General features: G+C 69.7%; 54 protein-coding genes and 1 pseudogene (1 of these 55 cut by a window edge). 39 read left to right on the forward strand and 16 right to left on the reverse strand.

The window, feature by feature from the left end:
• Both KAH28_RS11910 and KAH28_RS11915 read left to right on the forward strand, forming a co-directional pair.
• A partial coding sequence (locus KAH28_RS11910) for a PHB depolymerase family esterase (protein ID WP_290576882.1) occupies positions 1-908 on the forward strand: 908 nt, incomplete at its 5' end.
• A gap of 47 nt (positions 909-955) precedes the next feature.
• The gene (locus KAH28_RS11915) at positions 956-2,131 is read left to right on the forward strand and encodes an NAD(P)/FAD-dependent oxidoreductase (RefSeq protein ID WP_366918180.1); all 1,176 of its coding nucleotides are present in this window, start codon (positions 956-958) and stop codon (positions 2,129-2,131) included.
• A gap of 83 nt (positions 2,132-2,214) precedes the next feature.
• On the opposite strand, the gene KAH28_RS11920 is transcribed toward KAH28_RS11915, so the two are convergent.
• The 5 genes and pseudogenes from KAH28_RS11920 to KAH28_RS11935 all read right to left on the reverse strand — a co-directional run bounded on the left by KAH28_RS11920 (position 2,215) and on the right by KAH28_RS11935 (position 5,341).
• Positions 2,215-2,700 (reverse strand): DUF3368 domain-containing protein, encoded by a 486-nt coding sequence (locus KAH28_RS11920; RefSeq protein WP_290576886.1) that lies wholly within the window; start codon positions 2,698-2,700, stop codon positions 2,215-2,217.
• Positions 2,684-3,730, reverse strand: a complete 1,047-nt coding sequence (locus KAH28_RS11925) for an ImmA/IrrE family metallo-endopeptidase (protein ID WP_290576888.1) — start codon at positions 3,728-3,730, stop codon at positions 2,684-2,686. Before KAH28_RS11925 ends, KAH28_RS11920 begins: the two co-directional genes overlap by 17 nt.
• Positions 3,731-3,943: 213 nt before the next feature.
• Positions 3,944-4,078 (reverse strand): hypothetical protein, encoded by a 135-nt coding sequence (locus KAH28_RS11930; protein WP_290576890.1) that lies wholly within the window; start codon positions 4,076-4,078, stop codon positions 3,944-3,946.
• A pseudogene (locus KAH28_RS17465) lies at positions 4,068-4,220 on the reverse strand (SAM-dependent DNA methyltransferase); the annotation flags it as partial. The pseudogene KAH28_RS17465 and the gene KAH28_RS11930, both read right to left, overlap by 11 nt.
• Positions 4,221-4,354: 134 nt before the next feature.
• Complete coding sequence (locus KAH28_RS11935; RefSeq protein WP_290576892.1) at positions 4,355-5,341, reverse strand: LLM class flavin-dependent oxidoreductase; 987 nt, start codon at positions 5,339-5,341, stop codon at positions 4,355-4,357.
• Positions 5,342-5,476: 135 nt separating this feature from the next.
• Here KAH28_RS11935 and KAH28_RS11940 point away from each other — a divergent pair, with 135 nt between their 5' ends.
• The 7 genes from KAH28_RS11940 to KAH28_RS11970 all read left to right on the forward strand — a co-directional run bounded on the left by KAH28_RS11940 (position 5,477) and on the right by KAH28_RS11970 (position 16,220).
• Positions 5,477-6,094 carry an outer membrane beta-barrel protein gene (locus tag KAH28_RS11940; protein WP_290576893.1) on the forward strand — a complete coding sequence of 206 codons (618 nt, stop codon included), beginning with the start codon at positions 5,477-5,479 and terminating at the stop codon, positions 6,092-6,094.
• A gap of 72 nt (positions 6,095-6,166) precedes the next feature.
• Positions 6,167-10,051: an ATP-dependent RNA helicase HrpA gene (gene hrpA, locus KAH28_RS11945; RefSeq protein WP_290576894.1), complete on the forward strand. Its 3,885-nt coding sequence runs from the start codon at positions 6,167-6,169 to the stop codon at positions 10,049-10,051.
• A gap of 94 nt (positions 10,052-10,145) precedes the next feature.
• Positions 10,146-12,851 (forward strand): ATP-binding protein, encoded by a 2,706-nt coding sequence (locus tag KAH28_RS11950; protein WP_290576895.1) that lies wholly within the window; start codon positions 10,146-10,148, stop codon positions 12,849-12,851.
• 10 nt (positions 12,852-12,861) lie between these two features.
• Complete coding sequence (locus KAH28_RS11955) at positions 12,862-13,467, forward strand: response regulator transcription factor (RefSeq protein ID WP_290576897.1); 606 nt, start codon at positions 12,862-12,864, stop codon at positions 13,465-13,467.
• A 100-nt stretch (positions 13,468-13,567) separates the two neighbouring features.
• Positions 13,568-14,074 (forward strand): hypothetical protein, encoded by a 507-nt coding sequence (locus KAH28_RS11960; protein ID WP_290576899.1) that lies wholly within the window; start codon positions 13,568-13,570, stop codon positions 14,072-14,074.
• Between the two features lie 15 nt (positions 14,075-14,089).
• On the forward strand, positions 14,090-15,523 hold the full coding sequence (locus tag KAH28_RS11965) for a hypothetical protein (RefSeq protein WP_290576901.1): 1,434 nt from the start codon (positions 14,090-14,092) through the stop codon (positions 15,521-15,523).
• 1 nt (position 15,524) lies between these two features.
• A complete protein-coding gene (locus tag KAH28_RS11970) occupies positions 15,525-16,220 on the forward strand; it encodes a hypothetical protein (RefSeq protein ID WP_290576903.1) in 696 nt (231 codons plus the stop codon).
• Positions 16,221-16,244: 24 nt separating this feature from the next.
• Here KAH28_RS11970 and KAH28_RS11975 read toward each other — a convergent pair whose 3' ends face one another.
• A complete protein-coding gene (locus KAH28_RS11975; RefSeq protein WP_290576905.1) occupies positions 16,245-16,679 on the reverse strand; it encodes a hypothetical protein in 435 nt (144 codons plus the stop codon).
• Positions 16,680-16,783: 104 nt separating this feature from the next.
• Positions 16,784-17,392: a TetR/AcrR family transcriptional regulator gene (locus KAH28_RS11980; RefSeq protein WP_290576907.1), complete on the reverse strand. Its 609-nt coding sequence runs from the start codon at positions 17,390-17,392 to the stop codon at positions 16,784-16,786.
• Positions 17,393-17,488: 96 nt separating this feature from the next.
• Here KAH28_RS11980 and KAH28_RS11985 point away from each other — a divergent pair, with 96 nt between their 5' ends.
• From KAH28_RS11985 to KAH28_RS11995, 3 genes are read left to right on the forward strand one after another with little or no spacing between them, the layout of a single operon-like run.
• Positions 17,489-18,610, forward strand: coding sequence for an efflux RND transporter periplasmic adaptor subunit (locus tag KAH28_RS11985; protein WP_290576909.1), 1,122 nt, complete (start codon positions 17,489-17,491; stop codon positions 18,608-18,610).
• Positions 18,610-21,726 carry a multidrug efflux RND transporter permease subunit gene (locus tag KAH28_RS11990; RefSeq protein WP_290576911.1) on the forward strand — a complete coding sequence of 1,039 codons (3,117 nt, stop codon included), beginning with the start codon at positions 18,610-18,612 and terminating at the stop codon, positions 21,724-21,726. Before KAH28_RS11985 ends, KAH28_RS11990 begins: the two co-directional genes overlap by 1 nt.
• A complete protein-coding gene (locus KAH28_RS11995) occupies positions 21,719-23,164 on the forward strand; it encodes an efflux transporter outer membrane subunit (protein ID WP_290576913.1) in 1,446 nt (481 codons plus the stop codon). Before KAH28_RS11990 ends, KAH28_RS11995 begins: the two co-directional genes overlap by 8 nt.
• Positions 23,165-23,179: 15 nt before the next feature.
• Here the strand turns inward: KAH28_RS11995 and KAH28_RS12000 are convergent, their stop codons facing one another.
• The gene (locus tag KAH28_RS12000; RefSeq protein ID WP_290576915.1) at positions 23,180-25,393 is read right to left on the reverse strand and encodes a TonB-dependent receptor; all 2,214 of its coding nucleotides are present in this window, start codon (positions 25,391-25,393) and stop codon (positions 23,180-23,182) included.
• 228 nt (positions 25,394-25,621) lie between these two features.
• Between KAH28_RS12000 and pyrF the strand changes: the two genes are divergently transcribed.
• The 17 genes from pyrF to KAH28_RS12080 all read left to right on the forward strand — a co-directional run bounded on the left by pyrF (position 25,622) and on the right by KAH28_RS12080 (position 38,886).
• The gene (gene pyrF, locus KAH28_RS12005; protein WP_290576917.1) at positions 25,622-26,329 is read left to right on the forward strand and encodes an orotidine-5'-phosphate decarboxylase; all 708 of its coding nucleotides are present in this window, start codon (positions 25,622-25,624) and stop codon (positions 26,327-26,329) included.
• 67 nt (positions 26,330-26,396) lie between these two features.
• Positions 26,397-26,621 carry a hypothetical protein gene (locus KAH28_RS12010; protein WP_290576919.1) on the forward strand — a complete coding sequence of 75 codons (225 nt, stop codon included), beginning with the start codon at positions 26,397-26,399 and terminating at the stop codon, positions 26,619-26,621.
• Positions 26,618-27,040, forward strand: coding sequence for a type II toxin-antitoxin system VapC family toxin (locus tag KAH28_RS12015; RefSeq protein WP_290576921.1), 423 nt, complete (start codon positions 26,618-26,620; stop codon positions 27,038-27,040). Before KAH28_RS12010 ends, KAH28_RS12015 begins: the two co-directional genes overlap by 4 nt.
• Positions 27,037-28,104 (forward strand): uroporphyrinogen decarboxylase, encoded by a 1,068-nt coding sequence (hemE, locus tag KAH28_RS12020; protein ID WP_290576922.1) that lies wholly within the window; start codon positions 27,037-27,039, stop codon positions 28,102-28,104. The genes KAH28_RS12015 and hemE overlap by 4 nt, the downstream gene beginning before the upstream one ends.
• 3 nt (positions 28,105-28,107) lie before the next feature.
• A complete protein-coding gene (locus KAH28_RS12025) occupies positions 28,108-28,314 on the forward strand; it encodes a DUF2905 domain-containing protein (RefSeq protein WP_290576923.1) in 207 nt (68 codons plus the stop codon).
• A gap of 7 nt (positions 28,315-28,321) precedes the next feature.
• Complete coding sequence (locus tag KAH28_RS12030) at positions 28,322-29,305, forward strand: alpha/beta hydrolase (RefSeq protein ID WP_290576924.1); 984 nt, start codon at positions 28,322-28,324, stop codon at positions 29,303-29,305.
• 26 nt (positions 29,306-29,331) lie between these two features.
• On the forward strand, positions 29,332-29,532 hold the full coding sequence (locus tag KAH28_RS12035; RefSeq protein ID WP_290576925.1) for a hypothetical protein: 201 nt from the start codon (positions 29,332-29,334) through the stop codon (positions 29,530-29,532).
• Positions 29,533-29,612: 80 nt separating this feature from the next.
• Positions 29,613-30,560: an acyltransferase gene (locus KAH28_RS12040; protein WP_290576926.1), complete on the forward strand. Its 948-nt coding sequence runs from the start codon at positions 29,613-29,615 to the stop codon at positions 30,558-30,560.
• 45 nt (positions 30,561-30,605) lie between these two features.
• On the forward strand, positions 30,606-31,772 hold the full coding sequence (locus KAH28_RS12045) for a hydroxymethylglutaryl-CoA reductase (protein ID WP_290576927.1): 1,167 nt from the start codon (positions 30,606-30,608) through the stop codon (positions 31,770-31,772).
• Positions 31,773-32,669: 897 nt separating this feature from the next.
• Positions 32,670-33,503, forward strand: a complete 834-nt coding sequence (locus KAH28_RS12050; RefSeq protein WP_290576928.1) for a hypothetical protein — start codon at positions 32,670-32,672, stop codon at positions 33,501-33,503.
• Between the two features lie 339 nt (positions 33,504-33,842).
• Positions 33,843-34,169 (forward strand): HEPN domain-containing protein, encoded by a 327-nt coding sequence (locus KAH28_RS17470; protein ID WP_366918181.1) that lies wholly within the window; start codon positions 33,843-33,845, stop codon positions 34,167-34,169.
• A 120-nt stretch (positions 34,170-34,289) separates the two neighbouring features.
• The gene (locus KAH28_RS12055) at positions 34,290-34,682 is read left to right on the forward strand and encodes a hypothetical protein (protein WP_290576930.1); all 393 of its coding nucleotides are present in this window, start codon (positions 34,290-34,292) and stop codon (positions 34,680-34,682) included.
• Positions 34,683-34,931: 249 nt separating this feature from the next.
• Entirely contained in the window at positions 34,932-36,749 is a 1,818-nt protein-coding gene (locus KAH28_RS12060; RefSeq protein ID WP_290576932.1) for an acyl-CoA dehydrogenase C-terminal domain-containing protein, read from the forward strand.
• Positions 36,750-36,921: 172 nt separating this feature from the next.
• On the forward strand, positions 36,922-37,242 hold the full coding sequence (gene sugE, locus KAH28_RS12065) for a quaternary ammonium compound efflux SMR transporter SugE (protein WP_290576933.1): 321 nt from the start codon (positions 36,922-36,924) through the stop codon (positions 37,240-37,242).
• A 10-nt stretch (positions 37,243-37,252) separates the two neighbouring features.
• On the forward strand, positions 37,253-37,846 hold the full coding sequence (locus KAH28_RS12070) for a hypothetical protein (RefSeq protein ID WP_290576934.1): 594 nt from the start codon (positions 37,253-37,255) through the stop codon (positions 37,844-37,846).
• Between the two features lie 51 nt (positions 37,847-37,897).
• Positions 37,898-38,236: a hypothetical protein gene (locus KAH28_RS12075; protein WP_290576936.1), complete on the forward strand. Its 339-nt coding sequence runs from the start codon at positions 37,898-37,900 to the stop codon at positions 38,234-38,236.
• A complete protein-coding gene (locus KAH28_RS12080) occupies positions 38,236-38,886 on the forward strand; it encodes a class I SAM-dependent methyltransferase (protein WP_290576938.1) in 651 nt (216 codons plus the stop codon). Before KAH28_RS12075 ends, KAH28_RS12080 begins: the two co-directional genes overlap by 1 nt.
• A 13-nt stretch (positions 38,887-38,899) precedes the next feature.
• Here KAH28_RS12080 and KAH28_RS12085 read toward each other — a convergent pair whose 3' ends face one another.
• Positions 38,900-39,280: a DUF3015 family protein gene (locus tag KAH28_RS12085; protein WP_290576940.1), complete on the reverse strand. Its 381-nt coding sequence runs from the start codon at positions 39,278-39,280 to the stop codon at positions 38,900-38,902.
• Between the two features lie 166 nt (positions 39,281-39,446).
• Between KAH28_RS12085 and KAH28_RS12090 the strand changes: the two genes are divergently transcribed.
• Both KAH28_RS12090 and KAH28_RS12095 read left to right on the forward strand, forming a co-directional pair.
• Complete coding sequence (locus KAH28_RS12090) at positions 39,447-39,965, forward strand: YIP1 family protein (RefSeq protein ID WP_290576942.1); 519 nt, start codon at positions 39,447-39,449, stop codon at positions 39,963-39,965.
• A 91-nt stretch (positions 39,966-40,056) separates the two neighbouring features.
• Positions 40,057-40,851, forward strand: a complete 795-nt coding sequence (locus KAH28_RS12095) for an alpha/beta fold hydrolase (protein ID WP_290576944.1) — start codon at positions 40,057-40,059, stop codon at positions 40,849-40,851.
• Positions 40,852-40,861: 10 nt separating this feature from the next.
• On the opposite strand, the gene KAH28_RS12100 is transcribed toward KAH28_RS12095, so the two are convergent.
• Genes KAH28_RS12100 through KAH28_RS12110 form a run of 3 tightly spaced genes read right to left on the reverse strand, consistent with a single transcriptional unit; the run spans position 40,862 to position 43,012 of the window.
• Positions 40,862-41,548 carry a glutathione S-transferase N-terminal domain-containing protein gene (locus tag KAH28_RS12100; RefSeq protein ID WP_290576946.1) on the reverse strand — a complete coding sequence of 229 codons (687 nt, stop codon included), beginning with the start codon at positions 41,546-41,548 and terminating at the stop codon, positions 40,862-40,864.
• Positions 41,545-42,408 carry a redoxin domain-containing protein gene (locus KAH28_RS12105; protein ID WP_290576948.1) on the reverse strand — a complete coding sequence of 288 codons (864 nt, stop codon included), beginning with the start codon at positions 42,406-42,408 and terminating at the stop codon, positions 41,545-41,547. The genes KAH28_RS12100 and KAH28_RS12105 overlap by 4 nt, the downstream gene beginning before the upstream one ends.
• Before the next feature lie 19 nt (positions 42,409-42,427).
• Positions 42,428-43,012, reverse strand: coding sequence for a TetR/AcrR family transcriptional regulator (locus tag KAH28_RS12110; protein ID WP_290576950.1), 585 nt, complete (start codon positions 43,010-43,012; stop codon positions 42,428-42,430).
• Between the two features lie 222 nt (positions 43,013-43,234).
• On the opposite strand from KAH28_RS12110, the gene pilV reads away from it, so the two are divergent.
• From pilV to KAH28_RS12135, 5 genes are all read left to right on the forward strand, one after another.
• Positions 43,235-43,756, forward strand: coding sequence for a type IV pilus modification protein PilV (gene pilV, locus KAH28_RS12115; RefSeq protein ID WP_290576952.1), 522 nt, complete (start codon positions 43,235-43,237; stop codon positions 43,754-43,756).
• Positions 43,753-44,769 carry a PilW family protein gene (locus KAH28_RS12120; RefSeq protein ID WP_290576954.1) on the forward strand — a complete coding sequence of 339 codons (1,017 nt, stop codon included), beginning with the start codon at positions 43,753-43,755 and terminating at the stop codon, positions 44,767-44,769. Before pilV ends, KAH28_RS12120 begins: the two co-directional genes overlap by 4 nt.
• Complete coding sequence (locus KAH28_RS12125) at positions 44,769-46,397, forward strand: PilX N-terminal domain-containing pilus assembly protein (RefSeq protein ID WP_290576956.1); 1,629 nt, start codon at positions 44,769-44,771, stop codon at positions 46,395-46,397. Before KAH28_RS12120 ends, KAH28_RS12125 begins: the two co-directional genes overlap by 1 nt.
• Before the next feature lie 66 nt (positions 46,398-46,463).
• Positions 46,464-47,429, forward strand: a complete 966-nt coding sequence (locus KAH28_RS12130) for a DUF6607 family protein (RefSeq protein ID WP_290576958.1) — start codon at positions 46,464-46,466, stop codon at positions 47,427-47,429.
• 62 nt (positions 47,430-47,491) lie between these two features.
• Positions 47,492-47,920 (forward strand): GFA family protein, encoded by a 429-nt coding sequence (locus KAH28_RS12135; RefSeq protein WP_290576960.1) that lies wholly within the window; start codon positions 47,492-47,494, stop codon positions 47,918-47,920.
• Between the two features lie 4 nt (positions 47,921-47,924).
• Here the strand turns inward: KAH28_RS12135 and KAH28_RS12140 are convergent, their stop codons facing one another.
• Both KAH28_RS12140 and KAH28_RS12145 read right to left on the reverse strand, forming a co-directional pair.
• Complete coding sequence (locus tag KAH28_RS12140) at positions 47,925-50,165, reverse strand: glycosyltransferase (RefSeq protein ID WP_290576961.1); 2,241 nt, start codon at positions 50,163-50,165, stop codon at positions 47,925-47,927.
• Positions 50,162-51,235: a lysylphosphatidylglycerol synthase transmembrane domain-containing protein gene (locus KAH28_RS12145; RefSeq protein WP_290576963.1), complete on the reverse strand. Its 1,074-nt coding sequence runs from the start codon at positions 51,233-51,235 to the stop codon at positions 50,162-50,164. Before KAH28_RS12145 ends, KAH28_RS12140 begins: the two co-directional genes overlap by 4 nt.
• 157 nt (positions 51,236-51,392) lie before the next feature.
• Between KAH28_RS12145 and KAH28_RS12150 the strand changes: the two genes are divergently transcribed.
• Complete coding sequence (locus tag KAH28_RS12150) at positions 51,393-51,827, forward strand: hypothetical protein (protein ID WP_290576965.1); 435 nt, start codon at positions 51,393-51,395, stop codon at positions 51,825-51,827.
• A gap of 123 nt (positions 51,828-51,950) precedes the next feature.
• Positions 51,951-53,774 (forward strand): hypothetical protein, encoded by a 1,824-nt coding sequence (locus tag KAH28_RS12155; protein WP_290576967.1) that lies wholly within the window; start codon positions 51,951-51,953, stop codon positions 53,772-53,774.
• A gap of 40 nt (positions 53,775-53,814) precedes the next feature.
• Here the strand turns inward: KAH28_RS12155 and KAH28_RS12160 are convergent, their stop codons facing one another.
• Positions 53,815-54,714 carry an AEC family transporter gene (locus KAH28_RS12160; protein ID WP_290576969.1) on the reverse strand — a complete coding sequence of 300 codons (900 nt, stop codon included), beginning with the start codon at positions 54,712-54,714 and terminating at the stop codon, positions 53,815-53,817.
• Positions 54,715-54,783: 69 nt separating this feature from the next.
• On the opposite strand from KAH28_RS12160, the gene phbB reads away from it, so the two are divergent.
• The gene (gene phbB / locus KAH28_RS12165; protein WP_290576971.1) at positions 54,784-55,521 is read left to right on the forward strand and encodes an acetoacetyl-CoA reductase; all 738 of its coding nucleotides are present in this window, start codon (positions 54,784-54,786) and stop codon (positions 55,519-55,521) included.
• 9 nt (positions 55,522-55,530) lie between these two features.
• On the opposite strand, the gene KAH28_RS12170 is transcribed toward phbB, so the two are convergent.
• Positions 55,531-56,326: the 3' portion of a S9 family peptidase gene (locus KAH28_RS12170; protein ID WP_290576972.1), read on the reverse strand. Its footprint extends 1,277 nt past the window's final position; the window shows 796 of its 2,073 coding nt (coding positions 1,278-2,073); the start codon falls outside the window, past its right edge; its stop codon occupies positions 55,531-55,533.

A 56,326-nucleotide genomic window follows, 5' to 3' on the forward strand; every position in this document is an offset into this window, starting at 1 on the left:
CGGTATCCGGTTCGCTGATCGCGCGGGGGGTGGATCATGACGGCGACCGCCGTGCCTACACCCTGTACGTGCCCGACGGCTTCCGCGACGCGGCGCCGCGTCCGCTGGTCGTGGCCCTTCACGGTGGCGGCGGACGCAGCGTCAACCAGATCCGCATGGCGCAGCTCAACGGCCTCGCGCGCGAGAAGGGCTTCATGGTCGCCTATCCGGAAGGGACCTCGCGCACGCTGCCGCTGCAGACCTGGAACGCGGGCACCTGCTGCGGTGTCGCCGTCGAGCGCCGCGTCGACGATGTCGGTTTCCTGCGCGCGGTCGTGGCCGACGCCGCAGCGCTGTTCGCGGTCGACCTGCGCCGGGTCTACATCACCGGCATGTCCAACGGCGGCATGATGACGCACCGCGTCGCCTGCGAGGCGGCCGATCTCTTCGCCGCCGCGGCGCCGGTGGCGGGAGGCCTCAACGTGGGCGGCGACTTTCCGCAATGCACGCCGTCGCGCGCGATGCCCATCATCATGTTCCACGGCACGACCGACCGGAACTACCCCCTCGCGGGCGGCGACGGTGTCGGCGAGCGCGGCGTGCCGGAGACCTTCTACCCGGTGGTGCATGCCACCGAGCCCGACACGCTGGCGGCATGGCGCGCGCGCAACGGTGCCACCGGGTCGGCGCGCCGCACCTTCAGCGGCGCGAATGCCCGCTGCGATACCCACGACGGTGCCGCCCCGGTGGTTATGTGCGTCATCGCGCCGATGCAGCCCGACGCCGACGAAGCGGTGGTGTACGACGGCGGCGGCCACGCCTGGCCCGGCGGCGTGCGCGCGCTGCGCGCCGAGTCCGACCTGCCGGCGCGCGACATCGACGCGTCCGCGATGATGTGGTCATTCTTCACCCGGCACGCGCTGCCCTGAATGCCGTGGCGTCGCGTCCGCCCGCCGGCCCGTAGACCGCGGTGAGCCTGCATTACGACGTCGTCGTGCTCGGCGGTGGCGCCGCCGGCTTGATGTGCGCCATCACCGCCGGCCGGCGCGGCCGCAGGGTGCTGGTCCTGGAGGGCAGCAACCGCGTCGGCAAGAAGATCCTCATGTCGGGCGGCGGGCGCTGCAACTTCACCAACCTCGACGTCACGCCGGACCACTTCCTGTCCGCCAATCCGCACTTCTGCAAGTCCGCGCTGGCGCGCTACACCCAGTGGGACTTCATCGCCATGGTCGAGCGTCACCGCATCGCCTACCACGAGAAGGAGCGCGGCCAGCTGTTCTGCGACGACTCGGCCAAGCAGATCGTGCGCATGCTGCTCGACGAGGCGGACGCGGCGGGCGTGACCATCGCGGTGTCGGCGGCCATCGACGGCGTGTCGCGCAGCGACCCCGGGTTCCGGATCGGCTGTCGCCTGGGCACCATCACCGCGGAGGCGCTGGTCGTGGCCACCGGCGGGCTGTCGATCCCGAAGATGGGCGCCAGCGGCTTCGGCTACGCGCTGGCGCGCGACTTCGGCCACGCCGTGCGCGAGACCCGCGCCGGGCTGGTGCCCCTGACCCTGAGTGGCCGCGAGGCCGAGCGCTACGCCGACCTCAGCGGTGTTGGCCTGGCCGCCGCCACCGCCCACGGCGGGCACCGCTTCGACGCCGGCATGCTGTTCACGCACCGCGGCATCAGCGGGCCGTCCATCCTGCAGATCTCGTCGTACTGGGAGGCCGGCACGCCGCTGCTCGTCGACCTGCTGCCGGGCCGCGATGCGGCTGAATGGCTGCGCGCCCAGCGCGACGCGCGCCCGGATGCGGCGCTGTCCACCGTGCTGGCGCAGGTGCTGCCGAAGCGGCTGGCACTGTGCCTCTGCGAGATCGCCTTCGAGGCGCGGCCGATGCGCCGCCACGACGACGCGGCGCTGACGTCTATCGGCGCTCGGCTCAACGCCTGGCGCTTCATGCCCGCCGGCACCGAGGGCTATCGCACCGCCGAAGTGACCCTGGGCGGCGTCGATGTCGACGCGGTCTCGTCGCGCACCATGGCATCGCACCACGTGCCCGGCCTCCACTTCGCGGGCGAAGTACTCGACGTCACCGGCCACCTCGGCGGCTACAACTTCCAGTGGGCCTGGGCGTCCGGGTACGCGGCCGGGCTGGCGGTGTAGATGCGGTCCGCGGTCTCGGGCTGCCACTCACTTTCGTTTGTAGCGCTTTCCCCTCCGCTCACCCGCAGCACGTGTAGCGGCGTTCAAACCTTCCGAATTGCGCGAAGGCGCCTACGTGCATCCGAGAACGGTAGCCGACTGCCAGCCGCTTCCATCGCGTCGTAGGCGCTGAACGCCGACGTTATCGAGATCAATCCGTTATCGGTCAGTTGTTCCACAATCCATATCGTTCCGAAGGTCCGGCAGCCTTCCGCCTGCGCTGCCTTCTTCAAGCGCGCGTCTCCGGTGACGATCGGGCATTCTTCCTGCAGGGCGAGCGCCAGGCACAGTCGGTCCATGGCGCTGGTTTGCCGATATGTTTCTGCCCACTGCACCGAGCACAAGACCCATTCGCCGCTCACGTCGAGCAGTTGGAGCCCCATGTCCGGAAGCTCGGGATGCTGGGTAGCGAGTTCTCGGTGGAACAACGCGTTCGGTGTCACCACCTGCCAGGGCCCATAGAACAGCGGCCGTAGCAGGTCGCCTTCCTTCAGGTCGATCAATACGTTGGCGTCATGGACCAGCAGCATCGGCACTGAACCGCCGCAACTCGTCCTGTTGACTGCCTAGCAGTTCAATCGCCTTGGATTCGCCGATGATGTCCTCCGCCAGCGCGCGGTAGACGGTTTGCTGGAAGCGGTACGGCTTTTCGTGCGGGTAGTCGCCGCCGGGCTCTCGCACATTCCAGCCCTTCTTCTTGAAAGTGCCGAACATCTGTCCGAACTTGCGCTGGTCGAGAACACCGCAATCCCGGGCTCGATATAGCCACGCGTTCATGCTCAACCCATACTCTCGCTTGAGCAGGACAAGCTCGCGGGGGTCAATCCATTTGCGTCGCTTGCCCAGTGCTGCGCTGACGCTGGGCTCCGGCACGAGAAAGGCGCCCGCGAAGCGATCACAGGCCTTCTCTTCTTCCAGCTCGGGCGCCAGCCGGTCGTGCAACAGCAAGTGCCCGAGCTCGTGGCAGGCGGTGAAGCGTTGGCGGTCGCCGGGCCACTCGCTGCTGATGATGATTACGGGCACATCACCGGCCCAGGCTGACAAGCCGCTGAAGCTTTTGTCACCGAAGACATCGGAAGCCAGCACGATGACGCCGTGCTCCTCGAAAGTATCGATCAGGTCCGGAATGGGGTTGAATCCGAGCTTCCAGGCCTCGCGCGCCAGCATCGCCACCTGCTCTACTTCCTCAAGAGTCTCGATGCGCGCGGGCAGCTCGGGGATGCGGAACTGTGGCAAGGCATCCGGCAGCAAGTCGTACAGCGCCATATGGCGCTCTACCTGATCGGTCACGTCCGCGATGATGCGTGCCGCGAGCTGCTCGCTGAAGCCTGAATGCCGGCGATATGCAACGCCGGTGAGTTCGATGGTCGACGGCCGCAACAGATAGTCGACCGAAACCTCGAGGGCAGCGGCCAGCTTGAGCAGAGTCCCGGAGTTGGGAACAAGCTGATCGTTCTCGTATTTGTCGATGGCGGTATGGCTGAGCCCTACGGCATCCGACAATGCGCGCAAGGAAAGGCCGGCACCTTTCCGGGACCGCCGCAAGCGCTCTCCAATCATGGGAACACCTCGGAGCAAAAGCCGCCGATTGGTTTACAACGGCCATATATGGCGCGCAAATGTAAACTTGGCGCCACTTCGCGTCAAATTGTCTGTTCCGCCCTGTGCGCGCGGCGCGATCCCGAGACCGTTTCTGGATGGGGCTGGCGGCTTCCGTCGGATGGGGCTACGAGATGCGATCGCTCGCGGCAACGGCTCCCTGGAGTGCATGCCTCACACGCGGAAGAGACGCGCCTGGATGTCGACGAAGACGTTCCGGATCTCGCCCACCGAGCCCGGCCGGCGCTTGGCATCCCTGGGCGCGGCCCACGCCTGCCGGTGCCAGTTGCAGTACCTCCAGTGCGGCATCGTCGGCGTGTTCAGCCTCCAGATCGTCCCGATACTTCAGGAACAGCGGCCACGAGGTCTGCTGGGTGTAGTCGAGTTCGGTAGCCATTCCGTCGTCGTTGCGCAGGGCCTTGTCGATCTTGTTGAAAGTGTTCCCGAACAACGGGGATGTTCCATTTCCCGGGATGGGGTGTTACGCGGACATTAGGAGGAGGGGGCTTCGGCGAGCATAGCGAATGACTCGCGAATGCCCCTCGAGCCGCGTCGTTACCCGGGCTCTGTGGTCCCTCCGTCCGGCTAAGCCTGCAGGCAGCGCGCGATCAGCTCGAAGGACCGCAGGCGCGCGTCGTGGTCGTAGATGTCCGAGACGATCATCAGCTCCTCGGCGCCGGTCTCCTTCACGAAGGCGTCGATGCCGGCGCGCACGGTGTCGGGGCTGCCGATGATGCTGCGCGCCAGCATGTGCTGGGCGTGCTCCTTCTCGCCCCGGGTCCAGTAGCGGTCGATGTCGTCGATGGGCGGGCGGCTGCGGCTGCGCGCGCCGCGCAGCAGGTCGGCGAAGCTCATCTGCTGGGTGGTCGCCAGCTTCCGGGCTTCGGCATCGCTGTCCGCCGCGATGATGTTCACGCCCGCCACCGCGTAGGGCTCGGCGAGCTGCGTCGAGGGCTTGAAGCGGGCGCGGTAGATTTCCAGCGCGCGCAGCAGCGCGTCGGGCGCGAAGTGCGATGCGAAAGCGTAGGGCAGGCCGAGCTCGGCGGCGAGCTGGGCGCCGAAGGTGCTGGAGCCGAGGATCCATACGGGCACCTTCGTGCCCGCTGCCGGCACCGCCTGCACCGATGCGTCGGCACCTTCGTCCGAGAAGTATCCCTGCAGCTCGACGACGTCGCGCGGAAAGTCGTGCGCGGCGCTGGGCGAGCGGCGCAGCGCGCGCAGCGTCTCCGGCCCGGTGCCCGGAGCGCGGCCCAGGCCGAGCTCGATGCGGCCCGGAAACAGGTGCGCCAGCGTGCCGAACTGCTCGGCCACCACCAGCGGTGCGTGATTGGGCAGCATGATGCCGCCGGCACCGACCCGGATGCGCTCGGTGCCGGCCGCCACGTGCTGGATCACCAGTGACGTTGCCGCGCTGGCGATGCCGGGCATGTTGTGGTGCTCGGCGAACCAGATCCGACGGTACCCGCGCGCCTCGGCATGGCGCCCCAGATCGCGCGCGTGGTCGAGCGCGTCGCGGGCGTCGAAGCCCTCGCGGATGCGGGCCAGATCGAGGATCGAGAGCGCGACGGACATGCGGTGCCTGCGGAGCGGGGGCGGGCTGCCGATGGTGCCGCAGCGCGCGGCATCCTGCGTTTCGCGGCATTCAGGACGCGTTCGGTGGCTGCACGGGATCCTCTTGCCGACACTCAGGGAAGCAAGGGAGAAGTCATGCAGCGCATGCATCTCTATGCGGCGGCCGCCGCTGCGTCGCTCGCGATTCCGGCGCAGGCGCAGGACTTCGGCATCATGCAGTCCGCCGAGACCATCGAGCCGGGCAACTACAAGCTCGCCGGCTATCCGTTCTTCGTGTTCGGCGAGGACGGCGCCGACGACGAGACCGGCGCGGTGGTGCGCGGTGGCTACGGCTTCACGCCGACCATCGACGGCGAGCTCAAGGCGGCGTTCTTCGACGATGTCACCTATCTGGGCGCCGACGCCGAGTTCCTGCTGCACGACAGCGCGCCGCTGGATGTGTCGCTGACGCTCGGCGCCAACATCGGCATGGCCGACGAGCCCCTGTCCGACTCCACCACCTTCGACGCCGCGCTGAGCGGGTCGCACGCCCTCACCCGCCGTCTCGAGCTGGTGGGCAGCATCGAGGCCGCCTTCGTCGAGCTCGACGACGTGCCGCCCGGTGCCGACGATTCGCTGCGCCCCGTGCACCTCGTGCCCGGTGTCGAGTACCGCCTCACCGAGACGGTCGACCTGGTGGCCGAGTACGGCTTCGAGGTCAACGACGAGGGCGCCGACTACGGCTCCATCGGGCTGGCGGTCTACTTCCTCTAGCACCGATCGGCAGCCGCACCGCGGCGGGACGCCGCTGCCATCGTGGCGCGCGCATTGGATAATGCGCGCGCCATGACCCGAACCCACCGCAGCCAGATCCAGCAGCTCCTGCGCGAGGCCGAGCCGACGCTGCTCGAGCGCGACGCGCGCCGGCTGCGCGGCCGCGTCCGGAAGCTGCGCGGCGGGCACGATACGCAGCCGCTGATGAAGGCGCTGGCGGAGGCCCGCCAGCGCGCCGAGCGACGCAGCGCGCGGGTGCCGGCGGCGCTGCACTATCCGCCCGAGCTGCCGGTGGTCGGCGCGCGCGACGATCTGCTCCGCGCCATCCGCGAGCAGCAGGTGCTGGTGGTCTGCGGCGACACCGGCTCGGGCAAGTCCACCCAGCTGCCCAAGCTCTGCCTGGAGGCCGGTCGCGGCCGGCGCGGACTCATCGGTCACACCCAGCCGCGACGTCTGGCGGCGCGGGCGCTGGCCGGCCGCATCGCCGGCGAGCTGCAGACCGCACCCGGCGATCTGATCGGCTTCGAGACGCGCTTCGAGAAGCAGCTCGGCGACGACGGCCTGGTCAAGCTGATGACCGACGGCATCCTGCTCGCCGAGCTCGGCCGCGACCGCGACCTCGCCGCCTACGACACCCTGATCATCGACGAGGCTCACGAGCGCAGCCTCAACATCGACTTCCTGCTGGGCTATCTCAGGCAGCTGCTGCCGCGCCGGCCCGATCTCAAGCTGATCATCACCTCGGCGACGCTCGACCCGGAAAGCCTCAGCAAGCACTTCGACGATGCCCCGATCATGCGGGTCGAGGGCCGCAGCTATCCGATCCGCATCGACTACGCGCTGCCGGCGCGGGACGACGACCTGCCCGGCGCGGTGGCCGACGCCATGGACCGGTTGTGGTCGCGCAGGCCGGACGGCGACGCCCTGGTGTTCCTGCCCGGCGAGCGCGAGATCCGCGAGTGCGCGCGCGTGCTGCGCGGCCGCCGCAGGGATGCCGAGGTGCTGCCGCTGTACGCGCGTCTCGGTGCGCGGGCGCAGGACGCGGTGTTCACGCGCGCGCAGAAGCCCCGCATCGTGCTCGCGACCAATGTCGCGGAGACCTCGCTGACGGTCCCCGGCATCCGCTACGTGGTCGATACCGGCACCGCACGCGTGGCGCGCTTCCAGCCGCGCTCGGGCGTGCAGTCGCTGAAGATCGAGCCCGTCAGCCGGGCCGCCGCCGACCAGCGCGCCGGCCGCTGTGGGCGCGTCGGCCCCGGTCACTGCCTGCGCCTCTACGCCGAGGACGACCTCAAAGCGCGCCCGGCCTTCACCGACCCCGAGATCCGGCGCTCGAATCTCGCCGGCGTCATCCTGCAGATGGCCTCCCTGAAGCTGGGCAGGGTCGAGGACTTTCCGTGGCTCGACGCCCCCAAAACCCGTCACGTGCGCGAGGGCGAGCGCCTGCTGCGCGAGCTCGGCGCGCTCGACGACGCCGGCGGCCTGACGCGCACCGGCCGCGAGCTCGCACGCCTGCCGCTGGATCCCCGCATGGCACGCATCGCGCTGGCCGCGAAGGGCACCGCCGCCGAGGACGCGGCACTTATCCTGGCGGCCGCGCTGGCGGTGGCCGACCCGCACGAGCAGCCCGCCGACCAGCGCGATGCCGCCAGGAGCGCGCACGGTCAGTGGCGCCACGCGCGCTCGGACTTCCTGACGCTGCTCAACCTCTGGGACCGCACCCGCGCCATCCGGCGGGACGAGGGCAGCAGCGCGTTGCGCCGCTGGTGCGAGAAGCACTTCGTCAGCTTCAACCGCCTGCGCGAATGGGGGCTGGTGGTTGCCCAGCTGCGCCAGGCGCTGGACGTGCGCGCGGCCGACGATCGGCCGCTGGATGACGCCGGCCGCGCGCGCGCGCTCAAGGCGCTCTACGCGCCGCTGCATCAGGCGCTGCTCGCCGGGCTGATCGACCACATCGGCATGCGCCTGCCCGAGAAGGGCGGCTACCAGGGGCCCCGCGGGCGCCAGTTCCGCGTCTTCCCGGGCTCCGGGCTGGCGAAGAAGGCGCCGCCCTGGCTGATGTGCGCCGAGCTCGCGCAGACCCGCCAGCTCTTCGCGCGTACCTGCGCGGCCATCGAGCCGGCCTGGCTGGAGCAGATCGCGCCGCACCTGCTGCGCCGCAGCCTCGAGCATCCCGCCTTCGATGCCGAGCGCGGCGAGGTCTCCGCCACCGAGGTGGTGCGCTTCCACGGCCTCGAGCTGACCCGGCGCGCGCGGCACTACGGCAGCGCCGAGCCGCAGGAGGCGCGCGCCATCTTCATCCGCGAGGCGCTGGTGCGCGGCGCGCTGCGCAATCCGCCGCGCTTCCTGCGCGACAACCTGGCGCTGGTCGCGGCGGTGCGCGACAAGGAAGAGCGCCTGCGCCGGCCCGATCTGCTGGCCGACGAGGACCAGCTCTGCGCCTTCTATGACGCGCGCCTGCCGGCCGAGGTCTGCACGCAGTCCGGGCTCGAGAAATGGCTGCGGCGCAGCGGCCAGAGCGAGCGCGTGGCGGCCGACCGGCCGATGGCGCAGCTCAAGCAGCAGATGGCCACGCAGGGCCCGCTGCACATGCGCGAGCCGGACGTGCTGCGACCGGGCGCGGACGCCGATGTCGAGGCGCTGTTCCCGGACCGCCTCACCGTCGACGGCCACCGGGTGGCGCTGGAGTACCGCCACGACCCCGGCGCCGACGCCGACGGCGTCACCTTCGTGATCGATCTGCCGGCGCTGTTCGCGCTGCCCGGGAGCCGCTTCGACTGGCTGGTGCGCGGGCTCCGCCCGGCGCTGTTCGAGGCGCTGCTGCGCAGCCTGCCGGGCAAGCTGCGCCGGCGCGTGACGCCGGCCGCGCACTTCGCCGATGCGCTCACCGAACGGCTCGGCCCCGACGACGGGGCGCTGCTGCCGGCGGTGTGCGCGGCGCTGGCCGACATGTGCGGCGCCGAGCTGCACCCCGAGGACTTCGACCGCGAGCGCCTGCCCGCGCATCTGCGCCCGGGCGTGCGCCTGCTCGACGCCGGCGGGGCCGTGCTCGGCGAGGCCGAGTCGCTGACGGCGCTGCGCGCGCGCTTCGGCGAGCGCGCCCGCGCCGCGGTCAGCGCCGCCGCCAGCGGTTCCGACTGGGTGCGCGACAACCTGCGCGACTGGGATTTCGACGCGCTGCCCGGGCGCGTGACGCTGCCCGGCGGGCTGCCGGCGCACCCGGCGCTGGTCGCCGAAGGCGCGCAGGTGCATCTGCGGCCCTTCGAATCGCGCGCCGCCGCCGATGCCGCGCACGCCGCGGGCTGCCGGCAGCTCCTGCTGGGCGCCATCGGCAGCCGCGCGCGCGATGTCGAGAAGACCGTCGCCAAGCGCTTCGGCCTGCAGCTGGCCACCACCACGCACACGCCGAAGACGCTGGCCGCGGCGGTGGTCGCGCGCTGCGCCGATGGGGTGTTCGCGCCCGGCGCGGTGCGCGACCGCGCCGCCTTCGAGGCGGCGCTCGAACGCCGCAGCGACTTCAGCCTGCGCGCGCAGCGCGTGATGGACGATCTCGCCGACTGGTTCGCGCGCGCCAATGCCTTGCGCGCGCGCATGCGCGATCTCGCCAAGCCCTTCCCGGCTGCGGTCGCCGATGCCCGCGCCCAGCTCGACAGCCTGCTCGCCGACGACTGCGTCGCGGTCATCCCGGAGGCGCAGTGGGCGCGGGTCACGGTCTACCTGCAGGCACTGGAGAAGCGCCTGGAGCGGCTGGCCAACAAGCCGGCACGCGACGAGCAGCTGCGCGCCGGCATCGTCGCCGCCCGCGGTGAACAGCCGCCGCCGCTGGATCACCCCGCGCGCTGGATCGAGGAGGAGTGGCGCGTGGCGCTGTTCGCGCAGGAGCTCAAGGCGGTGGGCGCGCCCGGCGACGCGCGCCTGCGCGCGGCACTGGCCGGCACGGGCGCCGACAGCGCCTGATCGCGGTGCCGGGGCGCGTGCGCCCGCGGGTAGACTTCGCGCATCGGCCGCTGGTGGACACCGGATGCCCAAGGGCGCTTCGCGAAGGATCGGCATGGCGCGGTTCCGGTGCGTCGTTCGCGCCGCGGTGGCGCTCGGCCTGCTGCTCGGTGCCGGCCCCGTCCATCCGGAATCGCCGGATTCCGGCGCATTGCGGCTGACGGCGGATCGCGACAGCGTCCCGGTATGGCCCCATCTCGAGATCCTCGAGGACCGCGCCGCGACGCTCGGTCCCGACCAGGTGGCGGTAAAACCGGACGCACACTGGGCGCCGCTCGAGCGCGCGCATCAGCACTTCGGGCCGCGCAGCTCGGCGCTGTGGGCGCGTTTCACGGTGCGCAACGTCGATGGCGAGCGCCGGCGCTGGGTCATCGTGCAGGAACAGACCTTCGTCGACGACGTGCGGCTCTACCGGCGCGAGCCCGGCGGCGGCTGGCGCCGCGTGACCGGATTGCGCGACGCATCCGCCGACTGGTTCGGGGGCGCGCGCAATCCCGCCTTCGAGGTGACGCTGCCCGCGGGCGCGCCGGTCGCGTTCCTGGTGCGGACGCAGACCCGGTCGCTGCAGCGCTTCCCGCTGGTGGTGCAGTCGGCGGCGCACTACCAGCGCAGCGAGCGCATGGGCTACATGGCCAGCGGTGTCGTCATGGCCGTTCCACTGGCGGTCGCGGGCTTCGTGCTCATGCTCTGGCACGCGCAGCGCCAGCGCAGCCTGCTGGTGATCACCGGACTCATCGTCAGCGAGATGGTGGGGGCGGCCTGGGTCGGCGGCGTGCTGCATGCGATCGCGCCGGGGGTCGATCCGGCCTGGCTGGGCGCCGTCGGACTGACCAGCTGGATGCTGACCGTGGCGCTGGGCTATCTGCACGCTCGCATCTTCCTGGATCTGGACAGCGCCGCGCCGCGTCTGGCGCGGGCGTTCCGCGTCCTGCCCTGGTTCCTGGCGGTCTTCCTGCTGTTCGAGCTGGCGGGCTCCGGCATCGGCCGCAATCTCCTGATCTACGCGACCTTCGTCTCGCTGCTGATGTTCTTCGGCGCGTCCGTGTGGCAGGCCCGGCGGGGGCTTCCCTACGCGCGGGTCTACGCGCTGGCGTGGGGCACCTATCTCGCGTCGGTGAGCGTCATCATCGTCAATCTGCTCGGCACCATTCCGCCCAATGTGTCGAATCTGACCCTGTTCGCGCAGGGTTCGGTGGTGTCGCTGCTGTTCGCCATCGCCGCCGTCGGGCAGGTGCGCGGCAACGAGCTGCGCACCCAGGCCGCGCTGCAGCAGACCCGTGCGCGCAACGCCGTGCTGCGCGAATTCCGGACGCTCTTCGACAATGCTTCGGTGGGGCTCTACCGCGCCGACTCGGCCGGCCGCATCCTGCGCGCCAATCCGGCGCTGGCCCGGATGCAGGGTTGCGCGTCCGGAGCCGAGCTGGCGGAACGCCTTGATGGGCACGGTCGCCTCTGGCACGCCGATGCCGCCACCCACCGAGCCCTGCTCGCCGCCCTCGACAGGGACGGCGGCATCGTCGACCACGAGTACGCCACCGGCGACGGCCGGCGGCTGGTGGAGAACGCGCGCCTGGCGGAGCGACGCCCGGACGGCGGCTTCATCTACGAGGGCGCGGTACAGGACATCTCCGAGCGCTATCGCATGGAGCGCCGCCTGCGCGAAGCCAACGCCGCCACCGAGCGCGCGATGGCCGATCGGCAGCGCCTGTTCTCGGCCACCAATCACGATCTGCGCCAGCCGCTGCAGTCGCTGGGCCTGTTCATCGAGCTCGCCCACGGGCGCGCGCGGGACCCCAAGGTGCGGCAGTGGCTCGAGCAGATGCGGGCCTCGCACGCGAGCCTCTCCGACACCATCGACGGCCTGCTCGCGCTGTCCCGCCTGGAAGCGCAGGCGGTGCAGCCGGACATCACGGTGTTCGCGCTGGAGCCGATGCTGGCGGCGCTCGGCGCCGAGTACGCGGTGCTTGCCGAAGCGCGCTCGCTGCGCATGCGCACGCGCGGGTCCCGGCTGCACGTGCGCAGCGACCGGGTGCTGGTCGAGCGCATGCTGCGCAACCTGCTGGGCAATGCGCTGCGCTACACCGACAGCGGCACGGTCCTGCTGGGGGTGCGGCGGCGCGGCGACCGCGCCGGCATCCAGGTGCTGGATACCGGTCAGGGCATCGAGGCCGATGCGCAGGCGCGCATCTTCGACGAGTTCGAGCAGTCGGCGTCCGGCCGGCGCGCCGGTGCGGGCATCGGGCTCGGCCTCGCCATCGTGCGGGGGCTCGCCGAGCTGCTCGGCATCGAGGTGCGGATGCACTCGATCGCCGGTCGTGGAAGCTGCTTCGAGCTGCTGCTCCCGCTCGCCGGAGCCGGCGAGGCGGCCGCGCCGACCGGCACGGATGCGCAGTGCGTGCTGGAGGGCCGGCGGGTACTGGTGGTCGACGACGATCCCGACGTGCGGGGTGCCTTCGCCGAGCTGCTGCGCAGCCGCGGCGCGGACGTCGCCTGCGCCGCCGGCAGCGACGAGGCCGTGGCGTGCGCCCGGCCGCTTCCCGATCTGCTGATCCTGGACCGGCATCTCGCCGACGGAACCGGCGAGGCATGCCATCGCCGGCTGATCGCCGAGGCCGGCGTGTGCTGCCCGGTGCTGCTGGTGAGCGCCGAATCCGCGATACCGGCGCTCGAGGGGCATCCGCGCAGCGTCGCGCTGCGTAAACCGGTGGCGCCGGACGTCCTGTTCGGCGCCATCGGGCGCCTGCTCGATGCCGCGGCCTGAGGGGGCAACGATGCCGGGCGACTGGATTCTGGTGGTGGACGACCATCCGCTGTTCGCGGCGGCGGTGAGCGATATCGTGACGCAGCTCGCGCCGGAGACCGGCGTCGAGATCGCCGACAGCGTCGCGGCGGCGCGGGCGCTGGTTACCCGGCTCGGGGCGCCGCGTCTCGCGCTGCTCGATCTGAATCTGCCCGACAGTCCGGCCAGCCGCAGCCTGGAGGCGCTGGGCGCCATGGCCGATGGCGCCCCGGTGGTCGTCATCAGCGCCCACGATGATCCGCTGCGCGTGCGCCAGGCGATGGCGGCGGGCGCGGTCGGCTTCATATCCAAGTCGCAGCGGCCGCAGCGGATCATGCGGGATCTGGCGGGCGTTCTCGCCGGCGCGGCGGTCGCGCCACCGGTGCCGGAGCCTGCGGCTGCCACCCGGGAGCTGCCGCTGTCGCCGCGCCAGCGCGAAGTGCTCGATGGCGTGGCCGCGGGCCGCTCGAACAAGGAGATCGCCGCGGCGCTCGGCGTGTCGCCCGGAACGGTGAAGGTGCACCTGCGCGAGATCTTCGCGCGGCTCGGTGCGCGCAATCGCATGGAGGCGGTCGCGCTCTACCACCGCGGCGGCTGAACCGGGGGGACTACCCCGAACGGCATATTCCGCGGCCGGCGGCGGCGGGGTAGCGTCGCAGCGATGAGCGCGCCGCTACCGGATGCGCACGGAGCTGCCGATGAAGCTGTGCATTCCCGCCGTCCAGACCGCCCTGCTCGTCGTCGGGCTCGTCGGCTGCAAGCCGCCGGCCATGGCGGAGGAGTTCGTCCGACTGACCGCGACCGGCCCGGTCAGCGGCGAGATCGATCACGTCGTGGACCGCGCGCGCGTCGAGGGCGATGCCGTCGGCATCGTGTGCATGGGCCCCTGGCCGACGATCAACATCTCGCTCGCCGAGAGCGGGGAGCGCCCGTTCGGCATCCAGCTGCAGATGCGCCTGCCGGCCGGCGCCGGCGCCGGGGACTATGCGCTGTCGATCTCCGGCGCCAACAACAGCGCACGCGTGACCACGCAGTTCATCACCGACGGCTCGCGGGCGCTCGGCATCGTGCAGGACGGGCAGCTGGCAATCGAGGCGCTCGACGAGGGTTATGCCGGCACCTTCGAGATGACGCTGCGGGACGGCGGTGCGCAGACCCTGTCGGGATCGTTCCGGATCACGCTGACCACCGGCAGCTGCCCCTAGCCGCGCGGTGTGGTGATGGTCCGTGCCATCGCGGCCGTGCTGGGTGCAGCCTGGCTGCTCGTCGCCTGCGGCCACGGCGACGGGACGATGTGCGACGACGCCGCCTGTCTGCAGCAGCACTTCGCGACGTGCCGGCCCGCACGGGCCACCTTCACCGAGGCGCCGGGTGCGGTCGCCTATCGCGTCGTGGGCACCGAGGCCGATGGCTGCGCGGTGCGCTTCCGCTATCTGGACAACGACGACCGGGCTGCAGAGACGCAATCGCTGACCATGATCCTGGACAGCGATCGGCCCCTGCAGCCGCAGGTCCGGGCTGCCGTGGGAGGCTGCCTCGCCGGCGATCGCGAGGCGATCGCGCGCCACCGTTGCGACGGGCCGCTCGTGGCGACGGCCCGAGAGGGCGGGGCGATGCTGCCGTCCGCGCTGCCGGCACTGACGGGCCGGCCCTACCAGCCGCCGGCGATCCGCGCACCGCGCTATCTCGATACGGCGCGGGTCGGCGACGTGGCGCGCTACCTCGAGCACGGCGAGCCGCCGGACGGCGCCGATACCCGGCGCTCGCTGCTGTTCCGGACGGTGGCGGTCGGGGGCACGCCGCCGGACCTGATGGTCGACCACGTCGACAGCTCACCGGCCCGCGGCGCCGGCACGCAGTACCACGTGCGCTACATCCAGGCGCTGCGCGAGCGCTTCGATTTCGCCGACTTCACGGCAGCCGAGCCGGCGACGATCGCGTTCCGGGGCCGCGACTGGCCCGGGGCGCTGCGCCATGCCGTGCGCGCCGACGGTGCGCGGCTGCGCTTCGCCTTCATCCCGCAGGTGCCCGCCGGGGGACTGGTGCGCGTGGGGGTCGTCGCCGACGACGGCGCGATCGTGCCCTGGTTCTCGCTTGCCGGTCATGGCCGATCCGCCGCGCTGCCCCCGATGGCGGGTGACGGCATGCCGGAGCCGCGCGCGCCGAACGCGGCGGGTTCGGTCGACCACTGGGTGGCCTACTACAACGATGCCGAGGCGCTGCGTGCCGCAGATCAGGTCGCGGGCTGGCTGGAGCGCTGGCGCGCGGCGGGCGAGCCCGGGATCGACGCGGACCTGATCCGGGGGACGGCGTGGACCGCCGAGATGTTCTCCGAAGCCATCACCAAGGGCGCGCGCCCCGCCTTCGACGATGACGATCGCACGCTCGATCAGCGCCTGGGCTTCGTCGCCCTCTCCGGGCTCGACGGCCCATCGGCGGGATTCCGCGTGGTGCGCGCGCATCGCGAACGGGGGCGGGTCCGGCTTGCCGTTGTCTTCACTGGTCGCGACGGCGATACCGCCCGCGCGATCTATCATCTGAAGCGCCACGACCGCTGGAAGCAGACGGGATCCTACTTCGCGCTGGTCAATGTCGCGTACCCGGCGCGCGATACCGATCTGCACAGCAGCTTCCGCGATGGAGGAACGCCCTGACATGCACACCGTAACCGCCCGCACCCGTTGTATCGCCGTCGCCCTGCTCCTGGGGCTGTCGAGCGTCGTCGCGCCGGCGACCGCCGACGAGGCCGGATTGAGCAGCGGCGAGGTCCGGCGCTGGATGGCGCTGCGCATTGAACTGGCCGAGATCCAGCGCGAGATGCAGCGCAATGCCGGCGCCTACGACGATCTGCCGCGCGCCTATGCCCGGCGCGAGGCTTCCTTCCTCGAGGGCCGCGGCTATTCGCGGTCCGACTTCGAGGCGCACGAGTCGCGCATTTACGCCGCCGCCGATGTGCTCGCCTCGCGCGCGGACGTCGAGGCTGAGCGCGCGCGTCGCGCCGCGGATGTGCAGGAGGCCTGCGCACCGGACGCCGCGGCGGGCATCGAGGACAGCCTCGTCGGCAGCGCCGAGCAGCGCGCCATCATCGAGCAGATGCGCGCCGCGGGCGTCGCCGAGGAACGCATCGCGGCGATGCGCGAAGGCTTCGCGCAGATGCCGGATGCCGCGACCATCGCCGACGACGCCTGCCGGATGGCGCGCATGGGCGCGCAGGTCGAGGACGAGGCCGAGCGGCGGCGCGAGGCCATGACCCGGCGCGACTGGCCCGGGGTCCGCCCCTGGCTCGATGCGCTCGATCAGCTCACGAACTGGTACGCCGGCAACGTCGAGGCGCCGCCCGCGCTGGACTGAGCGCCCCGCCGACGGATCGCCGGCCTACTGCGTGACGATCCCGGCGAAGGCATCGGCGCCGCGGATCTCGATCGCGGGGCAGTCGATGTCCTTGCGGCTCATGCTCATGCACTCGAACCGGCTCAGGTCGATGGTGATCTCCGCGCACGCCCCTTCCAGATCGGGACCGATCGAGCGCGACTCGCGCCAGCCCTCGACGCCGTGGAAGATGGCCTGCGCGGGCAGCGAGCTGATCGTGTGGTCGGCCCTGCGGTAGCGGCTCCGGGCTTCCATGCGATAGACATCGGTATCGGCATGGGCGTGCACGGTCCGCGTCGGGTAGCAGTCGCCGGCATCGTTGGTGGTCGGCTCGAACACGATGGTCAGCACGGCCGGGTCGTGGTCGGCGGCGGGCGCATCGGCGCCGCAGGCACCGGTGGCGGCGGCGCTCAATGCGATGAGCAGAAGGCGGAGTGGCATGACCGGCGTCCCGGGTTGTGGAGAAGCCGTCACCATGCGTGCCGCCGGTGGCATCGGCCATACCCCGTTTGCCATAGCCGTGCGCAGCGGTGCGGCCGGCCCGGTTACCTCGCGCGATAACTCTCCAGGAAGCAGCGCACCATCGCCACGCCGTCTTCATAGAGCCGGAAGGTCTCGGTCTCCTGCATGCCGATGTAGAAGATGCCGACCAGGTGGCACTGCAGCGCGGTCGCCGCCAGCTCCGGCGTCACGTCGGGGCGCAGCTCGTCCAGCTCCTGGGCGCGGCGGAAGGCGGCCACGAAGTCGCGCCGTCCGACGTTGCGCATCTCGCGTTCGACCTCGTCGAGACCGGACTCGGCCGGCAGATGTTCGCGTCGCAGGAAGGCGATGGTGTAGACGCGTCGGGTCTGCGTGCAGCCGTCCACGCGCCGGAACACGCGCGCCGCGAAGTCCTCCAGTGCGGCGAAGGGGTCGGCGAGCGACTGCAGGGCGGACTCGCCCTCGGCCAGCGGCAGGCGCACGCGCTCGAGCATGGCGGCATAGAGCTCCTGCTTGTTCCCGAAGTGCCAGTAGAGTGCGCCGCGCGTCATGCCGGCCTCGCGCGCGATCTCCTCGAGGGTCGCACGCGCGACGCCACGCCGGTCGAAGACGATCTCGGCTGCATCCAGCAGCGCTTCGCGCGTTTCGGCGGTCTGTTCCTTGGTGCGGCGCATGACGGTCAGTTTGACAGCTGAGCACGAACGGTTAATATACATACATACGCGTATGTTTACAGCCCGCCCCCGGGCCGCGGCCATTCCGGAACCCTCATGTCGCACCGCCAAGTCCTGCAGCGGGGCGCGTTCGCGCCCCTTCTCGTTATCGCCCTGGGCGTCCTCGCCGCCTGCGGTTCCGGCGACGATGCCGCGCCGCCGCCGGAACCGGCGCCGGTCGACGTGCAGGTGGTCAGCGCCACCGATGTCGTGCAGCACGCGACCTATCCGGGCCGCGCCCGCGGCGTGCGCGAGGTCGAGGTGCGGGCGCGGGTCGAGGGCATCCTCGAGGCGCGCGTCTACGACGAGGGCGCCTTCGTCGAGGCCGACGACATCCTGTTCCGCATCGACCCGCGCCCGGCGCGCATCGCCGTGCAGCGTGCCGAGGCCGTGCTGGCCGACGCCACCGCCGCGGTCGATCAGGCGCAGCGCAACTGGGATCGCATTTCCGGGCTCTACGAGCGCGACGCCACCAGCACCAGCGCGCGCGACGAGGCGCGCTCGGCGCTCGATCTGGCCAGGGCGCAGCGCGCGCTGGCGCGTGCGGAGCTCGATGCTGCTCGGCTCGATCTGAGCTACACCGAAGTGCGCGCGCCGGTCTCCGGTCACACCAGCCTCGAGCGCGTGCCCGAGGGCTCCCTGGTGGATCGCGGCACGCTGCTGGCGGTGGTGACGCAGCGCGATCCGCTGCACGTGCGCTTCTCGCTTCCCGAGGCCGACGCTCTCCTGCGCGACGGCTCGGACGACCCCGCCACGCGCGAGGCCGAGCTGCTGCTACCGGACGGCAGCGTCTACACGCGGACCGGCACGGTGGATTTCCGGGACAGCCGCGTCGATCCGGCGACCGGGACGGTCACCGTGCGCGCGGTGTTCCCGAACCCCGACGGTCGCCTGCAGCCGGGTCAGTTCCTGCGCGTGCGCGTGGCGCTGCAGTCGCTGGCGGGCGTCTACCGGATTCCCGAGTCCGCCATCGGCGAGGGCGCGGAGGGGCCGCGCGTCTTCCTCGAGGTCGACGGTGAAGCGCGCGTCCGCAACGTCACGCTCGGACCGGTGGTCGACGGCATGCAGATCATCCGCGAGGGCCTCGATGACGGCGACCGCGTCATCGTGTCGGGCCTGCCGGGGCTGGCGGATGGCGCCAGCGTCCGTGCGCGCAACGGCGGGGACGGCGAAGGCTGATGCTGCGCTTCTTCATCGACCGGCCGATCTTCTCGGCCGTCATCTCCATCGTCATCACGCTGGCCGGTGCCGCGGCGCTGCGCGTGCTGCCCGTCGAGCAGTACCCCAACGTCGTGCCGCCACAGATCGTGGTCGAGGCCAACTATCCCGGTGCCAGCGCCGAGGTCATGGCGCAGTCCGTGGCCGCGCCGCTGGAGCAGGAGATCAACGGCGTCGACGACATGATCTACATGGAGTCGAACAGCACCGACTCCGGCAGCATGCAGCTCACGATCTACTTCGAGATCGGCACCGACCCGGACCAGGCGGCGATCAACGTCAACAACCGCGTGCAGGCGGCCAGCGCGCGTCTGCCGCAATCGGTGCGCGAACAAGGCGTCCGCGTGGAGGCCCGCTCCACCAGCATCCTGCTGGTGCCGGTGCTGTCATCGCCGGACGGCAGCCACGACAGCATCGAGATCAGCAACTACGCGCTGCTCAATATCCTCGACCGGCTGGTGCGCCTGCCCGGCATCGGTGACGCGCGCCTGTTCGGCGCGCGCGACTACGCCATGCGCATCTGGCTGAGCCCCGACAAGCTGGCCGAGTTCGATCTCACGCCGGCCGAAGTCGCGGCCGCGCTGCGCGAGCAGAACGCCCAGTTCGCGGCCGGCCGCATCGGCGCCGAGCCAGCCTCCGAGGGGCAGGCCTTCACCTACGCCATCACCACGCGCGGTCAGCTCAGCGACGCCGAAGCCTTCGAACGCATCATCCTGCGCTCCGACGACGCCGGCGGCACGCTGCGGCTGGGCGATGTCGCGCGCGTCGAGCTGGGGGCGCAGAACTATGCCTTCTCGGCGACCTACAACGGCGAGGCCACCGTGCCCATCGGCGTGTACCTGCAGCCCGGGGCCAACGCGCTGAATGCCGCCGCCAACGTGCGCGAGGCGCTCGCCGATCTCGGCGAGCGGCTGCCCGAGGGCATGGTCTACGACATCCCCTACGACACCACCGAGTTCGTGCAGATCTCCATCAACGAGGTCATCACCACCCTGCTGATCGCGGTGGCGCTGGTGGTGCTGGTGACCTTCCTCTTCCTGCAGGATCTGCGCGCCACGCTGATCCCGGTGGCGGCGATTCCGGTCTCGCTGATCGGCACCTTCGCCGGCATGCAGGTGATGGGCTTCTCGGTGAACCTGCTGACCCTGTTCGGGCTGGTGCTCGCTATCGGCATCGTGGTGGACAACGCCATCATCGTGCTGGAGAACGTCGACCGTCTCATCAAGGAGCAGGGCCGCACGCCGCGCGCCGCGACCGTGCGCACCATGCAGCAGGTCGCCGGCGCGGTGGTGGCGTCGACCCTGGTGCTGGCCGCGGTGTTCGCACCGGTGGCCTTCCTGGGCGGGCTGACCGGCGAGCTCTATCGCCAGTTCGCGGTGACCATCGCCATCGCGGTCATCATCTCGGGGGTCGTGGCGCTGACCCTGACGCCCGCGATGTGCGCGCTGCTGCTGCGCGCGCAGCCGGCCGAGCTGGCCGCGCCCTTCCGTGCCTTCAACCGCGGTTTCGATGCGCTGACCAATGCCTTCGCACGCGTGGTGGACTTCCTGGTGCAGCGCATGCTCGTCGGCATGGCGCTGTTCGTGGGCGTGGTGGCGCTGACGGTGGGCATGTTCTGGATGCTGCCCAGCGGCCTGGTGCCGCAGGAGGACCAGGGTTCCGTGCTGGTGGCCCCGAGCCTGCCGCCGGTGTCGGCGCTCAACCGCACCGAGGCCGCGCGCGACGCGCTCACCGAGCGCATCCTGGCGCTGGACGAGGTCGAGGGCGCGGTGATGTTCGCCGGCTTCGACATCGTCGCCAGCGCACTGCGCAGCAATTCCGGTGCCGGCTTCGTGCAGCTCACCGACTGGTCGCAGCGCACCGGCGACGATCAGACCGCCGGCGCCCTCGCCACGCGCATCCAGGAACTGAGCGCCGACATGCCCGAGCTCAACGCGGTCAGCTTCGTGCCGCCGCCCATCCAGGGACTGTCGCTCACCGGCGGCGTCGAGGGCTTCGTCCAGGTCAGCGGCAGCCCGTCACCGGACGAGATCGCCGCGCGCGTGCAGTCGCTGCTCGACGCGGCCGGCAAGCGGCCGGAGCTCACCAACCTGCGCACCACCATCGACACCAGCTATCCGCGCTATCACGCCGAAGTCGACCGCGAGAAGGCCAAGGCGGCCGGTGTGCCCATCGACGATGTCTTCGCCGCCATGCAGAGCACCTTCGGCGCGCTCTACATCAACGACTTCTCGCTGGCCGGCCGCATCTGGCGCGTGAACATGTCCTCCGAGGCCGCCTTCCGCGACCAGCCGGACGACATCCGCAGCGTCTTCGTGCGCGGCGGCGACGGCGGCATGATCCCGCTGAGCAGCCTGGTCACGCTGGAGCGCACCAGCAGCGCCGACATCCTCAGCCGCTTCAACGTGAGTCCGGCGGCCAAGGTGCTCGCCGAGCCGGCAGAGGGCTATACCACCGGCGATGCCAAGACCGCACTGGAGCAGGTCGCGGCCGAGGTGCTGCCGGTCGGAGACGGCATCGGCTGGGTCGGCGAGGCCTATCAGCTGGATGCCGCCTCGGGCGCCGGCGGCATGGCCTTCGGTCTCGGGCTGGTGATGGTGATCCTGATCCTCGCCGCCCAGTACGAGCGCTGGCTGCTGCCGATGGCCGTGGCGGCGGCGGTGCCCTTCGCGGTGCTGGGTGCGGCACTGGCGGTCTGGATGCGCGGCTTCCCGAATGACGTGTACTTCCAGGTCGGTCTGCTGGTGCTGATCGGCCTGGCCGCGAAGAACGCCATTCTCATCGTCGAGTTCGCGGCGCAGAACCGGCGCGACGGCATGTCACCCGCCGAGGCCGCCACCAACGCGGCGCGCCAGCGCTTCCGCGCCATCATGATGACCGCGCTGACCTTCATCGTCGGTTCCATGCCGCTGGTGTTCGCCACCGGTGCCGGCGCCGCAAGCCGTCAGGAGATCGGCACCGTGGTGGTGGGCGGCATGATCGCCGCCAGCTCGCTGGCGCTGTTCTTCGTGCCGATGGTGTATCGCGTGCTCGAGGAGCTCGCCACGCGCCGTTCCGGAGGTCGCCGCCATGCGTAGATGGCTGCCGCTGATGGCGCCGGTGCTGCTGGCCGGCTGCGTGCTCGGGCCCGACCATGTCCGTCCGGAGGTGGCTCTGCCCGAGGCCCTGCCGCTGCCGGCGTCGACGGAGACGCCAACCCCGGCGGAGTGGGCGCAATGGTGGCGCCGCTTCGACGATCCGGTGCTGGACGCGCTGATCGCGCGCGCCAGCCGCGACAACCTCGACCTGCAGCAGCAGGCCGCCGCGGTGCGCGCGGCACGGGCCCGGCTGGGCTTTGCCGAGGCCGAGCAGCTGCCCACCGTGGACCTGCAGGCCGAGGCCAGCCGCCAGCGTCAGCCCGCGGCGGCCTACGGCATCCCCGGAGCCGAGAGCAGCACGCGCTCGCTGTTCTCGGTGTCGGGCGTGCTGGGCTACGAGCTCGACCTGTGGGGCCGGCTGGCCCGCTCGCGCGAAGGTGCCGCCGCCCAGCTCACCGAGAGCGTCTACGCGCGCGAGGCGCTGCGCCTCGGCGTGATCGCCGATGTCGCCACCACCTATTTCGAGTGGCGTGCGGCGCAGCGGCAGCTCGCCATCACCGAGGACGCCATCGCGGCGCGCGAGGAAGCGGTGTCGCTGCAGCGCATCCGCTACGAGGCGGGTGCGGTCGATCGGCTGGTGCTGCTGCAGGCGCGCTCCGAGCTGGAGACCACGCGCGCGCAGCTGCCCGACCGCCGCCAGCGCGTGCGTGCGCTGGAGAGCGCGCTCGGCCTGCTGCTGGGCTGGACGCCCGCCGAGCTGGCCGCGGAGACGCCGATGGCGGATGCGCCCGCGAGCACGGCCAGCGCAGTGGAAGCCGTCCCGCCCGTGCTGCCGGCGACCCTGCTCGAGCGCCGGCCCGACATCCGCGCCGCCGAGGAAGCACTGCGCGCGGCCAACGCCGCTGTGGGCCAGGCGCAGGCGGCGCGGCTGCCGGGCCTGAACCTGTCCGGGCTCATCGGCACGACCGCCGCCGAGACCGGCGATCTGTTCACCGGCGCGGCCGAGACCTGGAGCCTGGGGGCCTCGGTGCTCGGGCCGGTGCTCGACTTCGGCCGCGGGCGCGCCAACGTCGAGGCGGCGCGCGCCGAGCGCGACCGCCTCGCGCTGCAGTACCGCGCGACCGTCAATCGGGCCTTCGCCGAGGTGCGCGACGCGCTGCACGCCTTCGAGGCGGCGCGCCAGCGCGTGGCGGCGGTGCAGCGCCAGGTGGAGGCGGTGCAGGAAACCTTCGCCGTCGCCGAGATCCGCTACGACGAGGGCGCCACCGACTTCCTCGAAGTGCTGGACGCGCGCCGCGCGCTGCTCGACGCGCGTCTGGCGCTCAGCGCGGCGGAGCAGCAGCGGCTGGCCACCGCGGCCACGCTCTACAAGGCGCTCGGCGGTGGCTGGCGCGAGGCGGGCGAGGCCGAAGCGGCCGCCGCCGCGACCGCGGACTGAGCCCGGGACCCGGCGCTAGAGCGACCACTCCACCAGCGCGCCGACGGTGCGCGCCTCGCCGTAGCGCTTCGCGACGCGGTCGCCCGCCACCAGCGCGCCCTGTTCGTTGCGGTCATCGGTGAGGTTGCGGCCGTAGACCGCCAGGCTCAGCCGCGACGTGAGCTGATAGTCGACGCGGGCATGCAGCAGCACGCGCGCGTCGGAGCGGCTGCGCGGATCGTTGTCCGGGTCGCTGTAGAAGTCGTCGATGGCCTGCACCGATACCTGCCCGCCGATCCGGTGCCAGGGCTTCAGGGTCAGGCCCAGCGTCGCGGTGTGCTCGGGCGCGTAGGGGAAGGCGTTGCCGGCGTAGTCCTCGCCGTCGTTGACGAAGTCGTCGAACTCGCTGCGCAGCACGCCGGCCGAGGCGAACAGCTCCAGTGGCCCGCCCAGCAGCATCACCACCTCGGCTTCCAGCCCGTAGTAGTGCGAGCGTCCGGCGTTCTCGGTGACGGTCTCGAAGCCCGAGGTCTCGCCGATGGTCACCTGCTGGTCGCGCCAGTCGGTGTAGAAGGTATTGGTGTTGAGCGAGAGGCGGCCGTCGAGCCAGCGGCTGCGCGTCGCGAACTCCACGGTGCGCGTGGTCTCCGGATCGAAGGCGCTGACCGCGCCGCCGAAGAAGGAAACGCTGATGCCGCCCGAGCGATAGCCCTCCTGGTAGCTCAGGCCGAGCGTGGTGCTGTCGGTGGCGAACCAGGTCAGCGCCACCCTGGGCAGCACGTCGGTGAAGGCGGTGCGGTCGCGCTCGGCGTAGTCGGGCGGCACGAAGGCGGGCAGCAGGGTCGCCAGCGCATCCGAGGCCGCGTCGGGCAGCGGCACGCCGATGGGCAGATCGAGGGGCAGGCCGGGCACCGAGCCGGTCAGCGTGAGATCGAGCTCGGCGCCGGCGTCGTGGCGGCTGAGCTCGCGATTGACGCGCACGCCCGCTGTCAGCCGCCAGAAGCGCGCGAAGTCCCAGTCCGCCTCGGCGAAGAGCGCGCCGGTGCGGGTCTCGGTGCGGGCGTCGATGGTGCCGTCCAGCCGCACCAGGCCGCCGGCGGTGGCAACGTCGCGACCGAGCGTGCCGCTGCGCTCGTCGCCGTCGGCGTAGTAGGCGCCCAGCACACCGCGCACGGGGCCGGCGTCCCAGTAGGCGCGCAGCTCCTGGCTGATCAGGCGCTCGGTCTGGGTGTTCTCGGAGAAGCCGCCGTCGTCGGCGGTGCGGTCGTAGTCGACGACGTAGCGGTTGTCGAAGTCCGCCCAGCCGGTGATGGCCTCGACGCGCCAGTGATCGCCGAGCGCGAATGCCTGGCGCAGGCTGTGCAGGCGGGTGCGGTCGTCCTCCACGCCGCGCACGTCGGCGGTCTGGGTGCGCTCGCCTTCGGAGGTGTCGTGCAGCGGATCGCCGAATTCGGTATCGGCCTGGGTATAGCCGTAGAGCAGCCGGTAGTCCGATGCGCTCTCCGGACGCCACGCCAGCGCGACGCGGCCGTTGCGCATGTCCTCGCGCCCGGCGTCATCCTCGTTGCGCGTGACGTTGTGGATGTTGCCGGGGTCGTAGCGGTCCTGGCCGCTGATGCGGAAGGAGAGCGTATCGGTCAGCGGCCCGCCGCCGGCGATGGCGGTGTCGTGGCCGCCGCGGCTGATGACGCCGGCACGGGCGCGCAGATCCCATTCCTCGGTGGGGCGGCGCGATTCCAGCACCACCGACCCGGCCAGACTGTTGCGCCCCTGATTGGTCGACTGCGCGCCGCGCAGCACCTCGACGCGCTCCAGGTCCCAGGCCGATACCGGCCCGGCGAAGCCGGCCGCGCGCGACGGCAGCGCGACGCCGTCGAGATAGACGCTGACGGTGTCCCCCTCGCCGCCGATGCCGCCCTGCGGCACGCCGCGGATGGCGATCTCGCGGTCGCCGGCGGCCGAGACGATATTGCCGTAGCGGCTGACCACATCCTTCATCGTGCTCACCGGCGCGGCCTCGAGATCCTCGCCGGTGGCGATGGCGGCGCTGCTCATGGTCTCGGCCAGCGAGCGGCCGAGCTTCTCGCCGGTGACGACGATTTCGTCGAGGGTTTCGGGGGCGGCGCGCTCGACCGGTTCGGCGGCCGCCTCGGGCAGCGAGATGACCTCGACATCCTCGGGCGATGGGCTCTGGGCGTGCGCGCTCACGACGAGCGCCGGGCCCAGCAGGGCCGCGACTCGGAATTTCACTGCAATCTTCCCCGAAGCAGAGCGCGCCGCTCGGCACCCGGCAGGGGGGCGGCGGCACTGAAAACACGGATGATTCTCAATTATCGATGCAGTGAGGCAGCGTGGCAATCGCTTGTCCTGCCGCCGCGCGCGACGCAGGCTTCATGAAAGCCGGGCCCGCCTGCACTAAGATGCCGGCGCCCACCCCGCGCGGCGCTGCCGTGCGATCGCCCCACCGGGAGCCCCGCCGTGACGCCACCACCGACCCGCGAGCGCCTCATCGTCGCCCTCGACCTGCCCACCGCCGGCGCCGCGCGCGAGCTGGTGCTGCGTCTGGGCGACAGCGTGACGTTCTACAAGATCGGCATGGAGCTGGCGATGGCGCCGGGCTTCTTCGAGTTGCTCGACTGGCTCAAGGCCGAGAACAAGCGGGTGTTCGTCGATCTCAAGTTCTTCGACATCCCGGAGACCGTGGCGCGTGCGGTGCGCAATCTCTCCGAGCGCGGCGCCGATCTGTGCACGGTGCACGGCAACCAGTCGATCATGGAGGCGGCGGCGGGCGCCAGGAGCGGCGCCACCCGCGTGCTGGCGGTGACCGCGCTCACCAGCCTCGACCAGGGCGACCTCGACGACATGGGCTTCTCCGTTGATATCGCCGATCTGGTGCTGTCGCGCGCGCGCCGCGCGCTGGAGGCGGGCTGTGACGGCGTGGTGTCCTCCGGTCTGGAGGTCGCCAGGCTCAAGGCCGAGGTCGGCGATCGGCTGGTCTGCGTCACGCCCGGCATCCGCCCGGTCGAGAACCGCGTCGAGGCCGACCAGAAGCGCGTCATGACGCCCACCGACGCCATCCGCGCCGGGGCCGACTATCTGGTTGTGGGCCGGCCGGTGCGCGATGCCGACGATCCGCGGGCGGTGGCCGAGGCCATCGTCGCCGAAATCGGCGCCGCCGCCACCTGAGCAGGAACCTGAATGGTGCGCTGTGGTATTATGCCTTGTACGTACACATAGAAAGTGTGCACAACCCATGAGCGTACGCAGTAACATCGTCTTCGACGACACCGTATGGGAAGCGCTGCAGGCCACCCCGCGTGGCGAGCGGTCGCGCGTGGTCAATGAGGCCGTGGCTGCGTGGCTCAAGCGGCGCGACGCGGAAGCCGCCTGCCGGATGATGGACGAGATCAGCGCGCGCAATCCGATGCAGCCCGGCAGCGCCGTGGACTGGCTGCGCGCCGATCGCGAACGTCCATGAAGGCACTGGTCGTCGACGCGTCGATCATCATCAAGTGGTTCATCGTCGACGATGAAGGTGATCGCGAGCAGGCGGTACGGCTGCGCGACGCCATCGCGCAGGAGCGCCTGACCGCACTGGCGCCGGGGCTGGCGCTCTACGAAGTCGGCAATACTCTCGGCCGCCGCATTCCCGAGGATGCCCCGCTGGCCATGAGCGCCCTTCAACGCATGCCGTTGCGCCTGTGCAGCCCCGAGCCCGAAGAAATCGAGCGCGGGCTGACCTTGGTGCGCGAGCACGGCGTGACCTTCTACGATGCCGTCTATCACGCCATGGCCCTGCACCGCGAGGGGCAGCTGATCACCGCCGATCGCCGGTATATAGACCGTGTCGCTGCCACCGGCAGCGCCACCCTGCTCGCCGACTGGAGCCCGACTTGAGCGCGCCCCTGCAGAACGACCGCTTCCTCCGCGCCCTCGCGCGCCAGCCGGTGGACCGCACGCCGGTCTGGATCATGCGCCAGGCCGGGCGCTACCTGCCCGAATACCGCGCCACGCGCGCCAAGGCCGGTGACTTCATGACCTTGTGCCGCACGCCCGAGCTGGCCTGCGAGGTCACCATGCAGCCGCTGCGCCGCTTCGCGCTCGATGCGGCCATCCTGTTCTCGGACATTCTCACCGTGCCCGACGCCATGGGCCTCGGCCTGTACTTCGCCGAGGGCGAGGGCCCGCGCTTCGAGCGCCCGGTCACCGACGAGAAGGCCATCCGCGCGCTGCCGGTGCCGGATCCCAACGACAGCCTCGGCTACGTCATGGACGCGGTGCGCACCATCCGCGATGCGCTCGCCGGCAGCGTGCCGCTGATCGGCTTCGGCGGCAGCCCGTGGACGCTGGCCACCTACATGGTGGAGGGCGGTTCCAGCAAGGACTTCGCGCGCATCAAGGCGCTGATCTACGACCGCCCTGAGCTCGGCGACATGCTGCTGGGCACGCTGGCCGAGGCCAGCGCGCAGTACCTGAGCGCGCAGGTCGCGGCCGGCGCGCAGGCCGTCATGGTGTTCGACACCTGGGGTGGCGTGCTGCCGCCGGCGGCGTATCAGCGCTTCTCGCTCGATCCGATGACGCGCATCGTCGAGCGCATCCGCGCCGAGCACCCGGGCGTGCCGGTGATCCTGTTCACCAAGAACGGCGGCCAGCATCTGGAGCGCATGGCCGATACCGGCTGCGACGGCCTGGGGCTCGACTGGACCACCGACCTCGGCGCCGCCCGCGCGCGCGTCGGGGATCGCGTGGCGCTGCAGGGCAACCTCGACCCGTCGATGCTCTTCGCCAGCCCGGCACGCATCCGCGAGGCGGTGGGCGAGACGCTGGCGAGCTACGGCGCCGGGCCCGGCCACATCTTCAACCTCGGGCACGGCATCACCCCCGGCGTCGACCCCGAGCACGCCGCCGCCATGATCGAGGCGCTCCACGAACTCTCCCCGGCCTACCACCAGCAGGGCTGAATCATGGCGCGCTGGCTGGTCATTGCCGGCATCGCGCTCGTGCTGCTGGGGCTGGCGCTCCACTACGCCCCCTGGCTGCTCAACTGGTTCGGCCGCCTGCCCGGTGACATCCACCACGAAACCGAACACGGCCGCGTCTTCATCCCGATCACATCGATGATCGTGGTGAGTCTCGTGCTGTCGCTGCTGCTCAACCTCTTCAACCGCTGAGCGCGCCTTGAAGGCATTTCTCGTCGCTGCACTCGGGTTCGTGGCCCTCACCGTGGCGCTGCTCGGCGCGTGCATCGCCTTCGGCGGGCCGGCCGATCCCGGTGGCCGTTCGGCACTGGTGAATGCGTTCGAGCGCGCGGCGGTCTACGCGCCGCCGTTGCGTCGGTTCACGGCGCGCGACGGGACCGAGCTGGCCTATCGCCGCACCCTCGCGGACCCGCCGGTGCGCGGCAGCGTGGTCCTGGTGCACGGCTCGGCGGGCGACGGCCGCGCCATGCAACCGCTGGCGGACAGCCTTGCCGCGGCCGGGTTCGCCGTCTACACGCCCGACATCCGGGGGCACGGGGCTTCCGGGCGACGCGGGCGCATCGGCCATGTCGGGCAGCTCGAGGAGGATCTTGCCGATTTCCTCGCGGCGGTGGAGCCGCCCTCGCCGCGGCTGCTGGCCGGCTACTCCGCCGGCGGCGGCTTCGCGCTGCGGGTGGCCGCCGGACCGGGCGCGGCGGCCTTCGACGGGTACCTGCTGCTGGCGCCCTTCGTCGGCCACGACGCGCCCACCTATCGCCCGGGCGGTGGCGGCTGGGTCCGCGTCGGCGTGCCGCGCCTGGTGGCGCTGCATCTGCTCGACGGATTCGGGATCCGCGCCCTTCATCATCTGCCGGTCCTGCGCTTCGCGGTCGGCGATGCGCGCGGGCTGACGCCGAGCTACGGTTTCCGGCTGGCAAGCAACTTCCGGCCCCGCGCCGACTGGCGGTCCGAGGTCGCCGCCGTCGCGGCGCCCATGCAGGTCCTGGTCGGTGCCGACGATGGTGTCTTCGTGCCGGACGCCTTCGCGGAGGCATTCGCGCGTACCGGCGCTGCGGACATTCCGGTGCAGCAGGTCCCGCAGGTCGACCATGCCGGGCTGGTGCTGCAGGCGGGCGCGCGGCGCACCGCGGTCGAGGCCGCCGCGGCGCTGCTCTCGGCGCTGCCGCGGGCTCGGGCAGACTGAGCACACCGACGCGCGAGGGAGACGCCATGCCCAGCAACGAACCCGGAAGCATCGCAGCGCAGCGGGCCGAGGCCGTGCGCAACGCCTGCATCGAGGCCGCGCTCGCCGCCTGGGAGGATGCCGGCATCAGCGGACTGTGCGCCGAAGGCCGCTGGGAGATGGCGATCCAGGCCATGCGCGAGCTCGATCTGTCGCCGCTGCTGCAGCCGCCGCGCGATGATCCCTGACCCGCCGGCGGCTTCCCGGCGCAGTTCCGCCGCCCTATCATTGGCGGCCGAGCGATAGGGCCTGACGGAGGGCTTCCGGGATGCTGTCACTGGTTGTGCCGCGAGCGATCATCGGTGCGCTGACCTTCATCGCGCTGAGCCTTTCGCTGGTCGTGCATTTCCTGGCGTTCCTGCCTTTCGCACTGCTCAAGCTGGTGTCGCCGTGGCAGGCCGGTCGCGACTTCTGGACGCGGCTGATGGTGGCGATCGCCTGGCAGTTCATCCGCACCAACGCGGTGCTCCTGCGCCTGCTGACGCCGGTGCGGTGGGATATCCGGCTCGACGCCGCGCTCGACCCGGCGCGCAACTATCTGCTGATCAGCAACCATCAGAGCTGGGCCGACATCGTGCTGCTCTTCGACGTGCTGCGCGGCCGCGTGCCCTGGCTGCGCTACTTTCTGAAGAAGCAGCTCATCTGGGTGCCGATCATCGGCTTCGTGTGCTGGGCGCTGGACTTTCCCTTCATGGCGCGGCATTCCCGCGAGGCCATCGCAAGGAACCCCGAGCTGGCGAAGGAGGATCTGGAGACCACCCGCCGCGCCTGCGAGCGCTTCCGGAACGTGCCGGTGACCATCGTCAACTTCGCCGAGGGCACGCGCTTCACGCCGGCCAAGCACGCGGAGAAGCAGTCGCCCTACGAGAACCTGCTGCCGCCGAAGTCCGGCGGGCTGGCCTTCGCGATCAGCGCCATGGGCCACGAGGTCGCCGGGCTGATCGACGTCACCATCGCCTATCGGCCGACCCGCCACAGCCTGCTGTGGAGCTTCGCTAGCGGCGAGCAGGCAGAGCTCGTGGTCGAGGCGCGTCTGCACGATATCCCGGATGACATCCTGGCCGGCGACTACCAGAACGATCCGGCGTTCCGCGCCCGCTTCCAGCAGTGGGTGGCCGGATTCTGGCGCGCCAAGGACGAGCGGCTCCGCGAGCTGCGCAGCGAGGGTGCGCCGGCGCCGGCCGCGACGCTGCATTCCGGCGATTCGCGCAGCTGAACCGGCAGCGGCACAATCGGCCGTGCACCCGAACGGAGCCGCGCCATGAGCCGCATCCCGCGCAGCAAGGACGACGACTACACCGAGGACATGGCGCAGCAGCGCCGCGAGTTCGTGCGCGAGCAGACCGGCGTGTCGCTAACGCATACCGGGCAGTGCAGCTTCGACGCCGGCGAGGCGCGTGGCAACATCGAGCACTTCACCGGCGTCTGCCAGATCCCGATGGGCATCGCCGGGCCGCTGCAGGTCAACGGCGAGCACGCCCGAGGCGCCTTCTACGTGCCCATGGCCACCACCGAGGGCACGCTGGTGGGAAGCTACAACCGCGGCATGCGGCTGACGCGCGAGGCCGGCGGCGTCAACGTGTCGGTGGTCGACGACGTCATGCAGCGCGCACCGGTGTTCGTCTTCGCCAATGCCCGCGACGCCCGCACCTTCGGCGAATGGGTCGAGGCCAACATGGACCGGATCCGTGCCGCGGCCGAGTCCACCACCAGCGTCGGCAAGCTGCAGTTCGTGCAGCAGTTCGCGGCGGCGCGCTTCCGCTACCTGCGCTTCAACTACTCCACCGGCGACGCGGCTGGCCAGAACATGTGCGGCCGCGCCACGCGTGAGGCCTGTCTGTGGATCGCCGAGCAGTACCCCGGGCCGATGGAGCGCTGGGTACTGTCCGGCAACATGGACACCGACAAGAAGCACAGCCAGATCAACACCCTCTACAGCCGCGGCAAGCGCGTCATCGCGGACTGCGTGATACCCGACGCCGTGCTGCAGCAGGTGATGCACGTCAGCGCGCGGCAGTTCTTCAACCAGCGCGGCATCTCGAACCTCGGCGCGATGATGGCCGGCTCCAGCAACAACGGCAGCCATGCCGCCAACGGCATTGCCTCGGTGTTCATCGCCACAGGCCAGGACGAGGCGAATGTCGCCGAGTCACAGAGCGCGCTCGTGCACAGCGAGCTCACCGACGAGGGCGATCTCTACTACAGCGTGACCCTGCCCAGCCTCATCGTCGCCACCCACGGCGGCGGCACCGGCCTGCCCACACAGCGCGAATGCCTCGGCATGATGGACTGCGTCGGCCCGGGCAAGGCCCGCAAGCTGGCCGAAATCATCGGCGCCACCGTGCTGTGCGGCGAACTGTCACTGGGCGCTGCGGTGCTCGCCGATGAGTGGGTGAGCAGCCACGAGCAGTACGGGCGCAACCGCTGATTCGGCGAGCCCTGCGCCAGGCGCGAACGGTCTGATCCGCCAAACGCCATGTGCCGCATTCAGGACCAGCCTCACGTGCCCGACGCTTGGCGGCTGGCATGGCAATTTCTTGCGGGCCCAAGCTACGTTGCTGGATAGCTATCGGTCCGAACAGCTACTCGGAACTTGCAGCGCGTCCATATTGATCCACTGCCACTTATTTCAATTATTACGATAACTTATGGGGCATCTGTTACCCAAAGTCTCGTGGAGTTATGAAGCGCGCATCATCATTGAATAATGACGCGTGCTATCTAATCACTGTTGGGCTCTCGATGATGGCCGGTAGTTTACTGACTATTGTACAAACGACCATTGGTCTTATTTCTATTTCCTTCTGGGCCATCGGCATGTACTACTGGCATCTGACAAACAAAAATCTACGGCCCGGTGTTTCTATATTCGTTCTGCTCAATCCTGCTGCCTATCTTCGTAACGAAAACTTCACTCCTGCTGGAATCAAATACAGAAGAAGTGTCATTCTTTCCTTTGTTGGAATGATGTTTTTTGCTCTACTCGCTTTCGCGCTGAGAACCGTTCGAGAGTTATATCTTTAGGAAAATGACTTCCTCGCTTTACAGGTTTGAGTTAGGAGAAATGCATTTCTTCAGCGCGGCGCTGTTAATCGGGTTGATTGTAGTAACAGTCATAGTCCAAATCGACTTAATCAGGATCGCGCAGGATCCTGCAGAGCACAAAAAGAGATCAACATGGGGCTCCTGATGGGAGAAAAACTAAGCCCAACAAGGGCGATGGAGTCCGACGCTTGACCGCTTCCTCCCCTCGCTGCCGCTCCGGTCGGTCGCCGTCAAGCGCGGCTCATCGCCAACGTTGTGCGTCAAGGGAAGCGAGTGGCAAATGACCAGCATCGTGATATGGCCAAACTTTGAACTGAATCGATATCCTTCGATGTGGGTGGTTGGGGACACTCGTGTTAGCGCCGCTGGCGGAAGCCCATTATTGGAAGATGCGGCCAAAATTTTTGGACTGCCGGTCGTCTGTCGCGCGCCGGGGCAAGACGGTTTCTTCTCACAAGTCTATTTCGAACACTCATTTGGCTACTGTTTTGCCGGCAGTACTTTGATGGGACAAAACTCCTATCTCAGCTTGGTGCCATTGCTTAGTAATCTGGTTTCACCCAACCGTTACGTTCCTTCGATGTCGGATGTGGCGCACTTTGCTCTTAAATTCATTCGGAGAACGTTTGGTGAGTACAAGGAGAGGGCCGGGCCGGGCGCCATGTTTGAGGCCGCAATTTTTGGTTGGTGCCACGTCAACCAACGATTGGAAATATGGCATTTCCAGCCTAAGGTACAGAATGACGTGTATGAGATTGCGCTTTTCTCCCACGTTGACCTGCAGTTCAAGGACTTTCTGTATCTCGGCGATGAAAAACAAGAGGTGAAACGGCTGATTGAAGCCGCTTTTGATGAAGAAGCTGCACCTGGCCGACCGCCCGAAAGGTCGCCCCGACGAGTAGTGGACGAACTCATCGCAGATGGAGACAGAAGGTCAATTGGTGGCGATCAACAGCTTGCTATCGCCAATCAATTTGGCTTTCAACCATACACCTTGCTTCGACCACGAGTTGTAGGTCAGCCTGGAGCCTATATGAGCTATCTCGGCATCGAACTCAATCAAGACAACAACGCAGTCGGTCAGGCGATTGTTGGCGGGCCCGGGATGGCCTGAGTGTTGACGCACAATCACTGTTATAAGTCTGAGGAGGCGACGTGCCATCGAACGCACATGCAAAGTTCTTGAAAACAATAAGGCGTTGCGAGTCTTTGGTCGCCTCATACAGGCAACTACAGGAAATCGACCAGGAAAATGGCGCCGCTGTTCCAACTCCAAAAGATATTGTCCGCGGTGCGGTAGTTCTGGCGGTTGCGGCGCTCGACACATACGTGACGGATGTTTTTTTCGGAGAAACTGGTTCCTTACCTTCAGCGCTACAGACCTGATGAAGAACTAATAGGGCTTCTCCACGATGCAGGCCTGGATACAAAAGAGGCGCTTGTGTTGCTGGGCATGGATAGGCCATATAGGCGGATTAGGACATTAATCGAGAACTACTATGGGTCGTACACTACTCAGAAATTTGACGTGATTGATCAAATTTTCCGTCCCTATAGGCTAATTAATATAACTGAAAACGCTGCCAGGAGAAGTGGCAGAATATCTATCAAAAAATCCGTCGGAAAATTGGTAGAGCGACGGCATCAGATTGCTCACGCCGGCGACTACAATCGACATGGACGAATAATAGATATTGATGAGGCACAGATCGCAAGACAAATAGAACATCTGGAGCTATTTGTAACGAACATGGACGCAATATTGTGCAACAGGGTTTGACGACTTATAACCAAGCCAAGCACAGCGACAGCTTTTTCGTTGCGGCTTCGCCTCCACTACAAAGCTGCGCGTGTTGGCGGCGTTGGGCGCCCAAAAAGTAGAGTTGCCATAGGAAGAGATATGAATTACGGAGAAGCATTCACACGCTATGGTGCCGCCTTGCGAAATCCTCAATGGTCGGTGTGCGCTGAAAATGCCAAGGGTGAGTTGGTTGTAAGCCTTTGGCACCATCATTTTCGAAAGGCTGTGGGCAATACGATTCGATGTGTTGGAAAGGCATCACGTTGGTCTGGCCCAGGAAACGCTGAGTTCAGAGAGTCCATGAACAAGGCATTTGAAACCAACCAAGTCATTAGGGCTGTCATCGCCCGTACTGACAATCCGAACGCCGTAGAGCGTGGCGAGGGCGCAAGCAAACTAAAGAATACATTCTCTATTAAAGAGGATTGGTTTGGAAAAGTTGTAGTATGGGATGGTGATACTTACGAAATCGAGTTTGAGCGTAGAAACTAATGCCACATTGGATGTTCATCGTCTACATTAAGTCGGTCCCCAACAACCAATTGCTGCCGACCGGCTACGCTGTCGGCTGATTTGAGTCGTTACGCAGAAGCCCGCTCTTCGCGCATGCCGGCCATATGTCCTGCCCAATGATGTGCAGTGCTGGCGTTTGGCGCCGCTCTGCCGCGTGACAGTGCCGGCTCGGGGCTGATGCTCGACAAGGCATAATTCCGCCCCCTCCAAGCCAACCGAGCATCCACCATGCCTGCCTACAAAGCCCCTCTCGGCGACATGCGCTTCCTGCTGGACGAGGTCTTCGACTATCCGGCGCACTACGCCGGGCTGTCGAACGGCGGGGATGCGGACCCCGACACGGTGTCGGCGATCCTCGAGGAGTGCGCGCGCTACTGCGAGGAAGTGCTGTCCCCGCTCTACGCCAGCGGTGACGCCGAGGGCTGCACCTACGACAACGGCGAGGTGCGCACGCCGACCGGCTACAAGGAGGCCTACCAGCAGTTCATCGAGGCCGGCTGGCAGGGCCTGTCCTACCCGGAGGAATACGGCGGCCAGGGCCTGCCGATGAGCCTGGGCGTGCTGAAGACCGAGATGATGGCGACCGCCAACTGGCCCTTCCTGATGTATCCGGGGCTGTCGATGGGCGCCATGAACACCATCATGCAGTACGGCAGCGAGGAGCAGGTCGGGCTCTACATGCCGCCGATGACCGAGGGGCGCTGGACCGGCACGATGTGCCTCACCGAGCCGCAGTGCGGCACCGATCTCGGCCAGATCAAGACGCGCGCCGCGGACAACGGTGACGGCACCTACGCGCTGCACGGCAGCAAGATCTTCATCTCCTCCGGCGAGCACGACCTCGCCGAGAACATCGTCCACATCGTGCTCGCCCGCCTGCCCGACGCGCCGGAGGGCACGCGCGGCATCTCGCTGTTCATCGTGCCGAAGGTGATCCCGAACGCGGACGGCAGCCTGGGCGACCGCAACGCGGTGACCTGCCCCAGCATCGAGCACAAGATGGGCATCAACGCCTCGGCGACCTGCGTGCTCAACTTCGACGGCGCCAGGGCCTGGCTCATCGGCGAGCCCAACAAGGGCCTGGAGGCGATGTTCACCTTCATGAACTCGGCGCGCATCGGCACCGCCGTGCAGGGCATCGCCCACGCCGAGCTGTCCTTCCAGGGGGCGCTGGTGTACGCGAAGGAGCGCCGGTCCATGCGCGCGCTGTCCGGCAAGAAGGAGCCGGACAAGGTGGCGGATCCCCTCATGGTCCACGCCGACGTGCGCCGCATGGTCTTCAGCCAGAAGGCGGTCGCCGAAGGCGGGCGGGCGATGATCTACTTCGCCGCCAAGTACGCCGACCACATGGTCAACGGCATCACCGAGAAGGACGACGCCAAGTACGAGAAGTACGACGACAAGCTCGGCTTCTTCACTCCGATTCTCAAGGGCTTCCTCACCGAGATGGGCCTGGAGGCGGCCAACCACGGCATGCAGGTGCTGGGCGGCCATGGCTACATCCGCGAGCACGGCATGGAGCAGATCGTGCGCGACGCGCGCATCGCCACCCTCTACGAGGGCACCACCGGCATCCAGGCGCTGGACCTGCTCGGGCGCAAGGTGCTGCTGATGACGCGCGGCGGCTGCGTGCGCGAGTTCACCGCGCAGATCGCGCGCTTCGCGGCCGACAACCTGCGCCGGAAGGGCATGCGCGGCTTTGCCGCCACGCTCGGCCGCTACGCCACGCAGTGGAACCTGCTCACGGTTCGCCTGATGCTGATGGCCCGCAAGGACCGCGACGTGGTCTCGGCCGCCAGCCATCACTTCCTGATGTACAGCGGCTTCGTGATGATGGGCTACTTCTGGGCGCTGCAGGCCGCCGTGGCCCAGCAGAAGCTGGACGACGGCAGCGGCGCGCAGTCGGACGACTTCTACCGCGCCAAGATCGCCACCGCCGAGTTCTACTTCGACCACATGCTGCCGCGCGCGAAGAGCCACGCCGCGTCGATGACCAAGCCGAGCGCCTCGCTGCTGTCGCTGGACAGCGAGCACTTCAGCTTCTGAGCGCAACCGGCTTCCGGAGCGCGCCGGAGCCTGCCGGCGCGCATCACCGACGTGGCCGCATCACGGAAGGCAGCGGGCTCCGCTATCCTGCGCTCGCAGGCAGGACGTGGGGACGACCCCACCGCTCCATCGCGCAACGGGGACGGCCCCGGCATGGATGGCAGGAATTCCGATGGCCTGGGTCATTCTCTTGGTTGCCGGTCTGTTCGAGGTCGCATGGGCGATCGGGCTGAAGTACACCGATGGTTTCACGCGGCCCTGGGCGACGGCCGGAACGGTTCTGGCGATGGTGGTCAGCTTCTGGCTGCTGGGCATCGCCATGAAGACGCTGCCGGTCGGTACCGCGTACGCGATCTGGGTGGGGGTCGGTGCCGTCGGCACGGTGATCCTCGGCATCGTGCTGCTGGGTGAGCCGGCCAACGCCGCGCGCCTGATCAGCGTGGCCCTGATCGTGGCGGGCCTGGTCGGACTCAAGCTGGCCACGCCGGCCTGAGCGTTCGCCGATGCGCGAGCCGGACGTGATCCGCGAGCCGATCGATGGCCGTCGCGCCGAGGTGCTGCGTTTCCGCGACGCCGGCGTCGAGCTGACCTGGGACGATTGCCTGCGCGGCTGGCGCGATGATCCGGCGTTCCGCGACCGCTTCGGCGCGGCGCTGGCCGGCAGTGCCTTCGCGGCCCTGCGCTGGGAGTGCCCGCCGCTGACGCTTGGCGCGCTCCCGCAGCCCTTCGAGTGCGTGCTCATCGAAGCGCCCGAGCTGCAGCGGCCGGCCGATAGCGGCGATTTCGCCGAGCACCTGACGGCGGCATCGCCGGTGGTGCGTTTCGCGAATCTGGGCGGGGACGCCGAACTGGTGGTGCCGCGGCCGGTCGCCGGGTCCGCCGCCTACCCGCATCTGGCCGCCTTCCTGCGGCACGCGCCCGCGGCCCAGCGCGGTGCGTTGTGGCGGACGGTCGCGGATGCGGTGGACGCGATGATCGGTACGACGCCGCTCTGGCTGAACACGGCCGGCGACGGTGTGCCGTGGCTGCATGTCCGGCTCGACCGGCAGCCGAAGTACTACCGGCACGCACCGTATTGCGCGTTGCGCGAAGCATGACCGTGCCGGCGCTACGCTGGCGGGGTCTGCATCGGGAGAGAAACCGTGGCCATGGAATCGCTGTTCCCTTTCGTCGTCGTTGCCGTCTTCGCGGTCGTGGCGGTCTTTCTGCTGGTCAGGATGTTCCGTCACGGCGGCTTCCGCGGCATGCTCTTCGGGGCCGGCGTGCGCCGGACGGTGGGTGAGGTCGAGGGCGCGTCGTCCGGTCTGATGCGCACGCGCGTGAAGGTGCACGTGCTGGACGGCGCGCCGGAGCGCGCGGTCGGCGTCGAACTGGTCGTGAAGACCTTCGCCAGCTATCAGATGATGCCGGTGGCGCTGTCCGCGAGCGAGGCGCGCAGGCTGAGCGCGCATCTCGACGCCGCCGCGCGCGGGCAGGAGCGCGCCTGATGCCGGACCCGCAGTGGCTGGCCGGGCAGCTGCGGCGCCCGAGCGGTGACGATGCCGCCGAGGTCGGACGCAACATGAACGCGTCCAACGGGCCGCTCAACCTGCGCTGCATCGCGCAGCTCGCGTGCACGGCCGGTGACCGGGTGCTGGAGATCGGACCCGGCAACGGCGGTTTCGTGCGGCCGCTTCTGGAAGCGGCGCCGGCGCTCGACTACACCGGTGTGGACTGGTCCGATGCCATGGTGGCCGAGGCGCGGGCCGACAATACCGACCTCGTCGCGGCCGGTCGGGTGCGCTTCCTGCAGGGCAGCTCCGCGGCGCTGCCCTTCGCGGACGCCGCCTTCGACCGCGTGCTCGCCGTGCACACGCTGTACTTCTGGGAACCGCCGGAAAGCCACCTGGCCGAAATCGCGCGCGTGCTGCGTCCCGGCGGCAGCCTGTGCATCGCCTTCGGTGACGCCGGGTTCATGCGCGACCTGCCCTTCACCGCGCACGGCTTCCGGCTCTACACGCTGGAGCGTGCGCGCGAGACGATCGAGGCAGCGGACCTGCGCGTGCTCGACGCGGTTGCACATCGCGAGAGCGGTCAGAGCAATGCCGGCGCGACCGTCGACAAGCACGTGCACATCGTGTGCTGCGACCGGCCCTGAGCCGGCCGTGCGCTCAGCGGGTGGCGTCGATCCGGGTGAGCAGTTCCTCGGGCGTGCGCAGATCGGTGAAGAGCGTGCCGTGGTGTGCCTGCGCCCATTGCGCGAAGGCGGCCGGCTCCGTTTCGCCGAGCAGCACGGCCAGCGCCTCGATGTGCTCGCCCTCGCCTGTGGCGGCCTCGCGCTCGAGCCAGTCGAGCTCGCTGCGCACGTAGTGGCGGGCGCGCAGCGCGGCGCGTTCGTCCTCGCTGCCGCCGGACGAGGCCGACGTTGCTGCGTCGCCGGTGGTGGAGGCCAGATCGGTGGGCGCGGTGGTGGCCTTCTCGCTGGTGATCCCGCACGCGGACAGCGTTGCGGCCAGCGCCGCGGCCAGCGGCATCGACAGGTTTCGCATCATGGCTCGAACTCGTCGTGTTGGGAGGGGGCTTCGGGAGTGTACGCGCGCCGGCGTGACACGGACATGCCTGCCACGTGCGCGTCATGCTGACCGGGGAGTATTCACCGCGCGTTCGGGCTGTCACAGTAGGGTCTGCAACGCTGAACTCTCGACAAAGGGGATCAACATGGCGAGTTTCACCGACCGCATGCTCGGTGCGGCCAAGCTGGACGTGGCGACCTACGAGGAGGTCGAGGCCGATCGCGATGCCACCATGCAGGCGCTCGGCGTCGTGGTGCTGGTCGCGCTGGCCACCGGCATCGGCACCATCGGCTACGGCGGCATTTCGGGCGTGGTCGTCGGCATCCTGGCGGCCGTCATCGGCTGGGCGATCTGGGCCGGACTCATCTGGCTGATCGGCACCAAGCTGCTGCCCGAATCCACCACCGAGGCGGACTGGGGACAGGTCGCCCGCACCACCGGGTTCGCGCAGAGTCCGGGCGTGCTGCGCGTGCTCGGGTTCATTCCCGTGCTCGGACCGCTCATCGTGCTCGCCACCAGCATCTGGCAGCTGGTGGCCGTGGTCGTCGCCGTGCGTCAGGCGCTGGACTATTCGCAGACCTGGCGCGCCATCGTGGTGGTGGTGATCGGCTGGCTGATCAACCTGGCGGTGTACGCGCTGCTCGGCGTCGGCTCGGTGGGCTGATAGACCCTCGTTTCGTTCGCCCCCGGCGGTCCGGGATGCAGCGGCGTGCAGTAAGCTGGCGCCGGGCATCGGATCGCACGGGGGCGGCAACGTGACACTGGAACTGATCTCGCGGGAACCGCAGCAGTTGCGCTACCCGCGCCCGGTGCTGTTCGTGCACGGCGCGTGGCACGGCGCCTGGTGCTGGGATCGCGGCTTTCTCGACCGCTTCGCGCGCAACGGCTTCTCGGCGCACGCCGTCAGCCTGCGCGGGCACGGTGCCAGCGCAGGGCGCAGCCGGCTGCGCTGGAACACCCTGAGCGACTATGCCGACGATGTCGCCGAGGCCGCGTCGCACCTGTCGGCGCCCCCGGTGCTGGTCGGGCATTCGATGGGCGGCGCCACGGTGCAGAAGCTGCTCGAACGCGCGGCCGCGCCGGCCGCCGTGCTGATGGCGTCGATGCCGCCGTCCGGCGTGTGGCGCGTGGCGCTGGACATCCTGCGTCACCGGCCCGTGGCCTTCGCGCGCATGAACCTGCGCATGAGCCTGATGCCGGTGGTCGAGACGCCCGCGCTGGTGCGCCGGGCCTTCTTCTCCGACGCAATGCCCGACGCGCAGGTGGCGGACTACGCTGCCTGCATGCAGGACGAGTCCTATCGCGCCTTCCTCGGCATGCTGGCGCTGGAGCTGCCGCGACCGAAGCGCGTGTCGACGCCGATGCTGGTGATCGGCGCCGGGCAGGACACCATCTTCCTGCCGGCCCAGGTTGCCGAGACCGCGCGCGCCTACGGCACCGAGCCGGTGATGTTCCCCGACATGGCGCACGACATGATGCTGGAGCCCGGCTGGGAAGCCGTTGCCGACCGCATCATGGCGTGGCTCGAGGCGCGCGAAGCGGCGGCCTGACGCCGCGGAGCTAGTCGGCCCCGGCGCCGGTCTGCAGCATGGACTGCGCCATCTTCCGCACTTCCTCGCCGCCGTCGTCGAGCTTGATCGGTTCCGGGATGGCGATGCCGCGCTGCACGGCCGGGCGCTCGCGGATGGCCGCGACCCAGCGCTGGAGGTGCGGCAGGTCGTCGATGTCGACGCCGGCCCAGAAGTGCAGCGATACCCAGCTCCAGTTGGCGATGTCGGCGATCGAATAATCGCCGCAGAGATACTCGCTGTCGGCCAGGCGCGTGTCGAGCACGCGGTAGAGCCGCTTGGTTTCCGACTGATAGCGGTCGATGGCGTACGGGATCTTCTCCGGCGCATAGCGATGGAAGACGTTGGCCTGACCCTGCATCGGGCCGATTCCCCCCATCTGGAACATCAGCCACTGGATGACCCGCGAGCGGCCCTTCGGGTCGCTGGGCATGAGCGCACCGTGCTTCTCCGCGAGGTAGATCATGATCGCGCCCGACTCGAACACCGCGAAGTCGTCGGCGTCGCGGTCCACGATGGTGGGGATGCGTCCGTTGGGATTGATGCGCAGATACTCGGGCTGCTTCTGTGCGCCTTCGGCCAGCGCGATCGGGTGCACGGTATAGGGAACGCCCAGCTCCTCGAGCGTGATGGAGGCTTTCCAGCCGTTGGGTGTGGCGGCGGTGTAGAGATCGATCATGCGGCGCTCCGTGTCGGGGAAGGGGTGCCGACGCCGTGGCGGTCGAGCACGGCAAGGAACTGCGCCGGCTCCGGCCGGACGCGGTAGTTGTCGGTGAGATCGGCGTGCAGGATGCGGCCGCCGGCATCGGTGAGCAGTACCGTGGGCCGGGGCACATCCTCGTCGTAGCCCAGCGCCTGCATGCCCGCGGGCAGACCGGCGCGTTCGAGAATGCCGAGCCGTTCCGCGGCGGCGTTGCCGGGGTCACCGAGGAAGCGCATGGGCACGTCGAAGCGCGCTGCCAGCGCCCGCGTGTTGTCCTCGGGCTGCGGGCTCACCAGCAGCACCTCGACACCGCGCTCGGCGAGCGCGCGGTACTGCCCCGCGATCTCGCGGATCTGCGCCATGCACAGCGGGCACCAGTTGCCGCGATAGAAGATCCATAGCGCCGGCCGGCTCGTGAGCGTCGCGCTGCCGACCTCGGCGCCGTCCTCGCGCAGCGTGAAGGCCGGCAGTGCGGTACCGGGGCGCAGCGTCGCCGTCTCCGGCCGGGCGAAGCGCGAATACCAGAACAGGTAGAGCGGCGTGCCGATCAGTCCGACGCCGACGGCGACCGCCGCCGCCCAGCCGCCGCCCGCTGCGATGCTCCAGGCGCTGCCGGCCAGCGCGGCCAGGAGCAGGAGCGGCACATGGCGCGAGGTGCGCGGCGTCGGGCGCACGAAGATCCGCGTGAAGAACAGGGCCGGGGCGCCGCAGACCAGCAGCGCGCCGAGCCACGGCGAGCTCGCGCCCTGCCGGGCGACGGCGTAGATCGCGACGGCGGTGCCCGCCATGGCGGCGATCAGGTAGAGGGTGATGAACAGGGATTTGGCACGGGTCACGGCGGGCTCCTGTGGTGCCTCAGTCGAGGCTGTGCAGCGCGACGCCGACGATGTCGTCGAGGCGGTCGCGATCGGGTGCGGACTTCGCCGCCAGGCTCAGCCCCGCGACGTTGTTGAGCAGGAAGCGCGCGAGCGTGCGCGGCGGATCGCGGCGCTGGATGTCACCGGCGGCCTGGCCGCGCGCAATGGCGTCGTGGAAGGCCTGCTCGATGCGACCGGTAATGGCGGTCGCGGCGCGGCGGACTTCGGCGTCGTGCGGACCGATCTCGGCGATGCAGTTGTTCGCGAAGCAGCCGTAGCGGCCGTCCGCCGACGCGGCCCATGTCACGTAATCGCGCAGCGCCGACTCGATGTCGGCGCGACCGGCCTCGGGCCGCATCACCGGCGAGATCGGGCTCTCGCTGCAGATGAAGCGCTCGTATCGCGCCAGCGCTTCGAGCAGCAGCGCGCGCTTGCTGTGGAAGGTGTCGTAGAGGCTGCTCTTGCTGAGGCCGGTGGCAGCGAGCAGCGATGCGAGCGAGCTGCCGTGGTAGCCGGCGGCCCAGAACTGGTGCATGGCGCCGTCCAGCGCCAGTGCTTCATCGAATGCGCGCGTGCGTGCCACACCCCTCTCCAATATGGACCGATCAGTCCAGTATTGGCGCGGCGGGAGTGAATGTCAACGGCGTTCGGGGGCGTCCCGATGGCGGCAGGGCGACCTGCGCGGCGTCATTTGCCGGAACTTGAGGCCGTCCGTCGGCTGTCAGGCGCCGCGTGACTCCCCGACCTGACATGCGATTCGGCTGCGGGCCAACCATGACCATCCGCTCATCGCATCGTGATCGTCATGCGCCAAGCCCGTCCGATGTCCGACCGCTCCATCCGCCGCGCCACGGCGCGGACCGGTGCGTGCGTGCCGGTGTCGGTCCAGCGCGGGGTGGGCCTGATCGAGATCATGGTGGCCCTGGTCATCCTCTCGATCGGACTGCTCGGCATCGCCAACCTGCACATGGCGGGGCTGCGCATGACCCAGGAGGCGTACTTCCAGAGCCAGGCGACCATCCTGGCGCAGGACATCATCGACCGCATGCGCGCCAACCCGGATGCTGCCGAGGACGGTGACTATCTGCGTGCGGACTTCGCCGATGCGGAAGAGCGCGCCGCCTGCGCGCCGGTGGTCATGCAGGGCGATCTCGCGCAGCAGGATGTCGCGCTCTGGCTGCAGGCGCTGGCCTGCGGTCTTCCGGGCGGCGACGGCACCGTCGCGCAGCGCGCGGACGGCATCTACCGCGTGGTGGTGCGCTGGGACGCGCGCGATGGCGAGGGCCGCGACGGCCACGATCTCGTCGTCACCGAGGTGCAGCTGTGAACGGGGCCGCCTCCCGTCGGGCGCAGGCGGGCATGACGCTGGTCGAGCTGATGATCGCGATGGTGCTCGGCCTGGTGCTCGTCGGCGGTGCCATCCAGGTGCTGCTCAGCACGCAGGAGAGCTACCGCCTGCAGGAGAACATGGCGCGCCTGCAGGAGAACGCCCGCTTCGCGATGGAGATGGTGGCGCGCGATCTGCGCATGGCCGGCTACTCGCACTGCGGGACCATCGACAACATCAGTTTCCACAACAACGTCGCCGATCCGGACGGCGATCCCGATCCCGCCTTCGACTTCGGGAATGCCGCCACCATCCGCGACGTCGCGCCCCAGGGCGCGCTCGCCGGCAGCGACGCGCTGCGCCTGCGCCATGCTCAGGAACGCTCGCTGCGCGTGCAGACGGTCCCCGGCGGCGGCAGCGCCAACCTCAAGGTCGGCGGCAACGTCCTCCATCTGCAGCAGGGCGACGTGGTGACCGTCACCGACTGCAGCGAGGCCGACACTTTCCGCATCACCAATACGCCGGCCGAGACCGAGGACGAGAGCGATCAGGTCACGCTCGCGCACGCGGCGAACTTCAATGTCTCGCCGCATCTGCAGGGCAGCTACGCGGCCGGCGATCGCGTCGTGGTCATCCGCAATCTCACCTGGTTCATTGCCGAGGACGATGACCTGCACGCCGACGGCACCCCGGTTCCGGTGCTGTATCGCGACGCCGGTGACGGCCCCGAGGCGGTCGTCGAGGACGTGCGTGCCATGCGCATCCGCTACGGCACCGACGACGACGGCGACGGCAGCGCCGAGCGCTATCTGCGCGCCGCCGCGGTGACCGACTGGCGGCGGGTGGTCAGCGTGCGCGTCAGCCTGCTGCTGCAGACGGCCGAGAACGGCCTGTCACCGACGGCGCAGAGCGTGGTCTTCGACAACGCCGAGGTGACCTCGGACGACCGGCGCGTGCTGCGCGCCTTCACCACCACCGTATCGCTGCGCAACCACAGCGGAGGTGCCCCGTGATGCCACGAGCGACTCATCGGCAGGTGCCGCGCAACGAGCGCGGTGCCGCCCTCATCGTCTGTCTCACGCTGCTGCTGGTGGTGACCGTGACCGGTCTCGCCGCCGCCGGCGGCAGCACCCTGCAGCTCGGCATGGCGGGCGCGGTCAAGACCCGCCACCTTGCCTTCCAGGCCGCCGAATCGGCGCTCCTGGAAGGCGAGCGCCGCATCCGCAACATGGCCTTCGGGTGCGGCATCGACGATGTGCTGCCGCCGGACGGCGACAGCCACCAGCTGCCCGTGACCGACGGCGGGTTCGTCCGTATCTGGGACGATGGCGCCGAGGGCATTCCCGACCCGTGGAACGCCGAGAGCTGGGCGCAGGCGCAGGGCTACGGCCACAGGCTCGCCGGGGTCGGCGAGGCGCCGCGCTATACCGTGGCGATCGACCGCGTCGAGCCCGAAACGCACAGCATCATCTTCCGCGTCACCGCCGCTGCCGCGGTGGACGGCGGTGCCCGGGCAGTGGTGCAGAGCCGCTTCCGCCGCAGCTTCACGCGCACCATCCGCATCACCGGCAACGATGCGGTCAACGTCGTCGCGATCGGCGACGGCATCGTGACCGCGCGCGGCGCCTTCGGCGGCACGCCCGACCTCGACATCTCGCTGGGCGGCTGGGTGCCCGATCAGTGCAACGATGCGGGCGCACCCGTCACGCTGGCCTACCAGGGCACCGGCGGCACCGATGTGGTGGTGGTGGCCGATGTGCTCGGACTCGGCTACGCGCCGGGGGTGTCGAATCTGCTCGATGTGACCGCGCAGGTGCTCGGACTGGAGCGCGCGCTCGAGGCGTACCGCATCGAGCGCATCACCGTGGACAACCCCGGCACCACCGCGACCGTGATCACGACCCTCGATGTCTCGGGCCGCTTCATGTCCGATACCGAGTACTGCATCAACACCGCTGCCGGCGAGACCGAGGACAGCGTGCTGGACAACGTGGTCACCGGGCTGGTCGGCAGCCTGCTGCCCGACACGCCGCTGGACACCATCCTCGAGGGCGTGGTGAACGCGGGCGAGGCACTGGTCGGACCGTCGGGCCTGCTTCCGGTGCTGCCGCTCAACGCGTCGATCATCGTCGACGGCGGCGGCAACGACCGCTACGACATCCATACCGACACCACCAGTGCCGCTCTGGTCACGGCCGATCTCGGCGGCGACGACCGCTATCGCGTGCGCGCCATGGGCGACGGCTTCGTCGAGCTGCCGGTGATGGTGGACGTGGGCGGCAACGACCACTACGACATCGCCGGCGGCAACAGCATCAAGGCATCGCTCGACAGCGGCGCGCTCTCGAGCCTGAACGGCCTCCTCGGCAACGGCAGCCTGGTCGGCAACCTGCTGGGCAATCTGGGCGCCGCGGTCAATCTGCTCGCCGATGGCAGCTGCAATGCCGGCGGGCTGGTCGGCGGTCTCCTGTGCGGCGTGCTGAGCCCGCTCGCGAACCTCCTCGACAACATCCTCGGCACGGTCAGCGATCTGTTCGACGATCAGGTCGAGCCCGGCGCGGACAATCCGCTCGCCTATCAGCAGGGACGGTGCGACGGCGTCGCTCCGGGACGCGTGAGCTGGCGCGAACTCATGCGCTGAGGCCGTCCCGGGTGCGTGGCACCGATTCGTTTATGATAATCATTCTCGAATGAACGGAGCCACGCCATGCCCCGCCCGCTGCTTGCCGCCGCCTGTGCCGCGCTGCTGATCAGCGGCTGCGCCGCGGTCACCGAGCGCCCGCAGTCCGGCGGTGATGCCGCGTCCGCACCCGACCCGCGAGACCGCAAGGCCATCCTCGACATGGCCGGCGAGTTCGAGGTCCGCTTCCGCTTCGACGAGACGCTGTCGCTGCGATCCGGCTATCAGCTCCGCGAGCCGCAGCGCTCGGGTGGCCACGAGCTCGTGCTGGTCATCGCCGACACGCCGCGCCACGTCGCGCTCCAGCACATTCTGGTGATGGACGGGCACGTGGTGAAGCACTGGCGCCAGGACTGGCACTACCAGCGCACCACCAGCTGGACCTACGCCGGCGACCGCACCTGGGAGCGGGTGACGCGTGCGCCCGAGACGGTGCGCGGTACCTGGACGCAGACCGTCTGGCAGGTCGACGATTCGCCGCGCTACGCTGGCACCGGCCGCTGGCGCCACGCGCACGGCGTCTCGATCTGGACATCCGGCGAGACCCGGCGGCCGTTGCCGCGGCGCGAGCGCACGAGCCGTGACGACTACGATCTGCTGCTCGGCATCAACCGCCACATCATCACGCCGTGGGGATGGGCACACGAGCAGGACAACACCAAGGTCGACCGCACCGCGGCGCCGGCCGACCGGGCGGTGGTGCGCGAAGCCGGCCTCAATCGCTACCGGCGCATCACGGATCACGACTTCAGTCCGGGGCGCGACTACTGGACGCGCACGCGCGCCTACTGGGCCGAGGTCCGCGAGGTCTGGCGGGAGCTGCTCGCCGACCGGGCGCGCGTCCCGATGGCGGCCGAGGTCGACGGCAAGCGCCTGTTCCAGGTCATGTTCGAGCAGGCCGATCAGTTCGCGGAGGCCCCGCACGACGGCGACGCCATGCGCCGGGCGGCGCGCGACGCCATCCTGGGGTACGTGCGCGCCGCCGACAACTGAGCACGATTGCGCGTGTCACCGGGTGTCGCTAACGTGCGGGTCATGCCACCGGAGAGCGCGATATGAGCGAAAGCGAGCGTTACGACGGCAGTTGCCTGTGCGGAACGGTCGGCGTGTCGGTGCGTCCCGACACCCGGCATGTCGACGCGTGCCATTGCAGCATGTGCCGCAAGTGGGGCGGCGGCCCCTTGTTCGTGCTCGACGCCACCACCGACGTGCGCTTCAGGGGCGAGGCCGAGATCAGCATCTACGACTCCTCGGAGTGGGCCGAGCGCGGCTTCTGCCGCCACTGCGGCACGCATCTCTTCTACCGCCTCAAGGGCAGCGGCGAGTACGCGGTCCCGGTCGATCTGATCGACGGCGACGCCGAATGGCAGTTCACCAAGCAGATCTTCGTCGACGAGCAGCCCGCGTACTACCGCATCGCCAACGACACGCCGCGGCTGACCGGCGCCGAGGTGTTCGCGCAGTACGGCGCCGACCCGGGCTGAAGCGTCACGACCGGCGCTGGTGGTAGGCCGCCAGCACCTGGGCGTAGATCTCCGCGACATCGCCGGCGAAGCGCTCGACAGCGAAGTCGGCAGCGAAGCGCTGGGCGGCGTCGGCCATCTCCTTCCGGAGCGCGTCGTCCTCGAGCAGGAGCCGCAGGCGCTCGGTCCACTGCGCGACCTGGCACGGCGTCTTGTAGCCGTTGACGCCGTCCTGCACGACATCGTCGATGCCGCTCGAGCGCACGGTCACCACCGGCAGGTGCGCGGCCATGGCCTCGAGGATGACCATGCCCTGCGTCTCCGAGCGCGAGGCGAACAGGAAGACATCGCCGAGCTGGTAGTAGTGGACCATGTCGTCCGGCGCCACCGAGCCGGTCAGGTGCACGCGGCCGGCCAGCGCCGGCTCGTCGTCGATGCGCGCCTGCAGGCGCTCGCGCTCGTCGCCGTCGCCGATGATCAGGCAGTGGAACGGCGTCTCCGTCTGGCGGCCGAGCTCGGTCAGGCCGTCCAGGATGAAGTCGATGTTCTTCTCCTGGCTGAGGCGCGACACGCTGACCAGCACCGGTCCGTCGCCCAGCGCGAAGCGCTCGCGCAGCGCCGCGATGGCGTCCTCGTCGCGGTGCGGGAAACGCTCGTAGTCGATGCCGGTGGGCTGCACGAAGGTATCGGTCTGCACGCCGATGAGGCGCAGGTACTCCTCGGCCGACGCGGTCGGCACGATGACGCCGGCGCATTGGTTGGCGAAGCGCCGCACCAGGCTGTGCGACACCAGGTTGCGGAACAGCGGTCCCGGCAGCGGCACGTAGTGGGCGTAGTGCTCGAGCCGGGTGTGGTACGTGAACACCGCCGGCACGCCCAGTCGCCTGGCGTGGATCAGCGCCGCCCAGCCCAGCCAGAACGGGTGATGGATGTGGATGACCTCCGGCTCGAACTCGCGCAGGCTGCGCCCGATCACCGGCGACAGCACGTTCGCCAGACGGAAATCGTTGCGCCGGCTCAGCGTCGGGGTCGACGGCACGCGCCGGACGTCGTCGCCGTCCGATTCGCCGCTGCCGGGATAGCGCGGCGCCAGCACCAGCACCCGGTGACCGAGCGCGCGCAGGCCGCGCCGCAGACGGTCGATGGACAGCGGCACCCCGCCGATGAAGGGCAGATAGTTGTTGGTGACCATCGCCACGCGCAGCGGTCGGTCGCGATACGGCGTGATGTCGAGATCGAAGTTCCGGTAGTAGTCGCGCTCCACGAAGATGCTCGTGTAGAGCTTGATGCCGACCACCACCAGTGCCGACAGCAGCAGCAGGAAGTTCAGGCGTCCGACGTAGAACAGCGAGTGCACGAACAGCCACAGGCTCTCCAGCGTCTTGCCCACCGGGTGCTGGCCGATGTCCAGGCGCTCGACGCCGATGCGCACGGCTTCCCCTTCCACGGCGACATCGACGTAGTGGTAGTAGCTGGTGTCATCGTTGAGTACCAGCCCGCCGGCACCGCCGGTGACGATGTACGGCACGCCGTCGACCTCCCGCCGGTCGAACAGGCTGCGCTCGGACGAGAACACCGCGGTCACCCCGTGGGCGCGGAACAGCGCCTGCAGCCGCTCGCCGAAGCGGGTGCCCCGCAGATCCTCCCGCACGAGCTTGAGCGGTGGCTCCTTGCTGGGGGGAAGCACCGGCCGGCTGACGAACACGAAGTGATGCGTCGGCCCCGGGTCGGACAGTCGCGCTTCCAGCCACATCAGCTGATAGGCGTAGCTGTCCGGGTCGGTGCTGTCGAGAAAGATGAACTGGCCATTGCCTGCGCGGAAAGCGTGAAAGTACGGGCCGTAGTGATCGTAGAAATGGATGCGTCCGAGGCCGCCGGCCTCGTCGTTGCCCACGGTCAGCAGATAGGGCATGGCGAGGTTGCCCAGCGAGCGGTGCAGCGCGCGGTACTTGTCCTCGCCGCCGCTGCCCACGGCATTGCCGGCGGAGATCAGGAACTCGGCCTCGCTGGCATTGAGCATCGGGATCATCTGCCGCTCGAACAGGCCCACCGAGTTCTTGATGTTCCCGACCACCGCGAAGCGCATGGTGTCGTCGGCGCCGACGGTGTCGCGGATGCGCGATATCTGCTCGGCATGCAGCGAGGTGAATTCCTGCTCGATGAAGGCCAGGTAGCTGCGATACCCCACCAGCCAGGCGATCAGCGCGAGATTGAGCCAGAACACCAGCTTGAGCCGGCCCGGCGTGATCCATCGGCGCACCTTCATCGCGGTGCCCCGCCCGACGGGCGCGCGAGCTCGCGGTGCGCGACCACCACGCCGATCGCCATGCCCAGATGGATGGTCAGCGCGCGCCAGGCCACCGTCGCCAGCACCAGGTGCGAAGCCCCCACCACATCGGAGAAGAACTGCCCGAAGACACCTTCGGCGATGCCGGAGGCCCCCGGTGTCGGCGAGAAGTACATGACGAAGGTGGTGATCACCAGCCGGCCGATCACCAGCCAGTAGTCGAGGTCGTAGCCGAGGCCGGCGAACAGCACCGCCGGAAAGGAGAACAGCGTCAGCAGGAAGATCGCGGTGCAGGCGAATGAACCCGCGATGTCGCGGCGCCGGCCGGCGAAGTAGCGCCCGAAGCCGCGCGCGAAGCGCTGCAGTTCGCGCACGCCGGCGCGCCGCCAGCGCAGGTGGCGGGCACGGCTGATGAAGTGGAAGCGCCGCGCGGTCTTCAGCGTGGCCAGCAGCGGCCGCATGAGCCATCGCGGTGCCAGTAGCACGACGGCGAAGAAGCCGACATAGCCGATACCGCAGGCCAGCAGTGTCAGCAGGATGGCGCGATCCGCCGCGGCACCGTCGGCGCCGGGCATCGTCAGCAGCAGGATCGGCGTGGCGCCGAATATGAAGAGCACCGCCAGCGCGGTACGGATGGTGGTCGCGGTGAGCGCCGTGCCGATGGGCACCGCGCGCCGCTGCAGGAACCACACCTGTGCAATGCCGCCGCCGGTCGCCATCGGGGTGACGTTGGACACGAACAGATTGAGGAAGACCAGCCGGGCCATGCTGCCCAGTGGCACCTCCTCGCCGAGCGCGCGCAGCGTGAACCACAGGCGCAGGCCGTCGGCCGCGAAGTAGACCAGCAGGAGTGCCAGGCAGGTCCCGACGACGCCGGGCGCGAGCAGGCGCCCGTCCCACGAGATGCTGTGCCCCGCCACCTGGGCGTACACCGCATAGGCGCCCAGACCGCTCAGCACGATGAACAGCAGCGAGAAACCGAACAGACGCCGGAAGCCGAGCGCGTTCTCGGCGCGGTCCGCCTCGGAGCGATGCGACGCGTTCACCACGCGCGGGAACGGCGGGCCCGTGGCGGCACGGGCATGAATCGGTGGGGCACGGGGCGGGACGCAGGCGGCGGGCAAGAGCACCACGATAACCCGTAGCGACCGGCGGCTGCGGCTGCTACCGTCGCGCCCGTCCCGCTGCCGACGAGCGCCGCCTCCCGTGACCGTTCCCGAGCCCGCCGCCCCCGCCGATGGCCCGCTCTCGGGGGCCGCCGCCCGCCCGCGGGCGCGGCTCGCCGCATGGGCCTTCTGGATCGGCCTCTGCGCGATGCTGGTGCTGTACCTGCTGGGCTATCCGGACGGCTCGGCACCGGTCTGGATGCGTGCGCTGCTCAAGGCCGCGTTCAACGCCCTCGCGGCGCTCTGGATCCATGCCGACGCGCAGGATCGCGGCTGGGGAGCGGACGGTGCGCTCGCGGCATCGGTCAGCGGTCTGGTGCTCGTCGAGCTGGCGGTGCCGGTCCATCTGATGCGCTCACGCGGCTGGCGCGGCGCCCTGCGCACCCTGCCGGGCTTCGTGCTGCGGGTGGTGCTCACGCTGCTCGCGGCGATGCTCGCGCTGGTCCTCTGGGGACTGCTGATGCCGGCGGGCTGAAGGGCGCCGATCCGCGGCACCGCCGATGACGGCCGGAGCGGCCGCTCATCGGCAAGTGACGGGCGGATCGCCTGTCGACCGATAGCGTGACCGCCGGAGTGAGACAACCGGAGGTACGCCCCCATGATCGGCAAGCATTCTCTTCTCGTCCTGGCGCTCGCGCTGTTGCTCGGTGCCTGCGGCAGCGGCGGTGATTCGGGCCTTCCGTCCAGCGATGACGGCGGCTCGCAGGTGGACGACGGTAGCGGCGACGACGCCGGTAGCGGTGACGATGACGGCGGTGCCGGCGATGATGGCGCCGACGATGACGGGTCCGACGACGGCGCCGATGACGGCTCGGACGATGGTGCCGATGACGACGGCAGTGGCGACGATGGCGGTGGCGGTGATGATGCCGCCGGCGTCGACGACATCCCCGCCTTCGCCGCGCTGCAGTGCGATCTCGCCGCCTCGGGCCCGATGGCGGGTGCGCTGGATCCCGTGCAGTCGGCCATGGTCGACCAGCTCGGCGGCAACTTCGCGGCGATTCCGGAAGTCGGCCCGGCCGCGCAGGATCTGGTCGTGGGCACGGCGCGCTTCCTCGACATCGTCGATGCCCTCGCCGCGTCCGGCACCGTGCTGTTCACCGAGCAGGACCCGGCAGCCGGTGGTGACGCCCTCGACGGCACCGCCCATGCCGTGCAGTGCGGCGCCAAGTCGCTGGCCGCCGCATTCGTGGGCAGCCCGCTCGCCGCGGCACTCCCCGCCCAGTCGGAAACCCTGGTCACGCAGCTGGCCGAGCTGACACTGGTCTTCGACGGGCCGGATTCCATCGGCCTGGAAGGCTTGGCCGATCTCACCGATCGCCTCGCGGGCATCGCCGACACCCTGTCCGGCATGGTCGATGTGGTCGAGAGCTTCCCCGGCATGGTGCCGGCCGATCTCGATGCCCTGCCGCCGGCCTTCCCGGCCGAAGCCTTCGTCGCGCTGGCGCGCGCGCCCGCGGTGCTGCTGGCCGACCTCGCCGAGGTGCTGCGCGATGCCGGCAGCCTCGACGGTCAGGGCACCGCCGACGCCATCGCGCTGACACTGACCGACCTGCTCGCCACCGCCACCGTCTTCGACGCCACGGGTACCGTCCCGGCGCTGGTGGAGACCGCGCAGGGGCAGCTGGCGGAGGGACTCGGCCTGATCCTCGAGCCGCTCTTCGCGGCCATCGCCGAAGCCCTGGGCGGAGGCGCCGGCGCGACCTTCCCGGACTTCCTCGCCGGCGGGATCGACGGCTTTCCCGGTGGTGCCAATCCGCTGGAGGCGCTCCTGGGCGGAGCCCAGCCGGGTACCGACGCCCTGGCATCGCAGCTCGCCGGTGTGCCGGTGCTGGGCGACGTGCTCGGGCTGCTGGTGGCGTCGGCCGGGGGCGACTTCGACTTCACCGATCCGGCGGCCGGTGCGGATCTGCTCGCGGCCGTGCTGGCGGGCGACGGGCCGCAGGGCTTCGGCAGCCTGGCCGACGCGCTGACCACGGCCGCCGAGGATCTGACGGCGCTCGCACCCGAGGGGCTGGACCCCGCGGCGGGCGCGCCCGGTTCCGGTCCCGAGGCGCTCGGCACGCTGCTGGCGCTGCTCGCGGACAACCCGCTGTCGGCCCTGCTGGCGGAGTACGCCGGGGCGCTCGGCGGCGACGACGTACCTGCCTACGCGCCCGCCGATCTGGCGGCGTCGCTGGAGGGCCTGTTCGCGAGCATCGTCGAGGAAGCCGATGGCGGACTCTTCGGCTCGCTCCTCGATCTGCTCGGCGATCTCGTGAACACCCTGCTCGGCGTGCTCGGGGACAACCCGCTGGCCGCGCTGCTCTCGGCGGTGTTCACCGGCTTCACCGAGAGCGATCCGTCCCTCACCGTGAACGCGCTGGAGAGTGCGCTGGAAGAGGCGCTCGGCGGCTTCGCCGCCTTCGCGCCGGCGGATTGATGGCGCGGGCGGCGCTTCCCCGGAGGCGCCGCCCGCAACCCTAGAGCAGCCACCACAGCGCGACCGGCACGATCAGCAGCGAGAGCGCGTTGCCGATCGCCACGATCGACGCCACCGATCCGGGCTCCTGTCCGAAACGCTCGGCCAGCATGAAGTTCATCACGGCCGGCGGCAGCACCGCATAGAGCAGCAGGTTGTCGGCGAGCGCATCCGGCGGCTGCGCCCACGCGATCCAGGGCAGCGCGATGGCGAGGCCGGTGAGCGGCGTCAGCAGACCGCCGACCAGCCCGATGCGCCACGCCCCCAGCCCGCCCTCGGACAGTCGCACGCCGAGCGCCACCAGCATCAGGGGGATGGCGACATCGCCGAGCATGGCGATGCCGGGCTCGATGAGCGCCGGGATGCGCCAGTCCAGCGCCATCGCGGCGAGACCGGCGGCAGTGGCCAGCAGCATCGGGTTGCGCAGCAGCGCACCGATGTCCAGCCGCCCGTTGAGCACGATCAGCCCGACGGTGAACTGCAGGACCGTGGTGGTCACCAGCAGCACCACCGCCATGGGCAGCGCCGCTTCGCCGAAGGCCAGCACCGCGAGCGGCATGCCCATGTTGCCCGAGTTGTTGAACATCGCCGGTGGCGCCAGTGTCCGCGGTGCCCAGCCCAGGGTGCGCGCCACCGGCCAGGCCAGCAGCCCCGAACCCAGCACGATGACCGCGGCGCCGAGCGCGGCAGCGCCGAGCGCCAGCTCGCCCTCGGTGCGTTCGGCCAGCGCATGGAAGATCAGCGCCGGGATGAACAGCACCAGATTGAGCCGGTTGGCGGCCGACATGTCGACCGGTCGCCAGCGCGCGTAGGCCAGGCTGATCAGGACGATGCCGAATACCGGCACCGTGACCTCGAGAATGCGGAAGAGCACGTCGGGTGGCGGAAGCGGAGCGGGCATCCAGTGTACGGACCGCACGGTCACGCGCTTCGGGTAGCATCGCGGGCCCGATCCCATCCGTGATGCCTCATGACCCAGCGCATTGCCTACGTGACCGGCGGCACCGGCGGCATCGGCCGCGCCATCTGCACTGCCCTGGCCGGCCGGGGCTGCCGCGTGGCGGCGCTGGGCCACCCCGCCGATGCCGATGCGGTGGCCGCATGGCAGGCCGGCGACGGCGCCGGCATCGAAGTCGCGCTGGCCGATCTCGCCGATCCTGTCGCGGCCGAGGCGGCGCTGGCCGATCTGCATGATCGTGCCGGCACGCCGGACATTCTGGTCAATGCCGCCGGCATCACGCGGGACGCCCGCTTCGCGAAGATGACCCCGGGGCAGTGGCGCGAGGTGATGGCGGCCAACCTGGACGCCGCCTTCCACGTGACGCAGCCGCTGTTCGCCGGCATGTGCGAGCGCGGCTTCGGACGCATCGTCAACATCGCCTCGGTCAACGGCAGCCGCGGTCAGTTCGGTCAGGCCAACTACGCGGCCTCGAAGGCGGGGCTGCACGGGCTGACCATGAGCCTGGCGCGCGAGGGCGCGCGCTACGGCGTCACCGCCAACACCGTCTCCCCGGGTTACATCGCCACGGCGATGACCGCCGGCATGCGGCCCGACGTGCTCGAGGCCATCACCGGCGAGATTCCGGCCGGCCGCCTCGGCGAGCCCGCCGAGGTCGCCCGCGCGGTCGCCTTCCTGTGCGACGACGGCGCCGGCTACGTCACCGGCGCCAATCTCCCCGTCAACGGCGGCCTGTACATGGGCTTCTGACCGGGCGCATCAGCGCTCGGTGAACGCGAGCACGAAGGCATAGTCGCGCGCCAGCTCGTGCAGACGCTGGAAGCGCCCCGAGCGGCCGCCGTGGCCGGCCTCCATCTCGGTGTGCAGCAGGATGGGCGCATCGCCGGTGTGGTGATCGCGCAGTTTCGCCACCCACTTCGCGGGCTCCCAGTACTGCACCTGCGAATCCCAGAGTCCCGAGGTCACCAGCATCGCCGGGTAGGCCTGTGCGCGGATGTTGTCGCAGGGCGAGTAGGCCGCGATGGTCGCGTAGTCGTCCGGGCGCTGGGGGTTGCCCCACTCGTCGAATTCGTTGGTGGTCAGCGGGATGCTCTCGTCGAGCATCGTGGTCAGCACGTCGACGAAGGGCACGTGCGCCGAGATGCTGCGGTAGCGCGAGGGGTAGTCGTTGGCGATCACGCCCATCAGCAGCCCGCCCGCCGAGCCGCCGGTGGCGTGCAGCTGATCCGGGGCGCAGACGCCTTCGGCCACCAGCGTGTCCGAGACGTCCATGAAGTCGCGGAAGGTGTTGGGCTTGTGGGCCAGCCGTCCGGCGTCGTACCAGGCGCGGCCGAGGTCCTCGCCGCCGCGCACATGCGCCACGCCGATCACCCAGCCGCGGTCGAGCAATGACAGGCGGTGACTGGAGAAGCCCGGATCCAGGCAGATGCCGTAGGCGCCGTAGCCGGTGAGCAGCATCGGCGCGCTGCCGTCCAATGGGGTGTCACGGCGATGCAGCAGCGACACCGGTACGCGCGCGCCGTCGCGTACCTCGATCCAGCGGTAATCCGAGCTG

Origin of the sequence: Algiphilus sp., from assembly GCF_023145115.1 — a bacterium.
In the GTDB taxonomy this organism is placed as follows: domain Bacteria; phylum Pseudomonadota; class Gammaproteobacteria; order Nevskiales; family Nevskiaceae; genus Algiphilus.

Excerpts from the sequence above, each read along its gene's own strand:
- KAH28_RS11920 (WP_290576886.1), bottom strand. The coding sequence starts at position 2,700 with ATGCTGCTGGTCCATGACGCCAACGTATTGATCGACCTGAAGGAAGGC.
- KAH28_RS11925 (WP_290576888.1), bottom strand. The coding sequence starts at position 3,730 with ATGATTGGAGAGCGCTTGCGGCGGTCCCGGAAAGGTGCCGGCCTTTCC.
- KAH28_RS11930 (WP_290576890.1), bottom strand. The coding sequence starts at position 4,078 with ATGCCGCACTGGAGGTACTGCAACTGGCACCGGCAGGCGTGGGCCGCG.
- KAH28_RS11935 (WP_290576892.1), bottom strand. The coding sequence starts at position 5,341 with ATGTCCGTCGCGCTCTCGATCCTCGATCTGGCCCGCATCCGCGAGGGC.
- KAH28_RS11940 (WP_290576893.1), top strand. The coding sequence starts at position 5,477 with ATGCAGCGCATGCATCTCTATGCGGCGGCCGCCGCTGCGTCGCTCGCG.
- hrpA (WP_290576894.1), top strand. The coding sequence starts at position 6,167 with ATGACCCGAACCCACCGCAGCCAGATCCAGCAGCTCCTGCGCGAGGCC.
- KAH28_RS11950 (WP_290576895.1), top strand. The coding sequence starts at position 10,146 with ATGGCGCGGTTCCGGTGCGTCGTTCGCGCCGCGGTGGCGCTCGGCCTG.
- KAH28_RS11955 (WP_290576897.1), top strand. The coding sequence starts at position 12,862 with ATGCCGGGCGACTGGATTCTGGTGGTGGACGACCATCCGCTGTTCGCG.
- KAH28_RS11960 (WP_290576899.1), top strand. The coding sequence starts at position 13,568 with ATGAAGCTGTGCATTCCCGCCGTCCAGACCGCCCTGCTCGTCGTCGGG.
- KAH28_RS11965 (WP_290576901.1), top strand. The coding sequence starts at position 14,090 with ATGGTCCGTGCCATCGCGGCCGTGCTGGGTGCAGCCTGGCTGCTCGTC.
- KAH28_RS11970 (WP_290576903.1), top strand. The coding sequence starts at position 15,525 with ATGCACACCGTAACCGCCCGCACCCGTTGTATCGCCGTCGCCCTGCTC.
- KAH28_RS11975 (WP_290576905.1), bottom strand. The coding sequence starts at position 16,679 with ATGCCACTCCGCCTTCTGCTCATCGCATTGAGCGCCGCCGCCACCGGT.
- KAH28_RS11980 (WP_290576907.1), bottom strand. The coding sequence starts at position 17,392 with ATGCGCCGCACCAAGGAACAGACCGCCGAAACGCGCGAAGCGCTGCTG.
- KAH28_RS11985 (WP_290576909.1), top strand. The coding sequence starts at position 17,489 with ATGTCGCACCGCCAAGTCCTGCAGCGGGGCGCGTTCGCGCCCCTTCTC.
- KAH28_RS11990 (WP_290576911.1), top strand. The coding sequence starts at position 18,610 with ATGCTGCGCTTCTTCATCGACCGGCCGATCTTCTCGGCCGTCATCTCC.
- KAH28_RS11995 (WP_290576913.1), top strand. The coding sequence starts at position 21,719 with ATGCGTAGATGGCTGCCGCTGATGGCGCCGGTGCTGCTGGCCGGCTGC.
- KAH28_RS12010 (WP_290576919.1), top strand. The coding sequence starts at position 26,397 with ATGAGCGTACGCAGTAACATCGTCTTCGACGACACCGTATGGGAAGCG.
- KAH28_RS12015 (WP_290576921.1), top strand. The coding sequence starts at position 26,618 with ATGAAGGCACTGGTCGTCGACGCGTCGATCATCATCAAGTGGTTCATC.
- KAH28_RS12025 (WP_290576923.1), top strand. The coding sequence starts at position 28,108 with ATGGCGCGCTGGCTGGTCATTGCCGGCATCGCGCTCGTGCTGCTGGGG.
- KAH28_RS12035 (WP_290576925.1), top strand. The coding sequence starts at position 29,332 with ATGCCCAGCAACGAACCCGGAAGCATCGCAGCGCAGCGGGCCGAGGCC.
- KAH28_RS12040 (WP_290576926.1), top strand. The coding sequence starts at position 29,613 with ATGCTGTCACTGGTTGTGCCGCGAGCGATCATCGGTGCGCTGACCTTC.
- KAH28_RS12045 (WP_290576927.1), top strand. The coding sequence starts at position 30,606 with ATGAGCCGCATCCCGCGCAGCAAGGACGACGACTACACCGAGGACATG.
- KAH28_RS12050 (WP_290576928.1), top strand. The coding sequence starts at position 32,670 with ATGACCAGCATCGTGATATGGCCAAACTTTGAACTGAATCGATATCCT.
- KAH28_RS17470 (WP_366918181.1), top strand. The coding sequence starts at position 33,843 with ATGGATAGGCCATATAGGCGGATTAGGACATTAATCGAGAACTACTAT.
- KAH28_RS12055 (WP_290576930.1), top strand. The coding sequence starts at position 34,290 with ATGAATTACGGAGAAGCATTCACACGCTATGGTGCCGCCTTGCGAAAT.
- KAH28_RS12060 (WP_290576932.1), top strand. The coding sequence starts at position 34,932 with ATGCCTGCCTACAAAGCCCCTCTCGGCGACATGCGCTTCCTGCTGGAC.
- sugE (WP_290576933.1), top strand. The coding sequence starts at position 36,922 with ATGGCCTGGGTCATTCTCTTGGTTGCCGGTCTGTTCGAGGTCGCATGG.
- KAH28_RS12070 (WP_290576934.1), top strand. The coding sequence starts at position 37,253 with ATGCGCGAGCCGGACGTGATCCGCGAGCCGATCGATGGCCGTCGCGCC.
- KAH28_RS12075 (WP_290576936.1), top strand. The coding sequence starts at position 37,898 with ATGGAATCGCTGTTCCCTTTCGTCGTCGTTGCCGTCTTCGCGGTCGTG.
- KAH28_RS12080 (WP_290576938.1), top strand. The coding sequence starts at position 38,236 with ATGCCGGACCCGCAGTGGCTGGCCGGGCAGCTGCGGCGCCCGAGCGGT.
- KAH28_RS12085 (WP_290576940.1), bottom strand. The coding sequence starts at position 39,280 with ATGATGCGAAACCTGTCGATGCCGCTGGCCGCGGCGCTGGCCGCAACG.
- KAH28_RS12090 (WP_290576942.1), top strand. The coding sequence starts at position 39,447 with ATGGCGAGTTTCACCGACCGCATGCTCGGTGCGGCCAAGCTGGACGTG.
- KAH28_RS12100 (WP_290576946.1), bottom strand. The coding sequence starts at position 41,548 with ATGATCGATCTCTACACCGCCGCCACACCCAACGGCTGGAAAGCCTCC.
- pilV (WP_290576952.1), top strand. The coding sequence starts at position 43,235 with ATGCGCCAAGCCCGTCCGATGTCCGACCGCTCCATCCGCCGCGCCACG.
- KAH28_RS12125 (WP_290576956.1), top strand. The coding sequence starts at position 44,769 with ATGCCACGAGCGACTCATCGGCAGGTGCCGCGCAACGAGCGCGGTGCC.
- KAH28_RS12130 (WP_290576958.1), top strand. The coding sequence starts at position 46,464 with ATGCCCCGCCCGCTGCTTGCCGCCGCCTGTGCCGCGCTGCTGATCAGC.
- KAH28_RS12135 (WP_290576960.1), top strand. The coding sequence starts at position 47,492 with ATGAGCGAAAGCGAGCGTTACGACGGCAGTTGCCTGTGCGGAACGGTC.
- KAH28_RS12140 (WP_290576961.1), bottom strand. The coding sequence starts at position 50,165 with ATGAAGGTGCGCCGATGGATCACGCCGGGCCGGCTCAAGCTGGTGTTC.
- KAH28_RS12155 (WP_290576967.1), top strand. The coding sequence starts at position 51,951 with ATGATCGGCAAGCATTCTCTTCTCGTCCTGGCGCTCGCGCTGTTGCTC.
- KAH28_RS12160 (WP_290576969.1), bottom strand. The coding sequence starts at position 54,714 with ATGCCCGCTCCGCTTCCGCCACCCGACGTGCTCTTCCGCATTCTCGAG.
- phbB (WP_290576971.1), top strand. The coding sequence starts at position 54,784 with ATGACCCAGCGCATTGCCTACGTGACCGGCGGCACCGGCGGCATCGGC.